Source organism: Hymenobacter sp. BT491 (assembly GCF_014349165.1).
Taxonomy (GTDB): domain Bacteria; phylum Bacteroidota; class Bacteroidia; order Cytophagales; family Hymenobacteraceae; genus Hymenobacter; species Hymenobacter jejuensis.
Map to the genome: position 1 here is coordinate 1 of NZ_JACSJJ010000004.1, position 57151 is coordinate 57151.

The window sequence follows — 57151 nt, forward strand, 5'->3', positions numbered from 1 at the left end:
TTGTCATCCTGAGCGCAGCGAAGGACCTTATCCCGTAGCTACGGGATAAGGTCCTTCGCTGCGCTCAGGATGACAAGGTTAATAGTAATGGCACTTGTTGTATGCTACTGCTTGCGGCAGCCAGCAAAAGAGCGGGCGGTTGTGTAGTGGATAGCAAAGTCGGCTAGCGCGCGCTTGTCGCTCACAAACACCACGTAATCAGCGAAATCGCGGCTGGTAGTGATGTACCAATAGCCCGCGCGGTCGGCGAAAAGCTTGTTCTCTTCCTTGAACACCATGAGGTCGGCGAAGGCTTCGTCGGGCTCTTCGTACGCGGCCGCAAAGCAATAGCTGCGGCGACGCGGGTCCCTTTCAAGATAGATCGAGCCGTAAATCAGGCACGGATCTACGGAGCGCACAGCCGATGCAGCCGCAACCGTAGTGGCTGTCAGCGAGGGGGTTGCGAAGGCGCTCAGCCACAACAAGCCGGAAAAAATCAGGGAGAAGAACATCAGCTAACGAAAAACCGCGACCAAGCGCCGCGTGCATTCCCCGGACAACTACTAGGCCACCTTTAGTTCAGCAAGTAGTTCAGCAGAAGCTGGCAGGCTGCTCTAAAATGACTTGATGATCTCGGTGAAGTCGCGCGACTTGAGCGAAGCACCGCCAATCAGGCCGCCGTCGACGTCGGGTTGCGAGAACAACTCCCTAGCATTCTGAGCGTTAGCCGAACCACCGTACAGGATGGTTGTGTTCAGGGCCGCTTCGGCGTCGTAGGCCCGAGCGATTTGCTCGCGGATAAATGCGTGCACTTCCTGCGCTTGCTGGCTGGTGGCAGTTTTGCCCGTACCGATAGCCCAGATAGGCTCGTAGGCGATTACCACTTGGTCGAACTCTTCGTTGGAGAGGTGAAACAGGCCGTTTCGCAACTGTTTGGCAATGAACTCGTTGGTATCGTCGGCTTCGCGCGTTTCCAACGATTCGCCCACGCAGAAAATCGGTTTCAGGCCGGCACCGAGGGCGGCTTTTAGCTTTTGGCTGAGCAATTCATCGTCTTCGCGGAAATACTGCCGACGCTCGGAGTGCCCCAGTATAACATACTCAACCCCAACCGATTGCAGCATCTTTGCGGATACTTCGCCGGTGTAGGCGCCGCTTTCTTTCTGGTGGCAGTTCTGGGCGCCCAAGTGAAAATGATCGTTTTGGGGCAACTGCTTGCCGATGGCGTGCAGCAGCGGAAACGGCGGGCAAACCACAATTTCTACCTCAGAGCCGGTCACCTCGTCGGCCACCATGTTCGTGATTTCAGAGATCAGAGCGAGGCCGTCCTGATACGTCATGTTCATTTTCCAATTGCCGGCGACGATGTTCTTGCGCATACTAGTAGAATGGTGTTGTAAGTACGTTGACGTCAGCAAAGAAACAATAAATACCCCGAGCGGCGCAGCAAAGCCAGCAGCTAATCTGCCCGGACGCGGTACTTTTTCAGCCCCAGCAACACGCCCCCCACGGCCACCACGGCCGCTCCGGCCAACGCTGCCCACCCCAACTCCGGATAGCCCCCGCGCTGCGACACCCAAATGGCCGCCAGCGCCCACGCGATCACCAGCGGGTACGCAATTTCGCGGAATGTATTGCTGATAATCAGGCCCAACGCGACTACTACGGCGAATAAGGCCAGGGTCAAAATGATAGAAATATTCAATGCCGGCTGCCAGCCGAGTTGGCGCAGCCCAATGGTAACGTTGATGACCGACGCCACCGAAATCCAGCCCAGATAAAGCGCAAACGGCAGGCTCGTCCAGCGCGGGGCTGTTTCCTGCAATACACGCCGCCGAGCGCGGCCATAGACCATAATCAACGCGCCCAAAATCAGGAGCATTACCAGCACGCTGGGCACAATCAGCTCGTAGGCGAAGAGCACGACCCAAGCGGCCGTAGCGACGCTGGCAACCGTCAGGGGTTTTGCAACTGCATCAGGCAGAGATAGTTGCCGCTGGGCGGGCAAGAGTTGCCACACCGCATAAATGGTCAGACTCAGGAAAATCAGTCCCCAGATGCTGAAAGCATAGCCCGCCGGCGTGAGCAGCGTCGGGTATTTGCCCGACACATATCCCATCGACTGCCCGTTAAACGGCCGCGCATTCGACCAATAATTCAGCACAATGTTGCCGATAACGGTGGTCGCGGCCAGCCACCGCCAGACGCGCGCCGGCGCGGATGCGCTTGTGTAAGAAACAGATGAAGTGGTAGTTACCATGGGTACAAAACAAACAGAATGGGTGTTCTTCCCAACGCAGCTACCGCCTCAGTGTTGTAATCGCGCTTTTTTGGCGGGTATCAGGCCGCAAAGTATTGCTGAATTACGTCGTCTGTTAATTCGCGCGGTTCGGTTTGCTGTGTCATGGACGGCGGGTAGGCATTCCGGCAAAAACCCGCTTGGCGCTTGAAGTCGAACAGCGCGTGGCAATACCCGTTGATGATCATGGCCGCCGCGCTTTCTTCCTCGTCCCAGAAAATCTGGCCGGTGACGGCAATCTCTTTGTCGGCTACATCGTCGACATTGTAAATGTGCAGCGCATCCACCACAATCATGCTTTCGCCGCCTTGGTTTACGGCATAGAAATAGCCTGTGGTGCCGTCGTCCTCGAAGATCACTCCTAAGTCACGATTGCCGGGAAAGCTGCTGATAAAGACTTCTTTCGCTCCTACTAAGAACTGTTCTTCTGCGGCTAATTTCATGATACAGAATGGATTGACTAACAAATAAAAAGGAGCCGCAATGATGCGGCTCCTTTAGTTTACGGCAAACGGGCGTTTACAGCTTTTCGGCTAGGAAACGCGCCGTGTGGTTGGTGTCCTTGAGCTTTGCCATCTCCTCCGGCGTGCCTTCAAACAGCAGGTGTCCGCCGTTGATGCCGCCTTCCGGGCCTAAGTCGATAACCCAGTCGGCGCACTTGATGATGTCCATGTTGTGCTCGATGATCAGGACCGAATTGCCTTGTTCCACCAGCGCATTCAAAGCCTTGAGCAGCTTGTTTATGTCGTGGAAGTGCAGGCCGGTGCTGGGTTCGTCGAAGATGAACAGGATCTTGTCGTTTTGCAGCGTGTTGCCTTTGGTCAGGAACGAGGCCAGCTTCACGCGCTGGGCCTCGCCGCCCGAAAGCGTATTGGCCGACTGCCCCAAGCGGATATAGCCTAAGCCCACATCATCCAGTGGCTTGAGGCGTTCGGCTACTTTGGGCTGGTCTTTGAAGAACTCGATGCTGTCGGCGATGGTCATGTCGAGTACTTCGTCGATGCCCTTCTCCTTGTACTTCACGTCCAGAATATCCTGCTTGAACTTGCGGCCGCCGCAGCTTTCGCACGTCAAGTAGATATCGGCCATGAACTGCATCTCAATTTTCACCTGGCCTTCGCCCTGGCATACTTCGCAGCGCCCGCCTTCGATGTTGAAGGAGAAATGCGAAGGCTTCAGGCCGCGCGCTTTGGCCAACGGCTGATCGGCAAACAACGCCCGAATGGCATCATAAGCTTTTACGTAAGTAACTGGATTAGAACGACTTGACTTTCCAATCGGGTTTTGATCCACGAACTCGACATGCGTCACCTGGCCGTTTACGCCGGTCAGGCGGTCGAACTTGCCGGTCGCTTCGCCGGCACCGCCGCCAAGCTGCTTGGCCAGCGCGGGTGCCAGAATGCGGCGCACCAGCGTCGATTTGCCCGAACCCGAAACGCCCGTTACGACGGTCATCACGTTCAGCGGAAACTTCACCGACACGTTTTTGAGGTTGTTTTCGCGAGCGCCTGTCACTTCCAGCGCGTTGCGCCACGGCCGCCGGTCTTTCGGCACGGCCACCTCCATCTTGCCGCTTAAGTACTGGCCGGTGTAGGTTTTGGTGTCTTTCAGAATCTCGGGGTACGTGCCCTGAAACATCAGATGACCGCCGCCCGAGCCAGCTTCCGGCCCAATGTCGATGATCTGGTCGGCTTCCTCCATCATCTTCTCCTCGTGCTCCACCACAATCACGGTGTTGCCGAGTTTCTGCAACGAGCGCAGCACACCGATGAGCTGCTCGGCATCCTTCGGGTGCAGCCCGATGCTGGGCTCATCGAGAATATACATCGAGCCCACCAGCGCCGAACCCAGCGACGTCGCCAGCGAAATGCGCTGCGACTCGCCACCCGACAGCGTGCTGCTCAGGCGGTTGAGCGTGAGATAGCCCAGCCCCACGCGGTTGAGGTAGCCCAAACGGTTGGTAATTTCGGTGCTGAGGCGTTCGGCTACTTTGGCGTCGTGCTCGTTAAGTGCCAGATTATCAAAGAATTCCAGCGCCTTGCTTACGGGCAGCAATACCAAGTCCGTGATGTTTTGGCCGTCGATCTTGACGTATTGGGCGTCGTGACGCAGGCGCGTGCCGCGGCAATCGGGGCAAGTGGTGCGGCCCCGGTAACGCGATTGCAGCACGCGGTACTGGATTTTGTGCGTTTGGGTGGCCACCCATTTGAAGTACGAATCAAGCCCTTCGAAGTACTTATTGCCCTTCCAAAGCAGCGTGCGCTCGGCTTCCGAAAGCTCGTTGTAAGGCCGGTGAATGGGAAAATCGAAGCGGATGCCGTTTTTCAGCAGGGGCTTCAGCCATTCGCTTTGCTTGTCGGTGCGCCACGGCGCGATCGCACCTTCGTAGACGGTCAAGCTTTTGTCGGGGATGACCAAGTCTTCGTCAATGCCCAGCACCGAGCCAAAACCTTCGCAGGTCTGGCAAGCGCCATACGGATTATTGAAGGAGAAAAAGTTGACGTTGGGCTCTTCGAACACGATGCCGTCGAGCTCAAAGCGGTCCGAAAACTGGCGCGTTTCTTCGTCGAGCTTGATAATGCAGGTGCCGTGGCCCTCGAAAAACGCGGTTTGCACCGAATCGGAGAGGCGGAACATCAAATCTTCGTCGCCGGTCCGAATCACGGCGCGGTCGACCATGATGAATACTTCGCCCTGCACTTCCGGCTTGCCTTCGCCGATTAGGTCTTCGATGAACGCCATTTCGCCATCGACGACGATGCGCGAATAGCCTTTCTGCAAAAGCAAATCCAGCTCCTTGCTCATCGGCCGACCTTCTTCCGAAGGCAGCAGCGGCGCCAAAATCATGGTCCGGGAGCCGTCGGGCAGGCCGAACATATAATCAACTACGTCGGCTACAGTGTCTTTGCGCACCTGCTCGCCGCTGATGGGCGAAAACGTGCGGCCAACGCGGGCAAACAGCAATTTCAGGTAGTCGTAGATCTCGGTGCTGGTGCCAACCGTGGAGCGGTTGTTCTTGATCGAAACCTTCTGCTCGATGGCAATGGCCGGCGAAATGCCGCGGATATAGTCGACGTCGGGCTTGTCCATGCGGCCCAGAAACTGGCGCGCGTAGCTCGACAAGCTTTCCACGTACATGCGCTGCCCTTCGGCGTACAAGGTGTCAAACGCCAGCGACGACTTGCCCGAGCCCGACAGGCCCGTGACGACGATAAACTTGTTGCGCGGCAGGGCCACGCTGAGATTCTTGAGGTTATGAACGCGCGCGTTTTTGATAAGAATGTATTCGCGCGGGTCGAGCTGGTCTATCGGGTCGGCCGCGGGGGCGGCTACTTGTAGAGATTCTTGGGCCATAGAAGCGTAAACAGCCTTTGCCTAGGGTTTGGTTTCCAGCGGGCGAAAGGAGTTTACGAAGGTACGAGGGTTGGGCGTATGGATTCAGCAACTCAGCTAAAGAACCGCTAGCTCATGCTCGCAAATCCTTAACATTGCATTACGTCATTTTATGGTTTTCCAATGCCCATTTCTAGTCCGTTAGCCTCGCTTTATAGTGTCTTACAAAATATCCGCACCAACGCCGAAACTAATGCCGCGTTACTTCGCAAAAATGAAGCTGCAACTCGTGCAGCCCTGATTGATCCGATTTTGCGCACACTCGGCTGGGATACTACTGATATCCGCATGGTAGAACCGGAAAAAACAATCAATACTGCTTGGCGCGCCGATTATGCTCTCCACAATTCCGAGGGCAAAATAGAGTTGCTGGTTGAAGCCAAATGCTTGGGATCGGACCTTGAAAAATTCAGTGTGGTACAGCAGCTATTAAGCTACGCCTTTGGCTTCGGGGTGCAGAAGATCCTGATTACTGATGGCCTTAACTGGCATTTTTACAGCGAATTCAACCCAGGAAATCAGCACTATGGCGCCAGCTTCAACTTGTTGCAGGACGATTTGGTAGTCTGCGCTTTACACCTGATTCAGTGGCTGGATGCGGCTCATAGTGGGCATGGGCCATTTGCGCAGAATACTATACAAAGTTCTTATAATCAGCAAGTTAATCCAGAAACACCTCGGAGAGTTGAAACAAAGGTTGTGCCCTCTCTTGAGTCTCACAAGCCTAATAATAGCTTTGTTGAGCTAGCTCGTGTCCATACGCTGCAATTACAACCCAACCAGAAGCCGACCCAATTGCGGCTACCAGATGGAACAGTAAAAGCTATCAAATCTTGGAAGGATGTACTCCTCGAATGCTGCTATTTTGTTCTCCGCAATAACCTAAACCTTACGCTTCCGATTCTCGACAAAGCAGGTAAAACAAAGTCGCTTTTCAGCTTTGAAAAACCTGTAAAGGTTTCAAGCACAAAGGCTTCCTACAAAGGCGAGACGATCTTTATTGGCGCTCATTATAGTGCTCCGAATTGCATTGCGAACGCCCTATACGTGCTGAGCCTCGCACCAAAATCCGTGAACAAAACTAGCGCGGCTGTATCATTCTAAATCAAAGAAGCAGGCGTTGCACCACAGGCCGAGCCGTATCTTTGCGTTCTGATAATGGAGCAGGAAGATCAGCGCAAAATCATTCACCTAGACATGGATGCATTTTATGCCTCGGTGGAGCAGCGGGACAACCCCGAACTGCGCGGCCGGCCCGTGGCTGTGGGCGGCTCGCGACAGCGGGGCGTGGTAGCGGCCGCCAGCTACGAGGCGCGGCAGTTTGGCGTACGCTCGGCCATGGCCTCGTCGGTGGCACTGCGGCGGTGCCCGGAGCTGGTTTTTGTGAAGCCGCGCTTCGAGGTGTACAAGGCCGTTTCGCAGCAGATACGCGCCATTTTTGCCGAATACACGCCTCTAATTGAGCCGTTGTCGCTCGACGAAGCTTACCTCGACGTAACGACCAACCTCAAAAACATTGCCTCCGCTACCCGGATTGCGCAGCAGATTCGGGCGGAAATCAAGGCCCAAACCCAGCTGACGGCTTCGGCAGGCGTTTCTTACAATAAGTTCTTGGCGAAGCTGGCTTCTGATCACCAAAAGCCTGATGGTCTGTTTGTTATAAAACCCGAGGAGGGATTGAAGTTTGTAGAGGCGCTGGCGGTGGGCCAGTTTCACGGCATTGGCAAAGTGACGGCGGCGAAAATGAATCAACTGGGCATTTTCACTGGTCTTGATTTGCGGCAGCAAACGGAAGCCTTTCTGCGTCAGCATTTTGGCAAAGCCGGGGGCTACTATTACGCCATTGCCCGGGCCGAAGACCATCGCCCCGTCGTGGCCGATCGCTTGCGCAAGTCGGTGGGGTCGGAAACTACTTTTGAGCAGGATCTGACCTTGCCAGAGGAGCTAACGACGGGGTTGCAGCCTTGCGTGGAGGACGTCTGGGCCTACTGCGAAAAAGCCGGCATACTGGGCCGCACCGTCACGGTGAAAGTGAAATATGCTGACTTCCAACAAATTACCCGCAGTCGATCCTATTTAGGCCCCATCACCAGCAAGGCGATTATCGAGCAGACTAGCAACGAGCTGGTCAGCGCGCTCATGCCGCTGGCCAAAGGCGTGCGTTTGCTGGGGGTTTCGCTGTCCAATTTGGATACCAACGAGCCGCCCGCCGCGGGGCGTCAGCTAGCGTTGCCGTTTTAGCCTACCTCTAGGCTATAGGTTATTTCTGCCGAACGGCGGCTTTTTTACCTTTTTTCGCAGCAGCTTTTTTCTGTTTGCGGCGCGGCGGTTTGCGCTTGCGTTTCTGAAACAACGCGCTGAACCGCTGCCGTTCGGCTTTGCGTTCGGCGCGGTCGAGCAGGCGCTGGGGCAAGCGCAGAATCAGGCGGTCGCGGACGTATTGGGCCAGGCGCGAAAGTGGCACTAAGTGGGTGGTACGCAGCAGGCCCAGCACTTCTCCCCGCCGCAATTGGCTCACGCCCGACAGGCCGCTGGCTAGCAGGAATTGCTTGATTTCTTCCAGGCGCAGCAGGCTCGCTACGCACGAGCGCTCCACGGTGCTGTTGTACTGCGCCGGGCGATGGGCTTGCAGATCACCTTGTGCGGTAACGATCAGTATGCCAACCCATTCCGGAAGCAGCGGCAGCAATTTATCCAGGTGTTTCGCGGTCACGACGAAGGTGACAAAATCGTAGGTCTGGCCGTAGCAAAGCAGCTGGTTGGTGACGCGTTGCAGCGTGTCGCCGTCGCCTTTCACCTCGTAGCCGTGCATGAACTCGGGGGTGATGTGCACGACATCGGCGCGAGTGCTGCCGGTGGGCAGCTCATCGACGTACACACCGCCTTGCAGCAGCGGATACAGCAAAGCCCGGATTTCGGGATCGTTCATGGAAGCACTAAAAATTACTTTATATAAGTATTTGATTATTAATTACTTATATATTAAAGCCTGACCTATTTGCGTGTTCAATCGTAGAAGCGAAGATTGCTTTTATCTATCGTTTTTACGCACTTTAGCACACAACCAATGGCCAATACAACCGCGCCGGCCTTTCCGGCAACTTACTCCCTCGGCGGAGATCTGAACGTCAACCGCATGGGTTACGGCGCCATGCGTATTACCGGCGAGGGCATCTGGGGTCCGCCGCAAGATCACGATGAATCGATCAGGGTGCTGCAACGCGCTGTGGAACTGGGCATTAACTTCATCGACACGGCCGACAGCTACGGCCCCAACGTATCGGAAGAGTTGATTGCCGAGGCTCTGCATCCGTACGCCATAGGCTTGGTTATCGCTACCAAAGGCGGCTTGCTGCGCACCGGCCCCAACCAATGGCCCATCAATGCTCACCCCGACCACATGCGCGAAGCTTTGGAAGGCAGCTTGCAGCGCCTCAAGCTCGACCAGATTGACTTGTACCAACTGCACCGCGTGGATCCGGAAGTGCCGTTTGAAGACACGTTGGAATTTCTGCAAAAAGCGCAGGAAGACGGCCTTGTGAAGCACATTGGCCTATCGGAAGTGACGGTGGAGCAGATTCAGAAGGCCCAGGAATACGTACCCGTCGTATCGGTACAGAACATGTACAGCGTCGACAACCGCAAGTGGGAAGCCGAGCTGAATTACTGCGAACAAAACAACATGGCCTTTATTCCGTGGTACCCCTTGAGCGGCGGCAACACCGACGCGCTTGCCAGACTCGACCGCATCGGCCAGAAATACGATGCCAGCCGCCAACAAATTGCCCTGAGCTGGTTGCTGCACCGCTCGCCCAACATTCTGCTCATTCCGGGCACGTCGAAGGTGAAGCACTTGGAAGAAAACTACAAAGCCGTTTCGATTTCGCTTTCGGAAGAAGACATGGCCGAGCTGGAAAAGCTGAGCGACGCCCAATAAACCAGCCGAAAACCGAGTTGTAAGACGACTTTTATAGCCCAAAGCGGCTTCTGACGACCTGAATACACGGTCGTCAGAAGCCGCTTTTTTGTACTCCCAATCTGCATTGTGTGTCATAAATATTTACACAATCGTTTGTGTTACATGGCATAAATTCTTATGATTGGCAGACCATTCCGTCTTCCCACCTGCCCTTTCATAAGACCCAATAAATCAGCAATTTATTATGGCAGACAACCTGCTTCTTCCGAAGGCAAAGCCCGCCTTATACGCCGCCGCTGGCCTGCTCTTGCTCTCTGGAATTGCGCAAACCGCTTTTTCGGCTGAGCACGATGGCGCCCGCCAAAGCGCCAAGCCAGTGGCTGCCGAAGCCGGAAATCCGATCATCAAAAACAAGTATACTGCCGATCCGGCGGCGCTGGTGCACAACGGCACCGTGTACCTCTACACCGGCCACGATGAGGCTGCGCCGCGTCAGGAAGGGTACGTGATGCACGAATGGCTGTGCTTTTCGTCGAAGGATATGGTCAACTGGACGGAGCAGCCGGTGCCGTTGCGCGTGAAGGATTTTGCTTGGGCCAAGGACGATGCTTGGGCGTCGCAGGTGATTGAGCGCAACGGTAAGTTCTATTGGTACGCGGCCGTGGAGCACGGCACCATCCACGGCAAAGCGATTGGGGTGGCTGTGTCCGATAGCCCAACCGGCCCGTTCAAGGATGCCCGCGGTTCGGCCCTGATTACCAACGACATGACCACGGAAGCCAAGATTTCGTGGGACGACATCGACCCCACGGTCGTCATCGATGGCAACAACCAGGCGTACTTGTTCTGGGGCAACACGATTTGCTACTACGCCAAGCTCAAGCCCAACATGACCGAGCTGGACGGCCCTATTAAGAAGGTAGAAGGCCTCAAAAACTTCACCGAAGCGCCCTGGATTCACAAGCGTAACGGCTGGTATTATCTGTCGTACGCGTACCAGTTTCCCGAAAAAACGGCCTACGCCATGAGCCGCACTCTCGACGGCCCGTGGGAATACAAAGGCATTCTGAACGAGCTGGCCGGCAACTCCAACACCAACCACCAGGCCATCATTGATTTCAAAGGGCAGTCGTACTTCATTTACCACAACGGCGCAATCTCGCCCGACGGCGGCAGCTTCCGGCGCTCCGTCTGTATCGACTACCTCAACTACAACCCCGACGGCACCATCAAGCGCATCGTGATGACCACGGAGGGCGTGAAGCCAGCAAAGTAAGGGTGCTTATATAAATCATTTATTATCAGTTCCTTATATAAATAACTGTTTTAAGAAACAATGTCGTGTCATGCAGAGCGCAGCGAAGCATCTCTATCGCTTCGTTGAGATTGGTAATCAGTAGAGATGCTGCGCTCGGCATGGCCTTTTATATGCGATAACAACTCACTTTTGTTATCTACAAAGCCAAAAAGGCCCCGCAAGACGGGGCCTTTTTGGTGGCTTAAAAAGAACAAAAAAAGACGAGCAAAAACTTTTTTAGGTAGCCAGATGCGGTAGCACGACATCGAGCGTTTAGGATACATCCGGGTTTGGTTTTGTCATTTACCCGATCGGTGTGATGATTTGGGGTATTTGGCGTTTTCGGCACCCATCTTGCCCGGTACTTTTCGTATGCGTTTGACTTTTTCCTTGAGCGGCTGCCTGGTGGCGTTGCTGCTTGCTTCTGCTCCGGCTGCGTTTGGGCAACGCGCCGCGCTTCCGAACCTAACCGGCCAATGGACCGGAAGCCTGCGAATCCCGACGGGTTCTTCGCTTCAGCTGTTGCTGCACATGCGCGACGCCAACGGCCGCCGCTCCGCCACGCTCGACATTCCGACTCAGGATGTGCAGGACGTTGCAGTAGACCGCGTGGAGTCGCGCGGCGACAGCGTGCTGCTTTTTCTTACGGATATGAAGGCCCAGTTTGCGGGCCGCCTAGCTCCCGACGGACGGCAACTCAAGGGTACGTGGCGCCAGAACAACGCGCGCCTGCCGTTGATGCTACAGCGGGAAAGTGCCGAGCCAACTCCGGCCTACGCCAAAGGCAACGCCAGATTGAAGCGGCCGCAGGAGCCCGTGCCGCCTCTTCCCTACCGCTCGGAAGAAGTGCGTTTTTCCAACGCTAATGCGGGCGTGCAGCTGGCGGGCACCCTCACGTTGCCGCCCGGCAAAGGTCCTTTTCCGGTAGCGGTGCTACTGACTGGCTCTGGCCCCCAAGACCGTGATGAAGCCGTATTTGGGCACCGGCCTTTCTTGGTAATAGCCGACTACCTTACCCGTCAGGGCCTGGCCGTCCTGCGCTTCGACGACCGCGGCGTGGGCCAATCAACAGGCGATTCGAAGAACGTGACGGCAGTTGATTATGCGCAGGATGCCCAGGCGGCTATGACTTATTTACGCAGTCGCCCCGATATCAATAGCAAGCAAATTGGCCTGATTGGGCACAGCGAAGGCGGGGCCGCCGGTGTGCGCACCGCCGCCCAGGGCCTGAGCCCGGCTTTCTTGGTGCTGCTGGGCACGGCTGGCTTGCCCGGCTCAGAAGTAGCAGTACGTCAGGCACTTGACATGGCGCGCTTCAAAACCAGCGACCCTAATGTGCTGGCTAACGTGGAGAAGCGTCAGCGCGCTGCCATTCAGGTAGTGCAGCGCACCTTAGACAATGCACAGGCCCAGGAGCAGATTGTGAAAATTATGCTACCCGATATTCCGTTGCCCGCCGAGCAAGCCAACCAGCTCAAGGCCGTGGTGCATGCGCAGGCAGCCACCATGACAACGCCTGCGTTCCGGTTTCTCCTCTCCGACAACCCGCAGCAAACCCTGCGCGCGGTAAAGTGCCCAGTGCTGGCCCTTATCGGCTCCAAAGATTTGCAGGTGGCCCCCGACGCCAACCTGCAAGCTATCGACAAAGCCTTGAAAGCCAGCGGCAACCGCGACGTAACCGTGCGTGAGCTGCCCGGCCTCAACCACATGTTCCAAACGGCCACGACGGGCAACATTGCCGAGTACTCGCAGATTCAGGAGACGGTTTCGCCGGTGGCCCTGCGCACCATGAGCGATTGGCTCATCAAACACGTGCGCTAGCTCAAAACCAGAAACTGATCTAAAGCCGAGGCCTGTTTGATAAGACCCTTATAGTGAGAGTCTTATCAAACAGGCCTCGGCTTTACGGCTTTCTTACTTCGCCAGATATGGCGTTACCAGCCGCGTCCAGATGTCGTAGCCGGCGCGCGTCATGTGCAGGCCGTCTTCCACGTACAGCTCCGGGCGCGGTTTGCCATCAGGGCCCAACATCGCTGTGCCAACGTCCAGGAAGTGTAGTCGCTTCGGATGTTTTTGTATATAACTCTTAATCATGTTGTTAGCACTTTGCATTTGCGGCCACAAGGCCCAACGCGCTAAGCTGGGTTTGATGGAAATGAACACCAAGTCCGTCTTGGGCAAGTCGTGGCGCAGGCGCTTTTCGAACGCGCGAAAGGACTCGTACACCTGCTCCGGCGTGGCGCCAGCAGCTAGGTCATTATCGCCTTCATACAGAAACACTTGCCGCGGACGGTATTTCAGCACCAGCTGCTCGAAATAGAAATTGGCGTCGGGGAAACGGGAGCCGCCAAAACCACGGTTTAGCACCGGGTGCCCCGCCAGATCGGTAGCCAAGGTTTCCCATTTGCGAACCGAGGAGCTACCCGTAAACACAATGCCTTTGGCGGGAGGCGGCGTCAGGCTGTCCTGGTGCGCAAAAGCCGCAATTTCGGTAGTCCATTGCTGCGGATTAGCAGGTTGCGGGGTTACGGTTTGGGCCCACGACGGGCAGGCCAAAAACAGCAACAAGAACAGGAAGGCCCCGTGACGCAAACGAGTTGATAAAGCCATAAGAGTGAGTAAATGAGATATCCAGCAAGCTATAAAACGGCCGCCACCGGATAAAGTCCAGCTTGACCTGTGTAAAAAAACGCCTTGGTGGCTTCACAATTCAGAGCCGGGCAAAAAGGAACCCATATCTTACTGCTTGATTAGCACTTTTTTCCGAACTTTCGGGCGTAATAGCGGCTATGCGCTACTGATATTTGTACTATATGCATAAACATTTATACAGAGCCTTTCTCACCTACTTCTTCCTGAGTATCTCTTTGCTAGCGATAGCTGAGCGGAAGCAGACCATTGAAGCGGCCGCGCTGAGTGGCCAATGGAAAGGTCCTTTGAAAGTGCCCGGTGGTAGCCTCGACTTGGTTATCACGGTGGTGCCGCTCACCAACGGTACATTTTATGCCGCGCTGGATGTGCCCCAGCAAAAAATTAGCCGCATGCCGGTGGAAGTGCAGCTACAGGGCGACGAGGTAACGTTTCGCATTGAGCAGGCCGGCAGCCGCTTCACGGGCAAGCTGGCCGCGGGTGGCAAGCAGCTCACCGGTACTTGGCAGCAGCCAGGCCTCACCACGGCCATAGTGCTACAGCACGCCGTCGCGTCGGCCCCAATGGCCAAGCGCCTCACGCGCCTCACGCCGCCCTACCGCGAAGACGAAATCGTATTCCCAAACACGGTGGCTAAGCTGCGGCTCAGCGGCACACTCACGGTACCAGCCGGTCCGGGGCCTTTCCCGGCCGTGGCTTTGCTTTCCGATACTGGCCCCCAAGACCGCGACGCTGCCCTCCAGGAATACCGCATGTTCGGGATGCTGGCCGATTTCCTGACGCGCCGCGGCATTGCAGTACTACGCTTCGACGACCGCGGCGTGGGCAAATCGGGGGGCACCTATGCCAGCACAACCACCGCCGATTTCGTGACCGATGCACAGGCCGCCATGGCTTTCTTGCGTTCTCGTAATCTCATTGATCCTCAGCACATTGGCTTGATTGGCCACGGGGAAGGCGCCAATGTGGCCCTGCTGGCTGCCGCCCAACCTCAACCGCAGGCGCCGGCATTTGTGATATCGTTGGCGGGGTATGGGCAGCCGGGCCGTGACGTGCTCGTGCGTCAGCAAGTCGAGATTATGCGCCTCATCGGGGCGGATGCAGCCCAAGTAAAAGCCGCTCTCGATCTGCACGAGCGCATGGTGGACATCATTCGCCAGACGCCCAACGACGCCCAGGCCCGCGGCAAAGTGGCCGGCATTATTCGCCTCAACAACATGGACATCGACCCCACAATGGCCCGCGCCCGCGCCGCACAGCTCACCTCGCCGTGGTCGCGCTACTTCCTCGATTTTGACCCAACCCTCAAGCTGGCGGAAGTGCAATGCCCTGTGCTGGTTCTCAATGGCACCGCCGACCTGCAAGTGGGCGTTCAGAACCTCGCGATTTTGCAGAAAGGCCTCAAAAACAACCGCGACCTCACGGCGCGGAAGCTGACGGGCGTAAACCATTGGTTCCAGCCACCGTCGTCCGAATGGCCCTTGGTCAATGGGCAGCAACAGCCGGCGTTTTCTCCCAAAGCCTTGGAAACCATGCGCAGCTGGATTGTGGCCCGCAGCGCCAAATCCAAAGCCACCTCGGCCGCTAAGATTCGCAGCACATTGTTCGGCTCAAAAGACACCCAGAAAATTTCGCAGTAAACGTGCTCTCGGTAACGGAGCGCTTGAAACGCCAAGGGCCCACGGAAATACTGCATTTCCGTGGGCCCTTGGCGTTTCTATTTGCAGTAAGTGCGGCACTTTCGCTTTGGGCTTTATTGAGGGCGCACGGGCGTAACCGTTTTGGGCAACACCGTATCGCGGCGAGGCAAACCGCTCTGCGACTGCACTTTACGCTTAGCGAGCGAATCGATGGCCGCCGTAGTGCGCCGGGAAAGGCGACCCAAGGCTTCGGACGTGGATTTGGCCTGAAGTTGTGCTTTCTTTTTGAGGCGGGCCAACGTGGCAGACAGCGATTCGTCACGCGCGGCGCTTGCTTTTCGGGCTACGCTGTCGTCGGCGGCTGAGGGTGGCAGAGCGCCGGGAGGCGCTGAAGCCGAAGCGGTTGGTGGCGCGGGCAGGGCTGGTCGGTTGGGGGATTTCGTGACTGCTGTGGGCACCTTTTGGACTGCGGGTGCTCGGTCCGATTTATTGGCGGAAGCTACGGGCGCATTCGACTTGGCAGTTGCAGTTGTAGCTTTCCGCAAAACTATCTGATTACCAATTGCTTGATAAGAAACCCCCGTTTCTTTAAGCAATACATCCAGCACCTCACCTACTGGCTGCGGACCAGCTGTGTGCAGCGTAACGTGCTGTTGCAAAGGCACAAAGGTGCTGCTGTAACTAAAAGCGACTCCACTGCTGCGTGAGATGTCGCGGAGCACCTGCTCCAGCGGCACATTGTCGGCGGCTACTTGCACCGGCCGGGACAGCACCGACGCCGACGCTTGCGCCAGCAGGGAATACACGGGCAGCCCCAAAAGGAAAAGCAAAGCAAGAACGCGTCGCATGGCAATCGAAAGTATTACCTACTGAAAGTGAAGAGCTTAACTGCCACTAAGCACACGCTGCCGTTACTCGGGGCGCAGCTCGTAGCCGCTGGCTGGGTCGCCGGTGAGTTGCGCGTTGGTGGCGGCGCCGACAACCTGCAACACCTGCGCCGGATCGGGGCTGTGGAACGTGCCCGTGAAGCGATACTCGAGCAGGCGCGGATCGGCAACGGTGATTTTGGTGCCGAACGTGGTGCGTAACGTGCGCAGCACATGGCTCAGGCGGGCATTTTCGAACACGAGCTCGTCGTTTTGCCAAGCCCGGAAATTAGTGTCTTGCACAACCGTCCGCCGTGGCGTAGCGCGAACCGGCGCAGCACCGTTGGCGGCGTACAGAATCCCGCGCTTGCCGGGCGTGAGCAGCACGGTATCGCGCTGCTGCGCAAGGCTTGCAAAGGCCACCCGACCCGTCACGACGGCAACTTCTACCGAATCTTCGGCCTTGTAGGCCCGCACGTTGAACGACGTGCCGAGCACCTGCGTGCGCGAAGTAGCGCTCAGGACCGTGAACGGCCGCCCGTGGTCTTTGCGCACTTCAAAAAAAGCTTCGCCCACCAAATGCACTTCGCGCGGGCCACGGCTGAAATCGGCAGCGTACTGCAACGTTGAATGGTGGTTTAGCCACACTTTGCTGCCGTCGGGTAAGGCCACCAGGCGTTTCTGTGCGCCCGTACGCACGGCTACTGGCTCAGCTCCTGACCTGCTTTGTCCGCTGTACATCCGGAACAGGACCGTTGCCCCAATCAGCAGGGCCAGCGCCGCCGCAATGCGCAGCCACGATTGCGTAGAAGGCCGGTTGATGGGTACTATCTTAGGCTGTCTTGGAAGATGTTCTTTTGTATATATTTGATTATCAGAGACTTGCAAACCGTCATCCGGAACCAGTTTTGCCAGCATCTGCGGCCGGAAGCGTTGCCAGGCGGCTTCGACCTCGGCATCCGAAAACAGATCGGCGACCGGTGCGGCGCCCACGCGCTCCCAGGCGCGCGTGGCGTCGGTGAGCAAGCCGAGGCGCTCGGGGCGCGCCGCTACCCACATCCGCAGCTGCTCTTGCTCCGTGGCCGTAGCTTCCCCGGCTAGGTGTTTCGCTAGCAAGTCCCAGGGCACTTCGGTATCGGCAGGCAGGGCAGACATGAGGGGCGTTAGAATCGGGCGCGGCGACGGCTGCGCGACTGGGTCACAAAATCCGCAATTTCTGCGGCTTTCAATAATATCCCGAGCGGGCAACTCCAAAGCCGCCCCCGCTGCCCCAATTCTGGCGGCAAAATCTAGTTCGAGCTAAGCACTTTCCCCGAGCCCGAAATGCGCGAGTTGACGGTGGGGTTGCCACGGTAGTACACCGACCCGCTGCCGGAGATGTCGGCGGTGAGGGTGCGGGAGGCATACAAATGGTTTTTGCCTGATCCTGAGATAGATACATAGGTATCCTGCGTGACCAAGTCAAACGCATCAACGTCGCCGGAACCGCTGATCGACGAGGTATGGCTTTGGGCCGCACCGCGCAGGCTGATTTTGCCCGAGCCCGAAATGTGGCTTCGCAGGCCCTCGACTTGCTGCAACTGCATGTCGATTTTGCCCGAGCCCGCCACGTCGAGCTTGAGGCTGGGCGCCGTCCAGGCCGTGCTGCTGCGCACCGTGCCCGAGCCCGACACGGCCGCTTCTGAGAGCGTTGGCACGGTGATGTAGATTTTAATGGGCGAGTGGCTGCGCACGTTGTAGTGCCCATACTCGATTTCGAGTTTGTTGCCGGTTATTTCCGTTTCCAGTACGTCGAGGATGTTGCGTTGGGCTTCGATCCGGACTTCTTGCTGAGGACCCTGCGTGAGGTACACGTCGGCATCGATTTTCAGATCCAACTCGGTAAAGTTGTTGACGGTGCGCGTTTGGGACTCGGTAGGGCCGACGCCGCGCACCCGCGGCGCGATCACATCGTTGTTGCAGGCCGAGAAGAGCAGTGCCGGCACGAAAGTGAGAAGGAGAGCAAGTCGTTTCATAGTTAAGGAATAGAAGAAAAGTAACGGATCAGATGCAGCATGCTTTTGCTCTTATGATCCGCAACCCCGTTTCTACCCCCACGCCCGCTCCAAAAAAATTTTCTCGTCCCACCCAAAAACTTATAACAGCAAGGAATACAGGTTTTTAAGCAACGTGCTCAGTTCCCGACGCAGAATGCGTAGAGCCTTTCCCATCTGGTTTTCAACGGTTTTGGGCGAAATCTCCAGCGCCTCGGCAATCTGCTGGTAACTCATTTCCTCATAGCGACTTAGCTCAAACACGGTGCGGCACTGCGGCGGCAACAGGTTCAGGGCCGCCGCGACGGAGCTTTCGGCTTCCTGGTAGTGCAACTCGTCGGTGGCCGCGCTGCCGGTTGGTTCGGCGCTGGGCGGGGCGGCGTCCCAGGCAACTTGGCGCTTGCCGCGCTCTTGGTAGCGCAAGGCCGCGTTGAAAGCTGCCCGGTACAGATAGGCCCGGTAAGTGGTGCTGATGGTCAGCGTTTCGCGGTTGTTCCAGACGCGCAAAAACACGTCCTGTAGCAAGTCTTCGGTCGCATCCCGGTCTTGCACTACCCGGTAGATGACCTGCCCCAGCGGCTTATAGAATTCCTTGAATAGCAGCTCCATAAAGGCCGCCTCGTCGGTGCTGCGCAGGTGTGCGAGCCGAGCTTCGAGAATGTCGGGAGCGAGTGCGGCCATAACAGAAGACTCCTTTGACAAACCCAACGCCAGATGAGCCCGGCTACAAATTTAAGCTATATAGCGAAACACCAATAGAAGGCTACTGGATGGCGTGGGCTAGGCTAAGCGGGCGTCGGCTCCGGCGGTTTGGGCGTCAGATCGAGCCGGCGCAGCTTATCGGCTCGCAACGCTGTGAAGCCGACCACCACCAACGTCATCACGCCGCCAAATACCACCGACGGCACCGTACCCATCAGTTTGGCCGCCACGCCCGATTCGAAAGAACCAATCTCGTTGGAAGAGCCAATAAAAATGTTGTTTACGGCCGAAACCCGCCCTTTCATGTACTCCGGCGTGAACGTATGGATGAGCGTGGAGCGCACAATCACGGACACCGAATCGAAAATACCGGTCATGAATAACAGGAACAACGACAGGTAGAAGTTTTTGGACAGCGCAAACAGAATAGTGGCAATGCCAAAGCCCGCCACGGCCCACAACAGCTTCCAGCCAGCCTTTTGCCGTAACGGAAAGTAAGTCAAGGAGATAGCCATAATTACCGAACCCACTGCTGGCGCCGCCCGCAAATAGCCCAAACCGTCGGGACCAATTTTCAGGATGCCGTCGGCGAAGATTGGCAACAACGCCACCGCACCGCCAAAGAGCACAGCAAACATATCCAGCGATTGCGCGGCCAGCACCAGCTGGTTGCGGAAGATGAACTGCACGCCCGACAGAATGCTCTCCTTAAGCCCCAGCTTTTCGCCTTCGATAGGCGGCAGCGGCCGGCCGGCAATACTCAGGAATAAGAGCAGCGACAACCCCATCAGCACAGCATCGACGGCATAGGCCGTGGGCTTGCCCAAGTGGGCAAACAACAAGCCGCCCACCGCGGGGCCCAGCACGGCGGCTGTCTGCCACGTCGAGCTATTCCACGTAATGGCGTTGGCCAATCGCGGGCGGTCGGGCATGAGCTGGGGCATGAAGGAAAACAAAGCCGGCCCCAAGAACCCCCGCGCCACGCCGCTCACAAAAATAACCGAGTACAGCGGCAGGGTGTAAAATCGGTCGCGGGCGAGCAAGGCAGCCCCGGCCGGCTGGGTAAGTAGCCACAGCGCCACCGAGCACCCCAATAACACCGCTACCGTGGCAATGATGATGTTTTTGCGCCGCACCGAATCGGCCACGTGCCCGGCGTACAACGACACCACAATGCTCGGGATGGCTTCGGCCAACCCAATAAAGCCCAACGCCAATGGATCTTTGGTCAGCTCATACATCTGCCAGCTTACTACGACCCCCTGAATCTGGGTGGCAACGGTCATGCAAACCCGCGCCGAGAGCAGGCGACGGAATTCGGGCAGGCGCAGAGCGGCATATGGGTCGTGGCGGAGGGCAGATTCGGAAGCAGACATACTATCACTGAGGCAATTAGCGAAGGGCGCAAAGGTAGCCCAAAACCGTAGGAAGAGAGGTGAAATCCCTTGTCTAACGGTTTAGTTTTTTGTATACTTGTTTCCCTGCCCTCTTCCTGTTCCCACACCTAGCCACGCTCTCAATTTTGCAAGCTCTATGGCTATTGTGGCAGATTCTGCGCATTTCCTTGTCCGCCCCGAACAGCAGTTGCTGGAGGTTACGTGGCAAGCGCCCGTTTCATCGCCGGAACTACGTTCCACGTATCTCTCTGTTTTAGAGCAAGTTACCCAGCAGCATATTTTCCGACTGCTGTTTGATGCCCGGCGCCGGGGTCGGGCCAGTTCGGCCGATGAGCTTTGGGTCGCCAACGAGTTCATTCCGCTTCTGCCTGCGCGCCTGCCGCCGGGCCTACGTCCCCGCCTCGCCTATTTGGTTACCCCTGTTTTTTACGAGTCCGTGCGGGCCGAAACGCACAACGGTGATATGGTCACGGAAAGTGAGTTGCTGACCCTGAACCACTTCACCGATAGCCTGAGTGCTCGACAATGGCTGCTCAGTGAGTAGCTGCCCGCGCTTCATCCGCAATGTAAGTTCCCACCGTTTTCCTGCGCCCATGACCGGAACCGCTACAAATTTTGTTGAACTGACCTTCCGGGCCGATTTGGATACGCTGCTGGGTCGGTGGCTGCGGGCTGTCACGCACAGTGAGTTGCAAGTGGGCTACGAGGCCACCATGGCCGCCGCGCTCTACAACAAGGCCCGGTGCTGGCTCCTCGACGTGCGCCGCCGCGGCCCCATTCCCGAAGAATCCACGCACTGGGTGATCGAAGCCTTTTTGCCGCGCTTGGTGGTAGCGTTGGGCGGCCGCGTGTACATGGCGTTTTTGGTATCGCCGGCTCACCTCAACAGCTTAGAGCAGGAGCAGCAGCTGATTTCCCACAGGTCTGATGCGTACTGCGAAGTGCAGCTGTTTACGGAAGAAGGACCGGCCACCCAATGGCTGGCCGGCCATTGCCAGCCCGGCTGCGCAGTGCAACCTTCCGCCTGACCCACCTGTAAGAATTGATAGCGGCCTGCTTTTCGGCTGTTGTTAACCCTCACTTTGCATGTGCTTAAGAATGTTGCTTTGGGGCTGCCTGTTTGCCGGCTTAGCAAACCTCACGATTCTATCGGCGGTCCGTTCTCAGTCGAAGGCGGCTGTTGCTCCGGCCCTGCGCGACGGGGTTTTTCGGCGCGGTAGCGTGATGATGCGACTGCAAGCAGGACGGGTATCGCGCCTGACAGCGCCGCTTACGCTGGCAAACGGTATGGTAGTCGAACCCAATGGCACGGTTATCAGCAAAGACGGCGCGCGGCAACTGCTGGGAGCCGGTCGTGCCGTCAATCTGCAAGGTGAAATCGTGAACTTCCGCGACGACATGATGTCTGCGACCGCCATTGAGCAGTATGATCAGCAGGTCACCGGCGCCGCGGCTACGCGCATCGAGGTACCCAGCACCAGCCCAGTTCCTCCCAATGCCGCCGCCGAGCTGTTGCGGGCAGAGCGCCGACTGGCCTTGCTTCAGCAACTCTCCGAGCTCCTCGACCAACGGGCTTCTACTACTATCAAATCGGCGCGCTTTCAACAGCTCGACGCCGAGATCAAGTCGCTAGCGGCGCAGCTTTAGCTTGCTGCCGAAACTATAAGTGCCCGTCAGCCCGCAAAACAGCCCGTGCACACGGGCTGTTTTGCGGGCTGACAGGCATCAGCAAGGCCCTTGAACAGATTTATTTTTTCTCGATAAAACAGTATATTAAGTATGTCAGATTTCAGATTCTAGGTTTTATTTTCTTGTAAAAAAATTTTGTTATTGGACTTCTAAGGCATTGTGTTTGCGGGAGCAGTTTTCTACATTTGATTTCTTCGAGAAAATTCATCCGCTCCTCATTCTCCTAATCTCACCGGTAACCTGCATCTATGGCCTAAAGCTCTACGTTCCCTAACCCGTAGCCTTTATGGAAACCACCATGCAGCCGAGCGATTCCGCTCTGATTTCGCTCTATATAACCGGCAAAGAAGAAGCATTCGAGCTATTATTAGACCGCCACAAAAGCCGTGTTTTTACCACGATCATGCTGATCGTGCGCGATGAAGACGTTGCCGAAGATTTATTGCAGGATACCTTTATCAAGGCCATCCACACGATGCGCAGCGGTCGCTACAACGAAGAGGGAAAATTCTCGTCCTGGATTTGCCGCATTGCCCATAATTTGGCGATCGACTTTTTCCGACGTGAAAAACGTAGCCCTTTATTGAATCTTGACACAACAAGTCACGCGTTCAATACGTTGTCACTAGCAGAAGAAGGCGCGGAAGCCGTCCTTACTCGTGAAGAAACCTACGCTCGGCTACGGGAACTGATCCAAGAGCTGCCGGCTGCTCAAAAGGAAGTGCTGATCATGCGTCATTACGGCGACATGAGCTTCCAGGAGATCGCAGACGCAACGGGGGTAAGCATCAACACGGCGTTGGGGCGCATGCGATATGCGCTAATCAACCTGCGGAAGAAGATGGCCGCACAACCCGTTTTCTATGATCAAAACCTTTACCCACGAGAAGCTGCTCCGGTACGTGTACAACGAATTGCCAGCTAAGGAGCACCAAGCCATCGAAGAAGCCCTGCTCCACGATCCGGAGCTGGCCTCCATTTGCGCCGACCTGCTATTAGCACAGCGCACTCTTAATGAGTTGCAGCGCGGGCCACGGGAAAGCACGACGCGCTCCATTCTGCAGTACTCCAGAACGTTCATGCAGAAATCTTAGCACGGTCCTTATAAATACTTGGTAATCAAGTATTTATAAGGACCGTGCTTTTAGCTCCTTTTGGTGATTCGGCTTTTGCTAACTCCCTTGTTGGCCAAGCCGGTGCAATTTGTGCGCGCCCTGCTTGAGGGTTCATCTTGCCCTGCGTTCCTTTGCGTAAGTCTTTTATCCGATAGCAATGCGCAAGTCAGAGCGGTTTCGCCGCTTCCTCGAGTATTTCCTGACCAATTTCCCCGAGCCTAAAACCGAGCTTCTCTATACCAACCCCTACGAACTGATTGTGGCGGTGGTGCTGAGCGCGCAGTGCACCGACAAGCGCGTTAACCAGATCATGCCGGAATTGCTAAATCAGTTTCCGACACCTGCTCATTTGGCGCTGGCTTCGGCTGAGGAAATTTTTCCGTTTATCCGCAGCGTATCGTACCCCAATAACAAAGCGAAGCACTTGGCTGGTTTGGGCCGGATGCTGGTGGAGGAATTTGGAGCGGAGGTGCCCAGCTCCATCGAGGAGTTGCAGCGCCTGCCGGGCGTGGGACGCAAAACCGCCAATGTGGTCGTATCGGTGATTTACAACCAGCCCGCAATGGCCGTCGATACCCATGTGTTTCGGGTGTCGCACCGGCTAGGCTTGGTTAGCCGCACAGCCACTACGCCGCTGGCCGTGGAAAAGGCTCTGGTTAAGTATATCCCTGAAGAATTGATTCCGAAAGCGCACCACTGGCTGATTCTGCACGGACGGTATATCTGCGTGGCGCGGCAGCCCAAATGCACCATTTGCCCGCTTACCGACATCTGCGAGTACTACGCAAAAAACGTTGCTAATAATCCAGACACGCCTCAAAACCAGCCTGCAAAGCGCCTACGCCCCTAATTATCTGGCAATCGGCACAACTTAGTACAAAAGTAGTACTAGGAGGTTTTAAAGTTCCCTGCTGCTGTTTCCAGCACGCTTTGCACCGTTGCTGCAATGCGTTCTCGGTCGAATTGCGCGTGCGCAACTGCTGTGGCAGCTTCTCCTGCTGCCTCAAGCATGTCGGGTTTATCCAGCAAATTTCGGAGGCAAGCGGCTAAGGCTTGGGCATCGCCAGCCGGTGAGTACCACCCGCACCGATGCGTTTCAACCAACGCTTTGGTCCAGCCCTGATTGGTGACTACCACTGGCGTCCCGACGGCTAGGCTATCGTAGAATTTGGCTGGCGAATTGGCATCCAGCACTGGCAAGTTTAGAAATGACACCACCGACACATCGGCCATCCGAAACCACGCAAACACGGCGTGCCGCGGCTGCGGGGCCACCAACCGAATAGATGAACATCTTGCAGCGGCTGCCCGAATCAGAGGCTCATAAAAGCCAAGGCCCATGAACAGCCATACCACATCGGACTGATGTGCAGCCAGTTGCTCGGCCGCCTGCACCAGCGTTGGAATATCGTTGGCTCGGCCGAAGGTGCCGGCATACAGAATAACCCGCTTCCCGAGCAAGTTGTATTGCTGCCGGAGCTCGGCTACTGCTGCTTCCGTAGCCAACGTGGCCAACTCAAGATCCGTACCGTTGAGTACTGTTGTAATTTTCTGATTATCAATGCCTTGCTCTTCGACGTAGCGAGTCATGTCGGGCGAGAGGGGCAGAATATGCGACGCGCTCTGGTAGAGGCGCTTTTCCAAAGCAAACAACTGGCTTTTAGCAACCTGCGTCGGAACAGCACCCATCGCAATCGGGAACGAAGGCCACAAATCCTGCACCTCGAATACCCACGGCAATTGCCGCCGCCGCGCCACCTGTGCGGCTGCCCAAGCGGCCGTAAGCGGCGTCGAAATTCCCCAGATTACGTCGGGGCGCTCCATGCGCAGTCCTTCGCGTAGCGCAAAGGCGGCATATTGCCCAAACGACAGGAGCCGGCGCGCCACGCCCATTTTGTTTTGGTAGGGCACATCGGCAGTGCGGATCTCTACGCCTTCCGGAACCCACGGAAAATCATGCGTCAGGCGTTGGCGCTCCCAAGTGCGGGTCGTAATCAGCGTAACGCGGTGCGTGCGGGCAATGTGCGCCAGCAACGAGTAGTGCCGACTAGTGGCCGGGCAATCGGGGTTGGTGTGGTACTGACTGAAAACCGCGATGTGCACCGCTAGCGAATTAAGAAGCAGGAGGTAATATCAACAGAACAGCTGCTACTTATGACCCAATTACAACGCACTATATAGCAATACCTTAGCTTTTCTTCCGCGGTCGATAATGCGACTCCGACAGGATGCGCTGCGGGTTCTTCTCGGCCATAAGCTGAGCCAGTGTCACGTTAGGATGCTCCGTCATGTATTTGCGCACGATTTGCCACCCAATCCAAGCCCCTACCCTACCGGGGCAGGTTTTGTCGATCTCGGGCACGTTGGGCCGCTCGCCCACGTACTTCTGAATGGTGAAGGGCGCAGTGTTGTAGAGCAAGTTTTTCTCGATGAAATGCGCCCAGACTTTGCCTTCGTTGAACTCTAACCCTTCCAGCTCTTTGGCGGTGTAACCCATAAGCACTGAGTCGGGCGTGCAGGGCAATGTCTTTTCGGCAAAGTAGAGCGACTTGCCGTACTGCACCATTTCGCCGAGCATGGTCTGGTTGGTGAGCTGGTGCTGGTTGTATTTGCTCGATACGGCCAACGCAGCCGTGGGCATCAGGTGGGCAGGTGTGTAGCGGCGCAAAATGTAGTCGGGTACGTTGGGGCGATAACTGGCTTTGGGACCGACGAAAAAATCGAGGCCAACCACCATCAGGCTGTCGTTGACGAACATATCCTGGCTCAAACCGCTGATAAACGTCTTGACCGGCGGCACCCGGAAGCTTGGGAAGTAATAGCGTACGTGCTGAAAAAATTGCTTCAGTTCGCCTTGCAGCTTGTTTGTATCCTTGAATTCTGTTTCGGTTTCGCGCGCTAACTTTTGCAACCCAGCGTTGGTAGCCAAGCGCGTAAGCGTATTGGCCAGAATTGCTTCCGACGGATATTGCCGGCGCTGCAAAAACTGATCAGCGAAGAGTCGATGCTGGGCCAGAAACTGTTTGGCGTCGGCTTCGTTTCGTATTTTAAAGAAGGGCTGTTCGAGCCTTTCCAATTGCACGGGGGCGGCTACTTTGGCCACTTCCGGGTTTATTTCGCACTTCTCATTTCCCCGCTTACAAGCCGTGAACAAGAGGGTGTAGCCAAGCAAGGCAACGAGTAAAGGACGCATTCGGGCCGTATTGTGAGTCACGCTTCTATCTTTAGGGCGAAAATAGCCAAAACGAAACGCCGCACGGCGTGCTTTCGTGTTTTACCTAGCGTTTTACTAGTTCTTCTATGAAAAAAACATTGTTGTCTCTGCTTGCTGTCGCTGCTACGGCGGGCACAGCTTCCGCGCAAGTTGAAATCGGCCTCAAAATATCGCCCTCCATCACCAACCTCCGCGTTGATTCGCCCACGCAGTATGCTTTTCAAAACGAAAGCAGCAAAGCCAGCCTAGGCGGCGGCGTGATCGTTGATTATTTTTTCGGACAAAACTACGCCTTCAGCACGGGCTTGCTTTTGGCCGGCAAGGGCGGAACTATCAACTATTACGACGAGAATACTAAGGTTCGGGAAAAGCTGAAGTACGGCATTCAATACCTCGAAATTCCTGTCACCATCAAGCTGTTTACAAACGACGTTGCCACCGACACCAAGCTTTACTTTCAAGTAGGCGGCGCGGTTGATGCGGCTATCGCGGGCAAGCTCAACGGCAATAAGTTTTATACCGATCCCGGTACGGGCGCTGAAACGAAAGCCGCCAAGCACGTTATCGTTCCGGATGCCGCCCTGATCGCAGGTTTTGGTGCCGAATACCAACTAGGCCAGAGTACTAAGCTTATGGCAGGCATCTCGTATCACCGCGGCCTGTTCAACATCGACCGCTACTTCGACAGCACGCGCAAATTCAAGAGTGTGACCCTCAAGAACAACGAGTTTGCCTTGGATCTCGGGCTAAAATTCTAGCCCTCGCATAAGTAATTAACCATCAATTACTTACGAAAAAGCCCGTCCTGCTCATCGAGCAAGGCGGGCTTTCTTCTTATCAGGAAGGTTTTTCGCAGAAAAAACCGGCTAATCTATAACGTCTTCGATCTCACGATCTTGTAGGCGACTCATGGCGGCAGCCGGAGAATGCAGTTCAATCTCCTCGCCGCGTTCATCCTCGATGCGATAGTCGGTGAGGCCCATAGAAGTGTCCTTCATAACCTTCACCCACTTGTAATACTTAAGATACCACTTCATCTGCTTCGACACCAATCCCTTGGTGTAGTAGGCGTGCAGGAAGGGGTGCACATACAGCGTGATGCCCGACTGGTTTTGAGTTACCAACAAGTCCTCAATGCTGTTGTCGATTTCGTCCGTTACGAGGATAGAGGCCGAAATCTTGCCCGTACCACCGCATGTGGGGCACACCTCACCGGTCACGATGTTCTCGGCGGGGCGTACGCGCTGCCGCGTAATTTGCAGCAGCCCAAATTTGGTGATGGGCAGAATGGTGAAGCGCGCTTTGTCGGACTTCATAATGTCCTTCACGGCGTCTTCTACCTTTTTGCGGCTATCAGCCGATTTCATATCGATGAAATCGACTACAATGATGCCGCCCATGTCGCGCAGGCGGAGTTGGCGGGCCACCTCCCGCGCGGCCGACAGGTTCACGTGCAAGGCCGTAGCCTCCTGATCGCTTTCCTGATTGCTTTTGTTACCGGAGTTAACATCGATAACATGCAGTGCTTCAGTGTGTTCGATAACGAGATAGCCGCCACCTGGCACTGTCACGGTTTTGCCGAAAAGCGTTTTGAGTTGCTTCTCTATGCCGTGTTGCTCAAACACTTTTACCTTGCCGGTATGCAGCTTCAACAAGCCCATTTTGTCGGGCGCGATCTTCTGCAGATAGCTGTGCATTTCCTCGTACATCGGCGCCGAATCCACGGTGATGGAATCGAAGCTTTCGTTGAGCATGTCGCGCAGCATGGAACTCGTACGTCCCAGTTCGCCCAGCACCTTATCCCGCTCTTTGGCAGTGCGTAAGGTTTGGAAAAGCTGCTCCCAATTGGCGACCATGCTTTGCATGTCCTTGTCGAGTTCGGCTACCTCACGGCCCTCAGCGACGGTACGGATGATGACGCCAAAATTGTCGGGTTTGATGGAAGCAATAAGGCGCTTGAGGCGCTCCCGCTCCGTCTTGCTGACAATCTTTTTGGAAATGCTGATGGTATTGGAAAAAGGAACCAACACCAAATAGCGCCCGGCCATGGAAATATCCGTGGAAAGCCGAGGGCCTTTGGTCGAAATAGGCTCTTTTACGATCTGAACCAGCATTTGCTGGCCCTTTTTGAACACGTCGGCCGCCTTGCCGACTTTGTCCAACGGCCCTTCCAACTGAAAGTTCTTCAGGGCCGCTACGGTAATTTTCTGCGATTGAACGCCTTTCACCCACTTAGCCAGCGAAGGGTATTGTTCTCCCAAGTCGCCGTAGTGCAGAAAAGCATCTTTTTGGTACCCAATGTCAATGAACGTAGCGTTCAGACCGGGCATAACTTTCTTGACCGTGCCCAGGAAGATGTCACCAACTGAATAGTTGGTGTCATTGCGGTCGAAGTGGTATTCGATGAGCCGCTTGTCCTGGAGCAGGGCAATTCGTTCTCCTTCCTGAGTAGAATTAATGATTAATTCGTTACTCAATGGATCAGATAGGTTAATTGATCCGCCAGCCAGCAGCCATACGCCACCCCCGAAACCCGTAAAGGGAAGCCAGCGCACGCAGCGCCAGCTTCCCTTTCAAGCCATGGGGAAAGCGAACTATTAGCCACTCTCGGGGATACTAGATGAGAGATAAACAAGTGTCTCTGAGCTACTTACTCATTACACTCGCCAGCAAACCCCAAAGGCTTACTTCTTCTTGTGACGGTTTTTGCGCAGGCGCTTCTTCCGCTTGTGAGTGGCAATCTTGTGACGCTTTCTCTTCTTACCGCAGGGCATGAGATGATGGGTTAGATGGGTGAATGATTGAATCTTCGGGTTGCAGCTGCCAACTGAAAGCAATAATCCTCAGCACTATGCAAGCAATTGAAAATCAACGACTTGCAAATACCACACTATTAGCTACCAACAGCCGACCGCTATTTGCTATTCAGCTTTTGTAGTTGCTCGTCTACCGAAGCCAGAAACCCAGGATCAGTACTTAAGGTTCTGGCTTTGGTGAACGCTTTTCGGGCGTCGTCCTTAGCCCCGGTTAGGGCCAATGCCACGCCCAAATAAAACTGTCCGTTTAGGTTTTCAGGGTTGATGATCGTCAACTCCCGGAAACGCTCTACGGCTTTGTCGTTCTGGTTACTTTGCAACGAGAGCAGGCCTAAGTTGTAGATGGCTTTCTCGTTTTTCGGATCGGCCACCAACACTTCACGTAACAAAGTCACGCCCTGCACTGGGTTTTCGCTGGCCATGTAGGCCATACCTAAGTTAGTTTTTGCATCGAGGTTTTCGGGGTTGTTTTTCAACACCCGCTCGTACAATTCCCGCGCTTTGGCACCCAACTCCTTCTGCCGATCTTGAGTGGCAGCAAAGCTAAAAGCTTCAAAATATTCGTCAGCGGCGCGCTTCCATGCTTGCTCGCCAGGGCGGGCTTGCGCTACTTGCTCGTAGTAGTAGCCGGCGCTGTCGAATTTTTCAACGGCTTTGTACTTCACGGCCAGATCAGTAGCCAGCCTTAGCTTAGCCATTGGGTCTCGCTCAGCAGTGTATTTGGCCAGCAGTCCTCCGATTTCTCGGCGTTGGGCTGGCGCAACCTGCATGTGCGGCTGTTCAGGCGTAGCTCCGGTTGGGGCACTGCTCTCTACCGAAGCGGTAGAAGGCATGGCCGCTCCGTTGTCGCGGTTGGCCGTTTGGGCAGCACCTTGAGCAGTCAGTTGGCTTTTGCCCTCTTTTGGCTTCACAATGACCTTCGGCAACAAAAACAGCGCGGCTACCAACCCAAGAGCGACAGCCAGAACAATGAGTTGATGCGAAGATTTGCGAGGAGCCATAAAGCAAAGACAGGCCGCCGGACTTCGCAAAACGAAAAGCCCGGCGGCACAGCCGACATGTTACTAGAACGAAAACTAGGCGTTAGCCGATTCTTTGATCTTCTTGCTGTTCTTGATCTTGCTGGTGAAGGTCTTCGAAGGCTTGAAGCTCGGGATGAAATGCTCGTCAATGATGATTGACGTGTTTTTCGAGATGTTACGGGCCACTTTTTTAGCCCGCTTCTTGTTTACGAAGCTCCCAAAGCCGCGCACGTAGATGTTGCTGCCTTCGGCCATCGAGTCTTTTACAACTTTGAAAAAGGCTTCGACTGTTGACGAAACGTCTGCTTTTTCAATGCCGGTTTTTTCGGCGATTTCGGCGATTACTTCTGCTTTAGTCACGCTGGTAAGTGTACTATGTGGAGTGAAAAAAATGTCTTGGGCAAAAGGTCCTAATTCAAGACGTAAGCCCTTGCCCGGTAGGCTGTTCGCTACTGAATTAGGGCCACAAAGGTAGTCCCCTTTTTTGGTTTTGCAATACTTTTCCAACAATCCTCGTCGATCTAGGTTCCATCGACAACTCTTTCTGCCTCACCACTTTGAATACACAAACTCCCCTACCTGCACACCCTTACTTCGCACAGGCACTCTTGGAATGGTACCCGCGGCACCGTCGCGATCTGCCTTGGCGCCATACCCGCGACCCTTACGCAATCTGGCTTTCGGAAGTTATTCTTCAGCAGACCCGGGTGAAGCAAGGACTGCCGTATTATCTTGATTTTGTTACTACTTATCCCACCGTTCATGACCTTGCAGCGGCCCCCGAAGAGGAGGTTTTGCGGCACTGGCAAGGGCTTGGTTATTACTCGCGTGCTCGCAACATGCACCACACTGCCCAGCAGGTAGTACGCGAGTACGGCGGGCAGTTCCCCAACAACTATGCCGAGCTGCTGAAACTGCGAGGCGTAGGTCAGTATACGGCGGCAGCTATTGCCTCTTTTGCCTTCGGCGAAAAGGTAGCCGTGCTCGACGGCAATGTGTTTCGTGTTTTGTCTCGCGTGTTTGGCATCACGGCTGATATTGCGGCGCCGGCCAGCCGCAAGGAATTTCAACTTCTTGCAAATCAGCTTATTCCGGCTGAAGCTCCGGATGAGTTCAACCAAGCCGTCATGGAATTTGGCGCTATTCAGTGCACGCCCGTTAACCCCGATTGCCTTTTTTGCCCGCTGCAACGCGAATGCTATGCTTTTCAGCACGGGATGGTCAACCAGTTGCCGGTCAAGACGAAAGCCAAGGCTTCGCGCACGCGGTACTTTCACTACTTGGTGCTACGCCACGGCGATACAGTGTACATGCGCCGCCGGGGTCCGAAAGACATTTGGCATGGACTTTACGACTTCGCGCTCACCGAAACCGAAACGCCCGAACTCTCTGCCCTAGAAGTACTTGACACGCTAGAGGCGCTTGGCGGTCAGGTAGCGACCAATCGGGCTGAGGAGCCGGTACAGGCGTTGCGCCACGTGCTCAGCCACCAAAAAGTTGAGGCCCGCTTCCACTCTATCTGGCTCGAATCGCCTTTACCAGATTCAGTTATAACCACTTCAGGGTTAGCACCTTATACTGCAGCGCAAACAGAAGAATTACCCAAACCCATTATGATTGCTAATTATATTAACAACCGACTGAACAAAAACTAATTTATTTGGAAATATGGCCTGGGTTTTGTATTTTTATATCAAATACAACTCCTTTTTCCAGTATCATAAAAACTTATTTACCAACAAGATGGCAGGCATTAACAAAGTAATCTTAGTAGGCAACCTGGGCAAAGATCCGGAGGTTCGTCATTTGGAGGGCGGTGTGAGTGTAGCCAGCTTCACGCTCGCCACCAACGATCACTACAAAGACAAACAAGGCAACCGAGTAGAACGCACGGAGTGGCACAACATTACCGCTTGGCGTGGCTTGGCCGAGATGGCTGAAAAGTATCTCAAGAAGGGCCAGCAAGTGTACATCGAAGGCAAAATCCGGACGCGCCAGTATCAGGATAAGGACAACCAAACGCGCTACATCACCGAAATCGTGGCCGATGAGATTTCTATGCTTGGAGGCCGCCCGCAGGGCGATGGCCCTACGGCGCAGGACCAGGTGCAGGTGCAAATGTCTGCGGAGGAAACTCCGCAGACGTTCCGCCAAGAGCCCGAACTCAACCAGTTGCCCTTCTAACTCCAGAATATAGGCGAAGCTCGCCTCAAACCGGGAGCCTCGGCACGAAGCCGGGGCTTTTTGCGTTGTGAGCGTACTAACCGCGCTTTCCGGTTACCTTTGGTGAGTAAATTCGCATCGCTTCGCATGCTTTCTTCTCGATTTTTTCGCAGCTTCCTTTTGGTATCTGGCGTTGCGACGCTGCTCGTAGGCTGTACTTCTGCGCCCGATTACACGCCCAAGCCTAAGGGCTACAACCGCATCGACTTGCCGCCGCATAGCTACCAGCAGCTGGCGCCAGGGCATCCGTACACGTTTCAGTATTCGCGCTATGCGAAGGTGCTTCGCGACTCATCATACTTGGCGCAGCCCCACTGGATTAATGTGTATTACCCGACGCTCCATGCCAACATCCAGATTACCTACACCGACATCAACCGCGATAAAAAGGTGTTTAACAGAATGTTGGAAAGCGCTCGTAAGCTAACCAGCAAGCACGAGATCAAGGCCACGGCCATCGACGAGAGCATGCTCAAAACACCCAGCGGTATGCGTGTATCGGTGTTTGAACTTTCAGGTGAGGTGCCCAGCCAGTTTCAGTTTTACACCACCGACAGCACCAAGCATTTTTTCCGCGGCGCCTTATATTTCCCCACTGCCACTGCCAACGACTCGCTGTCACCCGTCATCGACTATGTCAAGAAAGACATTGTGCAGCTCATTAATACCCTGAAATACAAGTAGTTAAATCGCATGACATTTATCAATTAACAGCAGCAAGGCCTGCCAAAGCCTATGTCTTCGCAACTATTTGATTATCAAATGTTTGCAATTGTTATATGATGGATGTTAACTGTTGATTGAAATGAGTTTTTTCAACACCAAAATAGAGTATTTACGGGGCGTAGGCGTACAGCGAGCGCAGCTGTTGCAGAAGGAGTTAGGCATTTTTACCTACGGCGACCTGATCCAGCGCTATCCATTTCGCTACCTCGACCGCACGCAGTTTTACAACGTCGTTGACTTGCACGACGACTTGCCTTACGTGCAGGTGAAAGGCATATTGCGGGGCCGCGAAGTGATCGGCGAAGGCCCCAAGCAGCGCATGGTTGCCAAAATAGCCGACGCCAGCGGCGAGCTAGAGTTGGTGTGGTTCAAGGGGGTAAAATTTCTGGAGAAGATCGTTAAGAACCACCAGGAATACATTGTTTTTGGCAAACCCTCCCTGTTCAATGGCAAGCCGCAAATGGCGCACCCCGAGCTCGAAGAGGTAACGGAAACCAAGGCTGGCCAAAGCTATTTGCAGCCGGTATACAACACCACCGAAAAGCTCAAGAACTACCATCGCATTGATAGCAAGGCGATTATGCGTATGGTCGCTGACCTGCTGCGCATTGCATTGCCGCAGGTGCACGAAACGCTTTCGCCCGAACTGATCCGACAGTATGGGCTGATGAGCAAGGCGGAGGCGTTACAACAGATTCACTTCCCGCAGAGCACGGATCTGTTGCAGGCGGCCCGTTTTCGGCTGAAGTTCGAAGAGCTTTTTTACGTACAGCTCAAGCTGTTGCGTCAGAAAGATCAGCGCAAGGCCACTTTGGCGGGCCAGATTTTCAAGGAGGTGCCCACGCTGGTCGACTTTTACAAAAACCACCTCGCCTTCGACCTGACGGGTGCCCAGAAACGTGTCATCCACGACATCTACAAAGACTTCTGCTCGGGCAAGCAGATGAATCGCCTGTTGCAAGGCGATGTAGGCTCCGGCAAGACCATTGTAGCTTTCATTTCCATGCTCATGGCCGCCGACAACGGCGCCCAGAGTTGCCTGATGGCGCCCACGGAAATACTTGCAGATCAGCATTATGTGGGCTTGAAGGCGTACGCCGACCTGTTGGGCATCAATTTGGGTAAGCTTACGGGCTCATCGCGGACTTCGGAGCGGCGCGAGCTGCACGAACAACTTCGCAACGGCACCATGCACATGCTGGTGGGCACGCACGCGCTGCTCGAAGACGTGGTACAGTTCCGTAATCTCGGCCTTACTATCATGGACGAGCAACATCGGTTTGGCGTGGCGCAACGCTCGAAGCTGTGGCAGAAGAATCCGCATGTGATTCCGCACGTGCTCGTGATGACGGCAACGCCCATTCCGCGGACGCTGGCCATGACGCTGTATGGTGACCTCGACGTATCCGTAATTGACGAGTTGCCTGCTGGCCGCAAACCCATCGTGACGGTGCACCGCTACGATTCTAACCGCCTGAAAGTCTTCCAATTCTTGCGCGATCAGATCTTGCTGGGGCGGCAGGTATACATCGTTTATCCGCTTATTGAGGAAAGCGAATCGATGACGGAGTACAAAGACCTCATGGACGGCTACGAAAGCGTACAGCGGGCCTTTCCGGAGTGCCAGATCAGCATTGTGCACGGCCGCATGAAGGCCGAAGAGAAGGACTACGAGATGCAGCGGTTCGTGCGCCGCGAAACTCAGATCATGGTTGCCACCACCGTAATCGAAGTGGGCGTGAACGTACCGAATGCTTCGGTGATGGTGATTGAGTCGGCGGAGCGCTTTGGGCTCTCGCAGCTGCACCAGCTCCGGGGCCGCGTAGGCCGGGGTGCCGAACAGAGCTACTGCATTCTGATGACGGGCTTCAAACTCAGCAAAGACTCGCGTACCCGCCTTGAAACGATGGTCCGGACTAACAACGGCTTTGAAATTGCCGACATTGACCTCAAGCTGCGCGGTCCCGGCGACTTAATGGGCACCCAGCAAAGCGGCGTTTTGGATTTGCTGATTGCCGATCTGGCCAAAGATGGCCGCATCCTGACCGAGTCGCGGGCCGCAGCACAACAGCTTCTTAGTGAAGATGTTACATTAAGCAAGCCCGAAAACCAGAATATCCGCCGCCACATAGAATCGTTGCCGGCAACGGCGGTCAACTGGAGCCGCATTAGTTAACGGCAAGGTAGCTCGTCAGGTAAGGGCACAAAAAAGGCGACTTCGAGGAAAGTCGCCTGCTTCAAATTATTCGTACCGAACGGATGCTTCTGTATGCATCGGGGGAGTTTGCCACAAATGGCTCGCGTTGCTGGAAAAACTTCCTTGGTTGCTTACCTGTCGGGTGAAAAAGGAAGTCTGTTGAGCGGGACTAGCAGAAGCATTAACAGGAGCAGGTAACGGCTGTTTGGAGAATTTCCCTGCTACGATCAAGGCAAACAGGACTAAGAAACGTAATAAAAACTTCATAAAGTAAAGACACTAGGGTAAGACACGAAGGCCACGCGCATCAAAATTAAAGCCAAAAGGGGAAAGATTTCAAAAAAAGATTTGGGCAACTGTGCAATTTAGGTTTGAGTACTTTGCGCCGTTGCTCCACGTTTGAGGTTGAATAGTTCAGCTTGTACCCGAGTCGCATTGCTCGTCTTTGCTGTTTAGCTTCTGGGCAAAGATAAAGGGGTACAAGGCAGTAAAGTGGCTAACGGAAGGTTAAGGATGCGTGAAGAAAACGTTGCAAGACCTTTGCTACTGTTGAGATTCGGGCGGTGTACGAGGGCAGACCGTAATTGGATACCCCGGCGCAGCACTTTTTTCTGATATTTGTATTATTCCATACTTAACTCGCTTTGTTCGTGCGTCTTAATTTTTCGATTTTCACAGGTTTAATGCTCGCGTGTAGCCTTCTAACCCAAGAGCTCGCTGTAGCACAACGCGTAAAATCCGCGCCGTTTAGCTACTTGCCCGAGCAGACAGAAGACCGCTACAATCAGCGCGTCACCCGCAAAACCCTTCCGATTGGAAACGACGGCTTTATCATTTTAGCGCATAAGGCAGCGGGCGAATATGCGGTAGAGCGCTACGACAACGACCTTAAGCGGTTGTGGTCGACGGGGGTGCCGGTTGGAACGGGGGAAAGTATAGAAGCCTTTGCTCGCAGCGCCACGCAGGCCTTCGTAGTTATCCACCATAAAGATGCCGCCACACAATCTTTGTCGGTTGCGCCTATCGAGCTGAAAAGCGGACAAAAAGGCGCTGCCAAGAAATTAGTAGACGCCGCTGCCCGCGACCGCCGGCCGGGGGTTGCGTTTTCTCCTGACGGCTCGAAGCTGGTGGCCTTTCGCTACCTGACCCGCGACGTGCAGATCCGGGCGATTACGGCGGCGGTGTACGACCAGGCGCTTACCAAACTGAAGGACCGCACTTACGATTTCCATGATCTAGGCGACTTCTTCTCCCCTACTGTGTACATCGGCAACGACGGCACGCAGTACGTAGCCCTGATCAGCGACGCCATGAAAAAGCTGACCGTGCGGCGCTACCGCAACGACAACGCCGATATTAAGGTGATGTCGGTGGCCGTGGGCGGCACGTTTGGCGGCAAGGAAGTCATGGTGTTCGACACGAAGTATGCTTTGCAGCCCGACAGCTCGCTGTATGCGGCGGCCATCTGCACGGATCGTAAAACCGGCCAGTACTACAGCCTGAAAGTGGTGAAGTTTGATTTTGCGGGCAAAGGCGATATGAAGTTTGCCCCCGAAATGCTATTTACCCCAGCGTACCTAGCCGAAACTAACAAAACGACACAGAGCGCAGCCAAACGTCTAGAGGACATCTACTTATCCGACCTCTTGCTAACGGATGATAAGCAACTGGTAGTTATTGCCGAGAAGAAGTACGAAGAAGGGGGCGACGAATCGCCGGTGCATGCGCGCGAACTGCATTTGTTTGGCTACAACGAGTTTCAGAGCCCTGCCTGGCATTCTATAATCCCTAAAGATCAGGTAGCCTCGCCCACGGAAGCGTTTGCGGGAATTGGATACCGTGCCGCTGTTTTCGGCCCCGACGTGCTTATCCTGACGCAGCAGAAAGTAAAGGGCAAAGCCGACCTTTTCCTGACGCGCGTAAATGCTCAAACCGGCGTCGTGCAGCCTACCAAAAGCTTGGGCCTCAACGTGGCCAGCGACCAGAACTTAGCATACGTGAAGGACTTTACGGCCTGGCAGGACGCCAAAACCATTATTGGCGTGAGTCGCCCCAACAAGAAATCAGCGGCGCTCATGTTAAATAAGATTATGGTGAAATAGCGCCGCTGACCCGAGCGATAGCACGCACAAAAGCCACCCGGATGAATTTGGGTGGCTTTTGACATTTAGTATATATCTGAAAATCAAATAAATATGCCCTAAAATTATTATTTTCCCTTCTAAATCATCGTCCCACCCTTTTTCAGCAAACAGCATGGGTTACTTTGAGATTTACCAAGGCAAAAACGGCGACCACTACTTCCGGCTGAAAGCCGGTAACCACGAACCGATTTTGCACAGCGAAGGCTACAGCAGCCGTGCCGCCTGCGAAAACGGCATCGAGTCGGTGAAGAAAAACTCGCCCAACAACGACCGGTATGTGCGGCGCGAAGCGCCCAGCTTTTCCTTCTCGCTGAAAGCCACCAACGGGCAGGTAATTGGGCAAAGTGAGACGTATAACAGCGCCGCCGCCCGCGAAAACGGCATCGAATCGGTGAAGCGCAACGCTCCGGAAGCCGTTGTGAAGGACCTGACGGTCGCCTGACCCTGCGGCAGCAAACTCACAAAAAAGCCGCTCCTGATCACAGGAGCGGCTTTTTTGTAACTAATTGACTACCAATCAATTAATAACAATACTCGTTTGCCTCCACCAAAGCAGCAGCGATGCGGCGGCGGGCATCTTTAACGTTGAACAGTTCGGCTTTGGTGAAGCGCTTCAGGCCCATGGCCAGCAAGCGCTGCTCATCGCCTTCGGTCATGGAAGCGATGGCGTCTTTGCCCGACTTATTCACATGATCCACAGTATCAGCCAGGTACACGCGAGCGATGTCCATCTGGTTGGCAAGGGCTTCTTCGCCTTTCTCGCCGGCTTCTTTTTCGACGCGCAGCAGCGTGCTTTCGGCCGTGTATACTTTGATGGCCATGTCGGCGATGTTCATCAGAACTTCCTGCTCTTTGGCGAGCGAGTTCATGTACTTCTGAACGGCCGTACCCGCCACCATCAGAATGGCTTTCTTCAGCTTGGCGATGGTTTTCTTCTCGGCAGCAAACAATCCAGTTTCTTCTTCCGTGTTGAAATCCGGAATGGCCATCAGTTCCTGCTGCACGGCTTGCGCCGGACCCATCAGGTCGAGTTCACCCTTCATGGCCTTCTTCAGAATCATGTCGACGGCCAGCATGCGGTTGATCTCGTTGGTGCCTTCGAAGATGCGGTTGATGCGCGAGTCGCGGTAGGCGCGATCCATGGGGTAATCGGCCGAGAAGCCGTAGCCGCCATATACCTGCACACCTTCATCTACCACATAATCAAGCACTTCCGAACCTTCTACTTTCAGAATAGCACACTCAACCGCAAATTCGCGGGCAGCGCCCAACAGCGCTTCGTTGGCCGATTTGCCCTGGGCCATCAGTTCCTGCTCCATGCGGTAAATGTCCATGCCCGCACGGTAGATGGCCGACTCCACGGCGTAAATGCGGATGGCTTGCTCAGCCAGCTTGTGGCGGATGGCGCCAAACTTAGCAATCGGCATCTTAAACTGTACGCGCTCGTTGGCATACTTTACGCTCAGCGTAGCCGCCATTTTCGAAGCGCCCAAGCACGCAGCGGCCAACTTGATACGGCCGATATTGAGTACGTTGAAGGCGATGAGGTGGCCTTTGCCAATTTCGCCCAACACGGCATCTTTCGGCACTTTCACGTCCGACAAGAACACTTGGCGCGTGCTGCTGCCCCGAATGCCCATCTTGTGCTCTTCGTTGCCAAGGCTTAGGCCGGGTGTATTTTTCTCGATGATGAAGCCGGTAAACTTGTCGCCATCGACCTGCGCAAACACAATGAACACGTCGGCAAAACCGCCGTTGGTGATCCACATTTTCTGGCCGTTGAGCACGTAGCCCGAGCCATCTTCGGTCGGAATGGCTTTGGTTTTGGCACCCAGCGCATCCGAGCCCGAGCCGGGTTCGGTGAGGCAATACGCGCCCATTAGCTCACCGTTGGTCAGGCCGGGCAGGTATTTGGCTTTCTGCTCGTCGGTGCCAAAATAAAGAATCGGCAGCATTGCGATGCCCGTATGCGCGGCAAAAGCCACCGGGAACGAGTGCCCACCGCCTACACCTTCCGTCACGCGCAAGGCGGTGGTAAAGTCCATATCGAGGCCGCCGTATTGCTCCGGGATGCTCACACCGAACAGGCCTAATTGGCCCGCTTTCTCCATCAGGCCCCGCATCAACCCTTCCTCGTGGTTGTCGAGGCGCTCGAGCAAGGGCTGCACTTCCGCGCCCACGAAGTCCAGACAGGTCTGGTACATCATCCGCTGCTCCTCGGTGAATTCGGCTGGGGTGAATACGTCTTGAGCAGCAGTTTCTTTGATGATGAACTCGCCGCCTTTCATCAGTTTGTGGGATACTTCCATGACCGTGAGAGAATTGAAGATTTTGAGGGAATTTCTAAGTTACTATTTTGTTAGGCTTGCAGCCTATTTAGGGCGAAAGAAACCCCGCTTGCGGGGCTTCTAATCTTCTTATTCAGAACAGCTTATACAACCGTCTGGTTCTGTATGTTGGATTGTGATTTGGCTACTTCAGCAGCTCATAAATACCTGCTACGCCTTGGCCACCACCGACGCAGGCGGTTACCATGCCGTACTTTTTGCCGCGCTCACGCAACTCGTCGAACAGCTGAATGCTGAGCTTAGCGCCTGAGCAGCCCAGCGGATGACCAAGGGCAATAGCACCGCCATTCACGTTAAGCTTTTCAGTATCAATGCCTAGCTCACGCACCACCGCAATTGACTGCGAAGCAAACGCTTCGTTCAGCTCAATCAGGTCGATGTCGTCGAGCTTCATGCCGGCTTGCTTCAGGGCCTTCGGGATGGCTTTCACCGGTCCCATGCCCATGATGCGCGGGTCGATGCCTTCGGTGGCGTAGGTGACCATACGGGCGATGGGCTCCAGATTCAATTCCTTTACCATACGCTCCGACATCACGATCACGAATGCCGCGCCGTCGGAAGTTTGGGACGAGTTGCCCGCCGTAACCGTGCCGCCCGCTGCGAACACGGGCCGTAGCTTGGCCAGCGCTTCCAGCGATGTATCGGCGCGCGGACCTTCGTCGGTATCCACTACGTACGAGCGCTTTTTCTTCTTGCCGGTGGCCTGATCGACGTAGGTTTCTTCGACCGTGATCGGCACGATCTGCTTCTTAAACTTGCCTTCCTGGATGGCTTTAATAGCCTTTTGGTGCGAGTGAAAGGCAAATTCATCCTGGTCTTCGCGCGAAATCTTGTAGTCCTGCGCTACGGCTTCGGCCGTCAGGCCCATGCCCAAATAATACGAAGGATGCTTCTGCGCGAGCTTATAATTTGGCACCGTTTTCCAGCCCACCGTAGGCACCTGCGACATGTTTTCGGCGCCGCCCGCAATGATGCAGTCGGCCATACCGGCCGCGATTTTGCCCGCTGCCATCGCAATTGTTTCGACGCCCGAACCGCAGTAACGGTTTACTACCAAGCCCGATACGTTCATGGGCAGGGCCAGCAGCGAAATCATGCGGCCAATTTGCAGGCCTTGCTCCGCCTCGGGTACTGCGTTGCCCACGATCACGTCATCGACGCGTGCGGGGTCGAGGGCAGGCACCGACGCGATCAGGTGCTTGATAACCTCGGCGGCCAGATCATCGGTGCGGGTGAAGCGGAAACCTCCGCGAGGCGCTTTGCCCACGGCCGTGCGGTAACCAGCTACGATATATGCATTCATCTTTTTTGCTCCTTAAAGAGTTGATTGTCAGAACTTAATATAGCTCAACGAGCCACAAAGCCCTTTTATACAACAATTTGTTAATCAATTAGTTACGCAAAGGCTTGCCCGTCGTCAAAATCGACTGAATCCGCTCCAACGTTTTCCGCTCGCCGGTCAGCGACAGGAAAGCTTCGCGCTCCAGATCCAGCAGATACTGCTCACTCACTTCCGTAGGCTGCGACAGGTCGCCGCCGCACATTACGTACGCCAGCTTGTTGGCAATTTTCACGTCGTGATCGGAGATGTAGCGGCCTTCTTTCATGGCGTACACACCGGTCATGAACATGCCCAAAGCGCCCTGGCCGTGCACTTTGATGTTCGTTTTTTGGGTCGGTTGGGTGTAGCCAGCATCCGCAAGCTCCAAGGCAGCTTCTTTGGCCGCCGCAATGGCGCGGTTGCTGTTTACCACTATCTCATCGCCGCGGCGCAGGAAGCCCAAATCATAAGCCTCTGCTGCTGAAGTAGATACCTTAGCCGTGCTGATCGTCATGAAGGTGTTGCGGATCAGGTTGAACTCTGGTTCGCCCTCCTCATACTTCGCAGCTGTGCGCAACGTCATTTCCTTGGTGCCGCCACCGGCCGGAATCAGGCCGACGCCAAATTCCACGAGGCCCATATAGGTTTCGGCCGAAGCCACCACCTTGTCGGCGTGCAGGTTCAGTTCGCAGCCACCGCCCAACGCCAGGCCGTGCGGCACGCCTATTACCGGAATGCTGCTGTAGCGCATGCGCATCATGGCGTTCTGGAACTGCGCGATCATCATGTTGATCTCGTCAAACTCCTGGTCCAGCGCATACATGTACACGAGGCCTAGGTTGGCGCCCGCCGAGAAGTTCGGCGCGTCGTTGCCGACCACCAGACCGCGGTAGCCTTGCTCGGCCATGTCCACGCCCTTCAGCAGGCCCTGGATCACGTCGGTGCCCAGCGTGTTCATCTTGCTGTGGAACTCCACGTTCAGGATGCCGTCGCCGAGGTCGATAACCGAAGCACCGGCGTTTTTCCACAACACCTTGCCCGAAGCGCGCAGGTTGTCGAGAATGATGAAGTTCTCGACGCCCGGAATCGGCTGGTAGCTCTTCGACTCGAAATCGTAGAACTGCTTCACGCCCAGCTCGTTGACTTTATAAAACGAGGAATTACCGGCGTCGAGCATTTCCTGCACCCAGCCTGCTGCTTGCTTGCCTTCGGCCTGAATCAGCTCCAGACCTTTCGGCACACCCAGCGCATCCCAGGTTTCAAACGGACCCATTTCCCAGCCGAAGCCTGCACGGAGCGCGTCGTCGATCTTGTATAATGAATCGGTGATTTCGGGCACGCGGTTGGTCACGTAAGCAAACAGGCCTGCGAACATCTTGCGGTAAAACTCGCCGGCTTTGTCTTTACCAGCGGCTAACACTTGGAAACGATCCGCCAGCTTCTCGATGGGCTTCGTAGCCTCCAGCGTGGCAAATTTTACGCGCTGGCTGGGCTTATATTCAAGTGTTTGTAAATCAAGCGCTTGTATTTCCGACTTGCCGCCCTCGCCTTTTACTTTTTTGTAGAAACCCTGGCCTGTTTTGTCGCCGAGCCATTTGTTTTCGCCCATCTTTTTGAGGAAGTCGGGCAGCGTAAAGGCGGCTTTGGCTTCGTCGTTGGGCAGGCCTTGGGCTAGGCCATTGGCTACGTTGATAAGGGTATCTAAACCAACGACATCCGACGTGCGGAACGTGGCCGACTTGGCGTGCCCGATCACCGGCCCCGTCAGCTTATCGACTTCCTCCACCGTCAGGCCGAGTTGCTGCATCACTTGCAGCACGTCCATGATGGCGAATACGCCCACGCGGTTGGCAATGAACGCCGGCGTGTCCTTGGCCAGCACCGTAGTTTTGCCCAGGTACAGGTCGCCATAGTGCATCAGGAAATCTACGATGGCCGGATCGGTGTCCGGCGTCGGGATGATTTCCAGCAGCTTCAGGTAGCGCGGCGGGTTGAAAAAGTGCGTACCGCAGAAGTGCTTCTTGAAGTCGTCCGAACGGCCTTCCGACAGCATATGAATCGGAATACCGGAGGTATTGCTCGTGATGAGCGTGCCGGGCTTGCGTACCTTTTCTACTTTCTCGTAGAGACTTTGCTTGATGTCCAGCCGCTCGACTACTACTTCTATGGTCCAGTCGCAGCTGGCAATGTCTTTCAGGTTGTCGTCGAAATTGCCGGTCTTGATCTTGGCCGCATCGGCCTTACGATACAGCGGCGAAGGATTAGAGGCAACAGCTGCCTGCAACGAGCTGTTAACGATGCGGTTACGCACTGCTGGGTTTTCCAGCGTCAAGCCCTTTTTTTCTTCGTCGGCAGTTAGCTCACGGGGCATGATGTCGAGTAGCAGCACCTGCACGCCAATGTTGGCAAAGTGGCAGGCAATGCGCGAGCCCATGACACCGGAGCCCAATACGGCAACTTTCTTAATAATTCGGTTCATACGAAAAGGAAGCGGGTGTTCGGAATGGCGGGATTGGATATAAAATCAGACCAAGCAAACGCGCCCCGGCTGACCTAGGCGGAGGTCGACTCGGAGCGCGAGCTTTTGAGTTTGAAATCGTCGAATAAGCTTTTGCTTTCGATCATGCCCGTGATTTGGCCTACGACCTTAAAGAACACATCAAGCTGATTCTGAGGGATTTTCTCGTGCACCTTTTGGTTGAAATGGCGCACGGTTTGGCGCGAGACCTCTTTTTTGCGCAAGCCTTCTTCCGTCAGGAAAATGCGCACCGAGCGTTTGTCCAGCGCGTCGGCTTGTTTATAAATCAGCCCTTTCTCCTCCATCGAGCGCAGGATGCGGGTGAGGCTGCGCGTTTCGAGGCCCAGCAGCGGCGCAATCTTGGTGGCCGGCGTGCCGTTTTCCTGATCTATATTCAACAGCACGAAGCCAATGCTCGTCGTGATGTCGTGCTTGGCGGCCTGCGTATTATACATGCGCGAGATGGCGTGCCAAGCAATTTTGATGTTATAATCGACGGTTTCTTCGGGTTTCATCGTAGTGCTGAGGTCCGGTAAACATACAAAGAATATGTTAGGCTTGCATACTATCTCCGCAGAAAAAAGTTCGGGGAAAACAGCAGCCTTTTGGCTTACCTGCTTTCCCCGAACTCAGCATCAGCGGCGATTTTCGGCGCGGCCTATGGCTTTTACCGCCGGTCGTCGTGATGGTATAAGCTCTCTATGAGGTCTTTGTTGTTTTCGGTGATGATTTTCCGCTTCACCTTCAGGGTCGGCGTCATCTCGCCGCTTTCTACGGTCCATTGTTGGGGCATCAGCACGATCTTCTTCACCTGCTCCCACTGCGCAAAGCTCTTGTTGTAGTCTTTTACAAGGTCTTCGTACATTTTCACAATGCGCTCATCCTTAACGGCTTGCTCGTTGGAGCCAATTTCCACGCCGTGCCGCTTGCCCCAGTTTTTGAGCTCATCGAAAGCTGGTACTACCAAGCAGGCCGGGAATTTCTGATCGGCACCCACAACCATGGCTTGCTCCACGAGCGGCGACTCTTTAAGCTTGCTTTCAATGACTTGCGGGGCGATGTATTTGCCGCCCGAGGTCTTGAACATTTCCTTCTTGCGGTCGGTGATTTTCAGGAAGCGCCCGTTGACAAATTCGCCGATGTCGCCGGTATGGAACCAGCCTTCGGCATCAATTGCCTCTTTGGTAAGGTCAGGCCGGTTGTAATACCCCTTCATTACCGAAGCCGATTTGGTCAGGATCTCGCCGTCCGGAGCGATTTTCACTTCCATGTTGTCGATGAGCGGCCCCACAGTCCCGATCATGTTATCTTCAGGTTCGAAGCCCCCTACGGCAATCACCGGCGAGGTTTCGGTCAGGCCATAGCCTTCCATCACCCGAATGCCTGCGGCCCAAAACACGCGCGCCAAGCGGGGCTGCAACGCACCGCCACCCGATACGATGCATTTTAAGTTGCCGCCCAAAGCTTCCCGCCACTTATTGAAAATGAGCTTGTTAGCCAAGGCAAGCTGCGTATTGTACACGAAGCCCTGGCTTTTCTGGGTATCGTACTTCAGGCCCAGATCCAGAGCCCAGAAAAACAACTGCTTCTTGACGCCCTCCAAGTCGTGCCCCTTGGCGACAATCTTGTCGTAGACTTTCTCCAGCAGACGCGGTACCGTGGTGAAGATTTGCGGCTTTACTTCGCGTAGGTTGTCGGCGATCACCTCCATGCTTTCGGCGTAGTAAATGCTCACGCCGTTGATCATGTATAGATACGTCACCATCCGCTCGAAAATATGGCAGAGCGGCAAAAAGCTGAGCGCCGTATCGTTGTCATGCACAGGCACATACCGCTGCGAGTTACGGCAATTGCTCAGGATATTGTCGTGGCTAAGCATGACGCCCTTAGGGCTGCCAGTCGTGCCGGAGGTATAAATCAGGGTCAGTAGATCATCGGGCTGCACGGCAGCGCGCAACGGCTCTAAAGTCTTCGGATCACCTTTTTTGCCGGCTTCCAGCAGCTCAGAGAAATGGCGAGCGCCTTCAATTCGATCGAAAGTAAAAACGTTTGCGGCCGAAATATTCATGCCGGCAGTGGCTTCTTTTACTTTGTCGTATAGCTTCTGATCGGCCACGAACACGGCCTTCACCCCGGCATCGCCGAAGATGTATTTGTAATCCTCGACCGTGATGCTCGGGTACATGGGCACACTCACCGCACCGAGCTGCGAAATGCCGAAATCGGCCAGCATCCACTCGGGCCGGTTCATCGAGATGATGGCAACTTTATCGTCTTTCCGAATGCCCAAGCTCGCCAAACCTAAACTTACCAGGTTGGCTTGGTCGAGCACTTGCTGCGTGCTTAGTTTTTGCCATTCACCGTCGACCTTGGCCGCGAGGCAATCGGCTTTGGGGTATTTGGAAAGCTGATACGGGAGAATATCAAACGCACGACGGACTTCCATGAAATAGGGCAATAGGGTGGGAAAAGCAGCTTAAATAAATGGATTTTTTGGCGTAAAGCCTATTAGAAGGGCCTGTGAAGCGCCGAGGCTCCGGAAAAGGCAGGCGGGGTGCTGCTATTTGCTTAGTTTTGTCTGCCTGCACTGCCTGCTCCCAATGAATCTGGCTATTTTCTTTGATCCGCTCCGCGAAGAGTTGGTAGGCTCGCCTTCCTCTCCAACCACGCTGGCAGCTTACGTTACCGCTTTTCTCGATACGTTTCCCGACTGGCGCGACGCCGATCTGGCCCTTATCGGGCTGGACGAATGGCGCGGAAGCGCGGCTGGTGCGCCGGCGGCCCACGGTGCCGATGCCGTGCGTCAACGCTTTTATCAGCTTCAGAAAGGTACTGGCGCTCTGCGTATTGTGGACCTAGGCAACCTGCGGCCGGGTCTTACCCTTGAAGACACCTACCTGCGGGTGCGCGAAATTGTGGCAGCGCTATTGGAATACAACACAGTACCGATTTTGCTGGGCGGTAGCCACGACCTCGACTACGGACAATTCTTGGCTTACGAAACCGTGGAGCGCGCCATCAGCTTTGCTACCGTCGATGCCCGCGTAGATATGGCCGAGCACACCGCTGCCCCCGCCGAAGAATCGCACCTTAGGCGCCTGCTGGTGCACGAGCCCAACTTTATCTTCAATTTTGCCCAACTAGCTCATCAGCAATACTTTGCTGCTCCTGATGTATTGGCCGCGCTGGAAAAGCTACACTTTGAGACGCTGCGCCTTGGCGAAATTCACACCGATGTACGGCAGGCAGAGCCGCTGCTGCGCCAAGCCGATTTTGTGAGCTTCGACGTGGCCGCTTTGCGCTGGAACGACGCCCCCGCTTATCACCCAGCCAATCCGTTTGGGCTTACCAACGAAGAAGCCGCGCAACTGGCTTGGTATGCCGGCCACAACGACCAGCTCAGCAGCTTCGGACTCTACGGCTACCGCCCCGACCACGACACGCATGGCTTGGCCGCGGCTACGTTGGCCACCATGCTCTGGTATTTTGTGGAAGGCTATTACCATCGGCGCGGCGAAACGGATTTTCAGAGCCGACGCTTTATTCGGTACGCGGTGGGGTTGCCGGGCACGCCGGCTAAGCTGGTCTTTTACAAAGCCAAACGCACCGAAAAGTGGTGGCTGGAAGTCGAAAGCCTGGCCGACAGCAATTTGAAACGCATCGTGCCGTGCAGTTACCAGGATTATCTGCATGCTGCCCAAGGTGATTTGCCCAACCGTTGGATATTAACGCAAGCCCTGTTAGGATAACCAAACCAATACCAAACATATCTATTTAATATTCAATTAGTTATGAAAATACCATCCCATAGTTTGCCCACTACTGCCCTGCCGGAATATAGCCTTGCACAGCTGGCTTTGCGTAATGGGCAGGATCGGGATGAAATTTGGGTGTGTTACCAAGGCTTGGTGTACGACGTTAGCCGGTCGCGTTTGTGGCGGCGCGGCAACCACTACGAGCACTGGGCCGGCCAAGACCTGACCCAAGAGCTTCAACGAGATGCGCCGCACACGGAAAATGTCTTCGACAATTTCCCTATTATCGGTCGCCTGAAAGCTGCCGCCACTCCCAACTCCTAACCCGCGCAGCCGTAAGCGGCCAAGCATTTCTTTTTCCCCTTCCGTACCGTGAGCACTACCGAAAGCCCGTCTCTTTTCAACAACCTCGAAACCCTTTCCACGCGTGAGTTGCTCGCCGGCATCAACAGCGTCGATCAAACGGTGCCCCTGGCTGTATCCAAAGCCCTGCCGCAGGTAGAAGCGTTGGTGGAGGCTACGGTTGCTCAACTACAGAAAGGCGGCCGGCTGTTTTACATCGGTGCGGGCACCAGTGGGCGTTTGGGCATCTTGGATGCCTCGGAATGCCCGCCTACGTTCGGGGTGCCGCAGGGGCTGGTGGTGGGCATCATTGCCGGCGGTGATACGGCCATTCGCAAAGCCGTAGAAAATGCCGAGGATGATGCTGAGCAAGCGTGGCGCGACCTTTCAGAACATTCTGTGAACCAGAACGATATCGTGGTGGGTATTGCCGCTTCAGGCCGCACGCCCTACGTGATCGGTGGGCTGCAAATGGCTCGTCAGCAGGGCATTGCTACGGGATGCATTGTCTGCAATGCCGGTTCGGAAGTGGCCGCCGCCGCCGAGTTTCCGGTGGAAGTCGTAACCGGGCCCGAATTTCTGACGGGCAGTACGCGCATGAAAGCCGGCACGGCTCAGAAGCTGGTACTCAACATGTTGACTACCGCCACCATGATTCGGCTGGGCCGCGTGAAAGGCAACAAGATGGTGGACATGCAGCTCTCCAACCAAAAACTCGTTGACCGCGGCGAGCGCATGATCATGGACGAACTGGGCGTTGGGCAAGAAGAAGCCGCCGCACTTTTGCAACGCTACGGAAGTGTGCGCGCGGCGCTAGACGCGCAAAAATAGCAAACGCTTTCCGGGGTGAGTCCGTTAGAATGAAACTGAAACACGGAGCTTTTTTGCGACCGAATTGTTAGAATTTCATCCGCTCACCTTTACTCGCTGCCCCCGTGCATACCATCGAGCCGCATTACAACTGGATCGAGCAATATTCTGCTTCCGAAGACCCACGCTCGCCGCTTTTTGAAGCCGAAAACAGCCTCGACAGCTTCACCAATACCATTTATGGCTATTACATTCATCCTCAATGGGATAGCCTCGATTCGGATACGCTGTTCCTAAAAATCCTGTTTGTCGATTACGAGTTGGGGCTGGGCGTAATCGAGTTTATCGGTGAGTGGAACGACGCCATCGAAAATGACATTATGCTGCTCAAGCGCAACATCATCGACCTGATGGTGCACGAAGGCATCCGCAAGTTTATCCTGATCGGCGAGAACGTGTTTAACTTCCACGGCTCCGACGACGACTATTACGAAGAGTGGTTTGAGGATGTAGAAGACGGCTGGATTGCGGGCGTCAACTTTCAGGAGCACGTCGTTCGCGAAATGCGCCAGTACAATCTCGACAGTTACATCAACTTTGGCGGCCAACTCGACGATCTCCCGTGGCGCACGTACGCGCCGCGCAAGCTCTTTACTGTAGTCGATGGCATGCTCCAGCGACGACTGGGTTAAAATACTTTTGCCAAGTGCCTGAAAGCAAAAAAGGCTCCCCGAACAGGGGAGCCTTTTTTGTAGCTAAGATTAGGTCAGACTACTTGGTAGTGGCACCGTTAGCAGGCTGAGGAGTAGCAACCGAAGGGTTAGCATCAGCAGCATCTTCCATCTTGTCGGAAGTAGCGTCAGCTGAGTCACGTACGGCGTCAGCCTTGTCTTCCAAAGAGTCAGCCTTTGCCTCGCCAGCGTTTTCTACTTGGTCAGCAGCATTCTCTTGAGCGTTTTCTTTTTTGCTGTCGCAAGAAGTGAACGAGAAAGCAGCAGCAGCGATGGCAAGAAACAGTACTTTTTTCATGATTTTGTTTTTAAGAAAGGTGTTGGAGTCTATTTAACTAATTATCAACACCTTGCGTAGCAGTTGATGTTGAAATTCGAGACTTTATACCTCGTCTTTAGAAAGGTAACCCAACCAACTAAAAATAATTATCCTGTTTTTTCAGGACGTGAAGCTATTTCTTCCGGAAAACGATGCCAATGGGCACGCCTTCGAAGCCGAAGTGTTCGCGCATGCGATTTTCTAGAAAGCGTATGTACGATTCCTTCACGTACTGCGGCAGGTTGCAGAAGAAAGCAAACACGGGGTTGTGGGTGGGCAGTTGCGTTACGTACTTGATACGCACCATCTTCCCTTTTACCGACGGCGGCTGGTGCTGCTCGATCTCGCGCAACATGACCTCGTTGAGCTGCGACGTCGGGATTTTCTTCCGCTTGTTTTCGTACACCTGAATTGCCACTTCAATGGCTTTGTGCACGCGCTGCTTGGTGAGTACCGACGTGAAAATGATGGGCGGATACGCAATCGGAGCAATTTTCTCCTTGATGCGCTCTTCGATTTCCTTGATGGTATTGGTCTCCTTGTTCTCGATCAAGTCCCACTTGTTCACCAAGATTACGATGCCCTTGCGGTTTTTGTCGGCCAGCGCGATGATGTTAACATCCTGAGCCTCAATACCACGCGTGGCGTCAATCATCACAATGCACACGTCCGACTCTTCCATGGCCCGAATGGAACGGAGCACAGAATAGAACTCGATGTCTTCGCTTACTTTCGACTTGCGGCGCAAACCGGCCGTATCGACCAAGATAAATTCGTTGCCAAAAGCACTATAGTGCGCTTGGATGGCGTCGCGGGTGGTGCCGGCAATGTCGGTCACGATGCTGCGCTCGGCGCCGAGCAGCAGATTTACCAACGACGATTTGCCCACGTTCGGGCGACCTACTACGGCAATCTTGGGCAGTCCCGAATCGGGCTCTTCTTCCCACGGATCGTCGAAATGCGATACTACCGCATCCAGCAGATCCCCAGTGCCCGAACCGTTGGCCGAAGACACGGTGAAAATCTCGCCGTCGCCAACTCCTAGCGCATAAAACTCACCGGCGGCGTGGGCACGCTGGTTTGTATCTGCCTTATTAGCAACTAGATAGATCGGCTTCTTGCCTTGGTAGCGGCGCAGCACGTTGGCAAATTCTTCATCAAGGCCGTGCAGGCCCGTGTCCACGTCGACCATGAACAGAACCACATCGGCCTCTTCAATAGCGAGTTTTACCTGCTTGTTGATTTCGCCCTCGAAAATATCGTCGGAGTTGTGGACGTAGCCACCCGTATCGATCACGGTGTAATACTTGCCCGTCCACTCGCCGTAGCCGTAGTGGCGGTCGCGGGTCACGCCGCTTTGGTTGTCCATGATGGCCTTGCGCTGGCCGACCAAGCGGTTGAATAGCGTGGATTTGCCCACGTTGGGCCGCCCCACAATGGCGATGGTATTTTTCATACAGTCTGACTCCAGCCGCCAGTCCGACCAAATCTGGCGGTGCCCGGAGTAGTTAAGTGAATGTGTGGTCGGAATATAGGGGCGCTTTGCGAGCGCCGTTATTCTTTATAGCCGAAGCGGCTTAGGGCCTTCGGGTCGGTGCGCCAGTTTTCGTTGACTTTGACGTGGATTTCGAGGAACACCTTCTTGGCGAAGAACTTTTCCATTTCCTCGCGCGCCCAAGTGCCTACTTTTTTCAGCGCCTCGCCTTTTTGGCCAATGATGATGCCTTTCTGGCTGGCGCGCTCCACGTAAATGATGGAGCGCATCCGGATGATATTTTCTTCCTCCTTGAACTCCTCAATGGCCACTTCGCAGCTATACGGAACCTCTTTTTTGTAGAGTTTGAAGATTTTTTCCCGAATCATCTCGGCCGCGAAGAAACGCTCGGGCTTGTCGGTGAGTTCATCTTTGGGGTAAAACGGCGGGTGCTCCGGCAGGCGCTCCAGCACCAGTTCCAGCACGCGCTCCGTACCCAAAGCGTTGAGTGCCGATATGGCCAACACCTCGACCGCATTGGGCAATTGCTCGCGCCAATACGCGATCTTAGCTTCTACCTCAACCTGCTCGGCTTGATCTATTTTATTGATTATCAAGATGATAGGCGTATCCGATTTGCGCAGACGCTCAACGATGGGCTCTTCGTCGTGCTTTTCGTAAATATCTGTTACAAAGAGAATTACGTCGGCGTCTTCCAACGACGAATACACAAAGCTCATCATGGCATTGTGCAGCTCGTATTTGGGCTGAATAATGCCAGGCGTATCGGAGTAGACGAGCTGGAAATCGTCGCCGTTCAGAATGCCCATGATGCGGTGGCGCGTGGTTTGGGCTTTGCTCGTAATGATGCTGAGCCGCTCGCCCACGAGCACGTTCATGAGCGTCGACTTGCCGACGTTGGGCTTGCCGATAATGCTCACAAAGCCAGCGCGGTGCGGTTTAGATTCGGGGTTCACGGGATTTCGGAATAATTTTGCAAAGGTACGACATTCCGGCCGCCGGGCCGCTCATCCCTAAAACATCCGCCGTGGGTTGCTTGTCTGATGGACACGGCAGCTTATGGGGCGGCCGATTTTTCTGCATTCATGGCTTCACCTGCTTCTTCCTTAGGCCGCATCGGCGTTTTGTTGGTTAACCTGGGTACGCCCGACTCGCCCCAGACAGGCGATGTGCGGCGTTACCTCAACGAGTTTCTGACCGACGGCCGCGTCATCGACATTCCGGCGGCGGTGCGGTATCCGTTGTTTCAGGGGATTGTGGTGCCGTTGCGCGCACCCAAATCGGCGAAGGTGTACCAGCAGCTCTGGACCGAGCGCGGCTCTCCCCTGCTCTACCACGGCCTTGATCTGAAGCGCCTTGTGCAGGAGCAACTCGGTGAGCAATACGTAGTTGCCTTCGGGATGCGTTACCAGAAGCCCAGCATCGAAAGCGCTTTGGAAGAATTACGCGATGCTGCCGTCGATCGCATTATTGTACTGCCGCTTTTTCCGCAATATGCGGCGGCCAGCACGGGCTCGGTGCAGCAAAAAGTAATGGAGATCGTGAGTAAATGGTGGGTAGTGCCCAGCATCAGCTTCATCAGCACATTCACCAACGATCCCGGTTTTATCAACACGATTGCCACGCTGGGTAAGGAAGAAATGGCCAAGCACAAGTACGACCACATCGTATTCAGCTACCACGGCATTCCGGAGCGCCACGTGCTGAAAGGCAGCTACAAGGGTTATTGCCAGCTCGGCAGCTGCTGCGATACTTACAACGAAAAGAACCGCTACTGCTACCGGGCCCAGTGCTACGAAACCTCGCGCTTAGTAGCCAAAGAGCTGGGAATCAGCAAGGACCAGTACACGGTCTCGTTTCAGAGCCGCTTGGGCCGCGACCCATGGCTACAACCCTACACTGACTTCGTCTTGAAGGATTTCCCCGCCAAAGGCATCCAGAACGTGCTGGCTTTCAGCCCCGCTTTCGTCGCCGATTGCCTCGAAACTACTGTGGAAGTGGGATTTGAATTCAAGGAAATGTTTGAAGCGGCCGGTGGCAGCCATTGGCAGTTGGTGCCCTCGCTCAACTCGCATCCGCTGTGGGTGCAGGCTGTAACGGATATGGTGCGAAATAACTAGGCAGTGTTAAACCACATAAGTATTTAATTATCAATTATTTATGTGGTTTAACTTACGTTCTCAGACGGATGCTGCGCGGAACCTAGCCGGGCCGGGCGACGCGTGTAGAAGCGTGAAGCATCGTAGGAATCGCCGGTGTAAAAGTCATTCGAACCGGCGACGGGCACCGGCAGGTTGAGGGCGCGCAGCATGGCTTCCTCGTATTCGCGCGAAATGTAAATGTCGGCGTAGGGCGGGTAGTTGATTACGGCTTCTTTGGTCAGCGAAGGCACGAACACGTTGTCGGCTTCGTCGTCGAGGGCGGCGGCCCCGATGGGCAGCAAGATGTGGCGATCGCGCTCGTTCACGTTGAAAGACGCGTCCAGTTCCACTTCCAAGTAGCGCACTTTCATGGCTTCGGGCTCCACGATGAGTTCGTACACTTCGCCGAACTTTTCGCCGTCGCTGCCGCGCACGTCCCAGCCGCGCACATCGGGGTTGCCGTCGGCTACTTCAAAATCGGAGAGATCGCGCAAGCGGCGCAAGTGCATGCCGGCTGCTGGCGGGATGGCATTAGGTTCCATTGCAGAGGATGTGGAATTGAATCAAAAACGTGGAAAAGCAGCGGACAGCCACTCTCAATACAACTTATTGTAAATCAGCAAGTTATTTCTCGGCCGGCTGGCTAAGCGTCCGAACGACCTCAGCCGCTTGGGCAAAAAACTTGTGTAATTGCTCCTGATCAGCGGCCGTGCTCCGACCGCTTAGCTGTTGCGCTTGTTCCGCCAATTCGCCCACGGGTTTTTCCAACTCTGGATACGCTTTCTGCTGCATGGCCTGTATCAAGGACGCAGCCGCTACAAGGCCTGGGCGAAGGCTAGCGTTCTCTTCGTTGAGGCGGCTGGTGGCGCTGGTGAGGTCGTTGCGACGCTCCTGTACGGTAGCATCGCGCAGGTCGTCGCGGTCGGCCAAGTCCACCAAGGTTGCACTTAGCATGCGCAGGCCACGCCGGCCATAATCGGGCTCGTTGCCTTCGGCTTTGGCATATGTGGCGAGTTCCTCCGGCGAAGCGGGCGCGTCGTCGGTAGCCATATCGGCCACGGCGGCGCTGCCATCGGCTGGCGGCGGAGTGGACTGAGCGGTTTGGGGCGAGTCGGCGACCGCTCCCGGAGCGGCGGCACTGGTCCCTACCGCGCCGGCGGGTAGCGGCTCAGGAGCGGCCGTCGGCTCGCGCAGGAAAAAGTAAGCCAACAACCCCAGCACTAGCAAAACCACCAAAACCAGCAGCCACGGACTCGGCGAAGATTTCTTTCGTTGAATGTTGATGTCGGCCATGGAAAAGCGGGAACGAGTGAGGAAAAATCGGCCATCGCCACCGGCGGCAATGGGATATCGGCAAAGAATACGTAATTCGCTGGAGTTGGTATGCTTGCCTGACTTTCGTTCTCCTCTTTTGCTGCGAATATGGTACCCGATGAAATCCTCATCGACCTACAGGCCAAGGGCTTGTTGTCGCCGGAACAAACTGCCGCCGTTGGCAATTACGAGCATACGCGGCCTTTTTCCCTGCACTACGAGCTGCGCACGCTGCTGTATTCGGGTATCGTATTGCTCAGCGGCGGGCTGGGCGTTTTGCTCTACCAACACCTCGACGATATTGGCCACGGCGTACTAGTAGCCGCCATTACGGCCCTGATGGCAGCGTGCTTTGCCTATGCCGTTCGGCACCAATCGCCGTTTACCTGGGAGCAGGCACCGCGCGCCGGTGTGGTCCCTGACTATCTGCTGCTCTTGGGCTGCCTGTTGTTTCTGACGCTTGAAGGTTACTTACAAGCTCAGTATGAGCTGTTTGGCACGCGCTATGGACTGGCTGTTTGCATTCCAGCCGCGTTGTTTTTCTGGCTGGCGTACCGCTTCGATCACCGGGGCGTGCTCTCGATGGCCATTACGGCCCTCGCTTCCTGGATAGGGCTTTCCATTGCGCCGCTGTCGGCTTTTACTGAGAACAATTTCTTCCGCTCCGGCCTCGGCGGCGCGGCGGTGTTGCTGGGCTTGGCCCTGATGGGCGCCGGATTCGTTTCGGAGCAGCGCAACCTGAAGCGCCACTTTGCTTTCACGTATCTTTCTCTGGGTAGTAACCTGGCCCTGATTGCCGCTACGGCCGCGTTGCTTTCGTCGGAGCCCACGCTGTTGGGTACTATCGCCGCGCCGCTGGTGCTGCTTCTGAGTGGGTTCCTGATCTGGTATGCCCGTCGCACGCACTCGTACTTGTTTTTGCTGATGGGTGCGGTGTATGGCTATATCGCCTTCACCTACTTATTTTTCAAGCTGTTCGATTCTAGCTCAGAGCTCCTTACCCTATACTTTCCATTCACCACCTTCGTGATTATCCTTCTGTTTGTCAAAGCCAAAGAGATTGTCGGAAAGCCATGATTCTGAAAGCCTATAATCCGGCTTGGGCGCGGGCTAAAGCCACCCGTGAAGCTGCTGCTCGCTGGCAAAAACAAGGACTCCTTAGCCCAGCACAGCTCGACAGCATTTACGCGACCCATCCGCTTGACTATTACCGGCCGCATATTTTTCTGCGCATTGCGCTGTTCATTTTCACGTGCTTGGGAAGCGGTGCAGCGTCGGGTTTCTTTAGCTTGTTTGGCCTGAGCAATTACTTCCTTGTGGTTTGCGTATTGTCGGCTCTAGGATGCTTGGTGGTGCTGGAAATCGCGATCAAAAGCTCAAAGCTTTACCACGCGGGCCCCGATAATGCGCTGTTGTACATGACGCTAGGTTGGCTGACAGCGCTGGTGTTTTACAGTGTCAGCCTTGCGGTACCGGCAGCGTTTCGCAATAGCTTTTCACCAGGCAATCCGTTTTTGCCCTTGGCGCTGATTCCGGTGCTGGGGCTACTAGTAGCTGCTGTTGTCCGTTACGCCGATCGGCTTGTATCGGCCTTCGCTTTTATGATATATATCTTATTGATATTCAATATTTTATCGCACAGCACTATAGGCCGCTTGTTGCTTCCCTTTGCGCTCATGCTGGCTTCCGCAGCAGCCTATTATGCCGTTTGGAAAGTCATGCAGCACGTCGACCGGTTTTATTATCAAGCGTGCTTCACCGTGCTGAAAGCCCTGTCTCTGAGCGTGTTCTACCTCAGCGGCAACTACTTGGTTGTGCGGGAAGGCAATGCCCTGCTCAACGACATGCCCGCCTCCACGCAGATTCCTTTTGCTGCGCTTTTTTACTTTTTTACGGTCAGCATTCCGGTGGCATATGTGTACGTCGCGCTGCGAAAGCACGACCGCGTCTGGCTGCTGATTGGGCTTTTGAGCGCGGCTTTCTCCTGCTACACCATCCGGTTTTATCACAGCATTCTTCCACCCGAAATAGCGGCTACGTTTGCCGGCGTGGTGCTTATCGCTTTCGCCATCTGGGCGTTGCGGTACCTGCACACGCCTCGCCACGGCCTGACCTCAGTGGCTGAGGGCGAAGAGCCTCTCTCGTTTAGCTTAGAGTCGCTGGTAGTGGCCCAAACCGCACCCAGCGCTCCGCAGCCCGAGCCGGCTAGCTTCCAGTTTGGAGGCGGGCATTCGGGCGGTGGCGGAGCCGACAGCAGCTATTAATGGCCCGTTACTGCACAATCGGCAGCGGAATAAAGTCGGCCGGGGCCGGATTCAGCGTACCTCTCGGGCCTTGCACCTTAGCCAAAATAGCCTCCAGCAACGGCCGCATCGAGTTGAGTTGCCGCGTTTTGATCATGAAATTCCAGAGTGGCTCGAAGCGTTTCCATCCGCCAGCATAGGCAAAATGCTTGATCTGGTGCTTGAGGGAAGTATGCGCCAAACTGGCTTTCGTGATATTAGCCCACGAATAAAACTCGCGATAGGCCCAGTCGTAACCCGTTTTGAGCTGTTCGGCCGTGAGGTGTGGCCCTGGTTGGTGCACCACCGTGCGGGTGTCGTACTGATCCCAGCGGCGGTGCAGCAGCCGACCTTCGGCCTCGATGCGTTTGAAGTAGTCGGTGCCAGGGTAAGGGGTAGCGATGTGAAACGTAGCGGTGGTAATTCCTTGTTTCACAGCCCATTCTACGGTGCGC

At 55.1% G+C, this 57151-nt stretch carries 54 protein-coding genes (1 of these 54 cut by a window edge); 26 read left to right on the forward strand and 28 right to left on the reverse strand.

What is annotated here, in order from left to right:
* Nucleotides 1-104: 104 nt before the first annotated feature.
* From H9I52_RS16700 to uvrA, 5 genes are all read right to left on the reverse strand, one after another.
* The gene (locus H9I52_RS16700) at nt 105-491 is read right to left on the reverse strand and encodes a DUF6150 family protein (RefSeq protein ID WP_222940549.1); all 387 of its coding nucleotides are present in this window, start codon (nt 489-491) and stop codon (nt 105-107) included.
* Nucleotides 492-593: 102 nt separating this feature from the next.
* Nucleotides 594-1358, reverse strand: coding sequence for a triose-phosphate isomerase (gene tpiA / locus H9I52_RS16705; RefSeq protein ID WP_187454824.1), 765 nt, complete (start codon nt 1356-1358; stop codon nt 594-596).
* A gap of 80 nt (nt 1359-1438) precedes the next feature.
* On the reverse strand, nt 1439-2239 hold the full coding sequence (locus tag H9I52_RS16710) for a hypothetical protein (protein ID WP_187454825.1): 801 nt from the start codon (nt 2237-2239) through the stop codon (nt 1439-1441).
* Between the two features lie 80 nt (nt 2240-2319).
* Nucleotides 2320-2721 (reverse strand): DUF2251 domain-containing protein, encoded by a 402-nt coding sequence (locus H9I52_RS16715; RefSeq protein ID WP_187454826.1) that lies wholly within the window; start codon nt 2719-2721, stop codon nt 2320-2322.
* Nucleotides 2722-2797: 76 nt separating this feature from the next.
* Nucleotides 2798-5632 carry an excinuclease ABC subunit UvrA gene (gene uvrA / locus H9I52_RS16720; protein ID WP_187454827.1) on the reverse strand — a complete coding sequence of 945 codons (2835 nt, stop codon included), beginning with the start codon at nt 5630-5632 and terminating at the stop codon, nt 2798-2800.
* A gap of 162 nt (nt 5633-5794) precedes the next feature.
* Between uvrA and H9I52_RS16725 the strand changes: the two genes are divergently transcribed.
* The gene (locus tag H9I52_RS16725; RefSeq protein ID WP_187454828.1) at nt 5795-6775 is read left to right on the forward strand and encodes a type I restriction enzyme HsdR N-terminal domain-containing protein; all 981 of its coding nucleotides are present in this window, start codon (nt 5795-5797) and stop codon (nt 6773-6775) included.
* A gap of 54 nt (nt 6776-6829) precedes the next feature.
* Nucleotides 6830-7912, forward strand: a complete 1083-nt coding sequence (gene dinB / locus H9I52_RS16730; RefSeq protein WP_187454829.1) for a DNA polymerase IV — start codon at nt 6830-6832, stop codon at nt 7910-7912.
* A 19-nt stretch (nt 7913-7931) separates the two neighbouring features.
* Here the strand turns inward: dinB and H9I52_RS16735 are convergent, their stop codons facing one another.
* A complete protein-coding gene (locus tag H9I52_RS16735) occupies nt 7932-8600 on the reverse strand; it encodes a sce7726 family protein (protein WP_187454830.1) in 669 nt (222 codons plus the stop codon).
* A 138-nt stretch (nt 8601-8738) separates the two neighbouring features.
* On the opposite strand from H9I52_RS16735, the gene H9I52_RS16740 reads away from it, so the two are divergent.
* The 3 genes from H9I52_RS16740 (at nt 8739) to H9I52_RS16750 (ending at nt 12708) form a co-directional block, all read left to right on the forward strand.
* On the forward strand, nt 8739-9608 hold the full coding sequence (locus H9I52_RS16740; RefSeq protein WP_187454831.1) for an aldo/keto reductase: 870 nt from the start codon (nt 8739-8741) through the stop codon (nt 9606-9608).
* 226 nt (nt 9609-9834) lie between these two features.
* Complete coding sequence (locus H9I52_RS16745; protein ID WP_187454832.1) at nt 9835-10866, forward strand: glycoside hydrolase family 43 protein; 1032 nt, start codon at nt 9835-9837, stop codon at nt 10864-10866.
* A gap of 393 nt (nt 10867-11259) precedes the next feature.
* On the forward strand, nt 11260-12708 hold the full coding sequence (locus tag H9I52_RS16750) for an alpha/beta hydrolase family protein (RefSeq protein ID WP_187454833.1): 1449 nt from the start codon (nt 11260-11262) through the stop codon (nt 12706-12708).
* A 93-nt stretch (nt 12709-12801) separates the two neighbouring features.
* On the opposite strand, the gene H9I52_RS16755 is transcribed toward H9I52_RS16750, so the two are convergent.
* Nucleotides 12802-13497, reverse strand: coding sequence for an SGNH/GDSL hydrolase family protein (locus H9I52_RS16755; protein ID WP_187454834.1), 696 nt, complete (start codon nt 13495-13497; stop codon nt 12802-12804).
* 203 nt (nt 13498-13700) lie between these two features.
* Here H9I52_RS16755 and H9I52_RS16760 point away from each other — a divergent pair, with 203 nt between their 5' ends.
* A complete protein-coding gene (locus H9I52_RS16760; protein WP_187454835.1) occupies nt 13701-15176 on the forward strand; it encodes an alpha/beta hydrolase family protein in 1476 nt (491 codons plus the stop codon).
* A 113-nt stretch (nt 15177-15289) separates the two neighbouring features.
* Here H9I52_RS16760 and H9I52_RS16765 read toward each other — a convergent pair whose 3' ends face one another.
* From H9I52_RS16765 to H9I52_RS16785, 5 genes are all read right to left on the reverse strand, one after another.
* Nucleotides 15290-16024: an STN domain-containing protein gene (locus H9I52_RS16765; RefSeq protein WP_187454836.1), complete on the reverse strand. Its 735-nt coding sequence runs from the start codon at nt 16022-16024 to the stop codon at nt 15290-15292.
* 63 nt (nt 16025-16087) lie between these two features.
* Nucleotides 16088-17197: a FecR family protein gene (locus H9I52_RS16770; protein WP_187454837.1), complete on the reverse strand. Its 1110-nt coding sequence runs from the start codon at nt 17195-17197 to the stop codon at nt 16088-16090.
* Nucleotides 17198-17331: 134 nt separating this feature from the next.
* Nucleotides 17332-18057, reverse strand: a complete 726-nt coding sequence (locus H9I52_RS16775; protein ID WP_187454838.1) for a head GIN domain-containing protein — start codon at nt 18055-18057, stop codon at nt 17332-17334.
* A gap of 120 nt (nt 18058-18177) precedes the next feature.
* Nucleotides 18178-18756 carry an RNA polymerase sigma-70 factor gene (locus H9I52_RS16780; protein ID WP_187454839.1) on the reverse strand — a complete coding sequence of 193 codons (579 nt, stop codon included), beginning with the start codon at nt 18754-18756 and terminating at the stop codon, nt 18178-18180.
* A gap of 104 nt (nt 18757-18860) precedes the next feature.
* A complete protein-coding gene (locus H9I52_RS16785; RefSeq protein ID WP_187454840.1) occupies nt 18861-20153 on the reverse strand; it encodes an MFS transporter in 1293 nt (430 codons plus the stop codon).
* A gap of 157 nt (nt 20154-20310) precedes the next feature.
* On the opposite strand from H9I52_RS16785, the gene H9I52_RS16790 reads away from it, so the two are divergent.
* From H9I52_RS16790 to nth, 6 genes are all read left to right on the forward strand, one after another.
* Nucleotides 20311-20718 carry a hypothetical protein gene (locus tag H9I52_RS16790; protein WP_187454841.1) on the forward strand — a complete coding sequence of 136 codons (408 nt, stop codon included), beginning with the start codon at nt 20311-20313 and terminating at the stop codon, nt 20716-20718.
* 49 nt (nt 20719-20767) lie between these two features.
* Nucleotides 20768-21202: a hypothetical protein gene (locus H9I52_RS16795; RefSeq protein ID WP_187454842.1), complete on the forward strand. Its 435-nt coding sequence runs from the start codon at nt 20768-20770 to the stop codon at nt 21200-21202.
* A 58-nt stretch (nt 21203-21260) separates the two neighbouring features.
* Entirely contained in the window at nt 21261-21821 is a 561-nt protein-coding gene (locus tag H9I52_RS16800; RefSeq protein WP_187454843.1) for a DUF6799 domain-containing protein, read from the forward strand.
* A 328-nt stretch (nt 21822-22149) separates the two neighbouring features.
* Nucleotides 22150-22788, forward strand: a complete 639-nt coding sequence (locus H9I52_RS16805) for an RNA polymerase sigma factor (RefSeq protein ID WP_187454844.1) — start codon at nt 22150-22152, stop codon at nt 22786-22788.
* On the forward strand, nt 22727-22957 hold the full coding sequence (locus tag H9I52_RS16810) for a hypothetical protein (protein WP_222940550.1): 231 nt from the start codon (nt 22727-22729) through the stop codon (nt 22955-22957). The genes H9I52_RS16805 and H9I52_RS16810 overlap by 62 nt, the downstream gene beginning before the upstream one ends.
* A gap of 178 nt (nt 22958-23135) precedes the next feature.
* Nucleotides 23136-23828 (forward strand): endonuclease III, encoded by a 693-nt coding sequence (gene nth / locus H9I52_RS16815; RefSeq protein WP_187454845.1) that lies wholly within the window; start codon nt 23136-23138, stop codon nt 23826-23828.
* A 38-nt stretch (nt 23829-23866) separates the two neighbouring features.
* On the opposite strand, the gene H9I52_RS16820 is transcribed toward nth, so the two are convergent.
* On the reverse strand, nt 23867-25081 hold the full coding sequence (locus tag H9I52_RS16820) for a glycosyltransferase family 4 protein (RefSeq protein ID WP_187454846.1): 1215 nt from the start codon (nt 25079-25081) through the stop codon (nt 23867-23869).
* Between the two features lie 85 nt (nt 25082-25166).
* Complete coding sequence (gene gldB / locus H9I52_RS16825; RefSeq protein ID WP_187454847.1) at nt 25167-26171, reverse strand: gliding motility lipoprotein GldB; 1005 nt, start codon at nt 26169-26171, stop codon at nt 25167-25169.
* A 107-nt stretch (nt 26172-26278) separates the two neighbouring features.
* Between gldB and H9I52_RS16830 the strand changes: the two genes are divergently transcribed.
* Complete coding sequence (locus H9I52_RS16830; protein WP_187454848.1) at nt 26279-26950, forward strand: porin family protein; 672 nt, start codon at nt 26279-26281, stop codon at nt 26948-26950.
* 108 nt (nt 26951-27058) lie between these two features.
* On the opposite strand, the gene H9I52_RS16835 is transcribed toward H9I52_RS16830, so the two are convergent.
* The 3 genes from H9I52_RS16835 to H9I52_RS16845 all read right to left on the reverse strand — a co-directional run bounded on the left by H9I52_RS16835 (nt 27059) and on the right by H9I52_RS16845 (nt 30390).
* Entirely contained in the window at nt 27059-28669 is a 1611-nt protein-coding gene (locus H9I52_RS16835; RefSeq protein ID WP_187454849.1) for a ribonuclease E/G, read from the reverse strand.
* Nucleotides 28670-29106: 437 nt separating this feature from the next.
* A complete protein-coding gene (locus tag H9I52_RS16840) occupies nt 29107-30009 on the reverse strand; it encodes a tetratricopeptide repeat protein (protein ID WP_139514880.1) in 903 nt (300 codons plus the stop codon).
* A 75-nt stretch (nt 30010-30084) separates the two neighbouring features.
* Nucleotides 30085-30390, reverse strand: coding sequence for an HU family DNA-binding protein (locus tag H9I52_RS16845; protein WP_139514881.1), 306 nt, complete (start codon nt 30388-30390; stop codon nt 30085-30087).
* A 197-nt stretch (nt 30391-30587) separates the two neighbouring features.
* Here H9I52_RS16845 and mutY point away from each other — a divergent pair, with 197 nt between their 5' ends.
* The 6 genes from mutY (at nt 30588) to H9I52_RS16875 (ending at nt 37762) form a co-directional block, all read left to right on the forward strand.
* Entirely contained in the window at nt 30588-31685 is a 1098-nt protein-coding gene (gene mutY, locus H9I52_RS16850) for an A/G-specific adenine glycosylase (protein WP_187454850.1), read from the forward strand.
* An 88-nt stretch (nt 31686-31773) separates the two neighbouring features.
* Entirely contained in the window at nt 31774-32214 is a 441-nt protein-coding gene (locus H9I52_RS16855) for a single-stranded DNA-binding protein (RefSeq protein ID WP_139514883.1), read from the forward strand.
* 126 nt (nt 32215-32340) lie between these two features.
* A complete protein-coding gene (gene gldD, locus H9I52_RS16860) occupies nt 32341-32937 on the forward strand; it encodes a gliding motility lipoprotein GldD (RefSeq protein WP_187454851.1) in 597 nt (198 codons plus the stop codon).
* A 121-nt stretch (nt 32938-33058) separates the two neighbouring features.
* Nucleotides 33059-35155 (forward strand): ATP-dependent DNA helicase RecG, encoded by a 2097-nt coding sequence (recG, locus tag H9I52_RS16865; protein WP_187454852.1) that lies wholly within the window; start codon nt 33059-33061, stop codon nt 35153-35155.
* Between the two features lie 776 nt (nt 35156-35931).
* Nucleotides 35932-37278 (forward strand): hypothetical protein, encoded by a 1347-nt coding sequence (locus tag H9I52_RS16870; protein ID WP_187454853.1) that lies wholly within the window; start codon nt 35932-35934, stop codon nt 37276-37278.
* Nucleotides 37279-37432: 154 nt separating this feature from the next.
* Nucleotides 37433-37762 (forward strand): YegP family protein, encoded by a 330-nt coding sequence (locus H9I52_RS16875; RefSeq protein ID WP_187454854.1) that lies wholly within the window; start codon nt 37433-37435, stop codon nt 37760-37762.
* Between the two features lie 79 nt (nt 37763-37841).
* Here the strand turns inward: H9I52_RS16875 and H9I52_RS16880 are convergent, their stop codons facing one another.
* The 5 genes from H9I52_RS16880 to H9I52_RS16900 all read right to left on the reverse strand — a co-directional run bounded on the left by H9I52_RS16880 (nt 37842) and on the right by H9I52_RS16900 (nt 45953).
* Nucleotides 37842-39629: an acyl-CoA dehydrogenase family protein gene (locus H9I52_RS16880; RefSeq protein ID WP_139514888.1), complete on the reverse strand. Its 1788-nt coding sequence runs from the start codon at nt 39627-39629 to the stop codon at nt 37842-37844.
* A gap of 163 nt (nt 39630-39792) precedes the next feature.
* Nucleotides 39793-40971 carry a thiolase family protein gene (locus tag H9I52_RS16885; protein ID WP_187454855.1) on the reverse strand — a complete coding sequence of 393 codons (1179 nt, stop codon included), beginning with the start codon at nt 40969-40971 and terminating at the stop codon, nt 39793-39795.
* 88 nt (nt 40972-41059) lie between these two features.
* Nucleotides 41060-43468, reverse strand: coding sequence for a 3-hydroxyacyl-CoA dehydrogenase/enoyl-CoA hydratase family protein (locus H9I52_RS16890; protein ID WP_187454856.1), 2409 nt, complete (start codon nt 43466-43468; stop codon nt 41060-41062).
* Nucleotides 43469-43542: 74 nt separating this feature from the next.
* Nucleotides 43543-44022, reverse strand: coding sequence for a MarR family winged helix-turn-helix transcriptional regulator (locus H9I52_RS16895; RefSeq protein ID WP_139514891.1), 480 nt, complete (start codon nt 44020-44022; stop codon nt 43543-43545).
* A gap of 152 nt (nt 44023-44174) precedes the next feature.
* Complete coding sequence (locus tag H9I52_RS16900) at nt 44175-45953, reverse strand: AMP-dependent synthetase/ligase (protein ID WP_187454857.1); 1779 nt, start codon at nt 45951-45953, stop codon at nt 44175-44177.
* 154 nt (nt 45954-46107) lie between these two features.
* On the opposite strand from H9I52_RS16900, the gene H9I52_RS16905 reads away from it, so the two are divergent.
* From H9I52_RS16905 to H9I52_RS16920, 4 genes are all read left to right on the forward strand, one after another.
* A complete protein-coding gene (locus H9I52_RS16905; protein ID WP_187454858.1) occupies nt 46108-47256 on the forward strand; it encodes a formimidoylglutamase in 1149 nt (382 codons plus the stop codon).
* A gap of 42 nt (nt 47257-47298) precedes the next feature.
* Nucleotides 47299-47586, forward strand: coding sequence for a cytochrome b5 domain-containing protein (locus H9I52_RS16910; RefSeq protein ID WP_187454859.1), 288 nt, complete (start codon nt 47299-47301; stop codon nt 47584-47586).
* Between the two features lie 48 nt (nt 47587-47634).
* Nucleotides 47635-48435: an N-acetylmuramic acid 6-phosphate etherase gene (gene murQ, locus H9I52_RS16915; RefSeq protein ID WP_187454860.1), complete on the forward strand. Its 801-nt coding sequence runs from the start codon at nt 47635-47637 to the stop codon at nt 48433-48435.
* Nucleotides 48436-48539: 104 nt separating this feature from the next.
* Nucleotides 48540-49106: a hypothetical protein gene (locus tag H9I52_RS16920; RefSeq protein WP_139514896.1), complete on the forward strand. Its 567-nt coding sequence runs from the start codon at nt 48540-48542 to the stop codon at nt 49104-49106.
* 79 nt (nt 49107-49185) lie between these two features.
* Here H9I52_RS16920 and H9I52_RS16925 read toward each other — a convergent pair whose 3' ends face one another.
* From H9I52_RS16925 to era, 3 genes are all read right to left on the reverse strand, one after another.
* Complete coding sequence (locus H9I52_RS16925; RefSeq protein WP_187454861.1) at nt 49186-49443, reverse strand: YtxH domain-containing protein; 258 nt, start codon at nt 49441-49443, stop codon at nt 49186-49188.
* A gap of 154 nt (nt 49444-49597) precedes the next feature.
* Complete coding sequence (der, locus tag H9I52_RS16930; RefSeq protein ID WP_139514898.1) at nt 49598-50920, reverse strand: ribosome biogenesis GTPase Der; 1323 nt, start codon at nt 50918-50920, stop codon at nt 49598-49600.
* 98 nt (nt 50921-51018) lie between these two features.
* Complete coding sequence (era, locus tag H9I52_RS16935; protein ID WP_139514899.1) at nt 51019-51915, reverse strand: GTPase Era; 897 nt, start codon at nt 51913-51915, stop codon at nt 51019-51021.
* 129 nt (nt 51916-52044) lie between these two features.
* Here era and hemH point away from each other — a divergent pair, with 129 nt between their 5' ends.
* Complete coding sequence (gene hemH, locus H9I52_RS16940) at nt 52045-53079, forward strand: ferrochelatase (RefSeq protein WP_187454862.1); 1035 nt, start codon at nt 52045-52047, stop codon at nt 53077-53079.
* A gap of 47 nt (nt 53080-53126) precedes the next feature.
* Here hemH and H9I52_RS16945 read toward each other — a convergent pair whose 3' ends face one another.
* Nucleotides 53127-53642 carry a PRC-barrel domain-containing protein gene (locus tag H9I52_RS16945; protein WP_187454863.1) on the reverse strand — a complete coding sequence of 172 codons (516 nt, stop codon included), beginning with the start codon at nt 53640-53642 and terminating at the stop codon, nt 53127-53129.
* Nucleotides 53643-53724: 82 nt separating this feature from the next.
* Nucleotides 53725-54393 (reverse strand): hypothetical protein, encoded by a 669-nt coding sequence (locus H9I52_RS16950; protein ID WP_187454864.1) that lies wholly within the window; start codon nt 54391-54393, stop codon nt 53725-53727.
* A gap of 129 nt (nt 54394-54522) precedes the next feature.
* On the opposite strand from H9I52_RS16950, the gene H9I52_RS16955 reads away from it, so the two are divergent.
* Complete coding sequence (locus H9I52_RS16955) at nt 54523-55491, forward strand: DUF2157 domain-containing protein (RefSeq protein ID WP_187454865.1); 969 nt, start codon at nt 54523-54525, stop codon at nt 55489-55491.
* A complete protein-coding gene (locus tag H9I52_RS16960) occupies nt 55488-56678 on the forward strand; it encodes a hypothetical protein (RefSeq protein ID WP_187454866.1) in 1191 nt (396 codons plus the stop codon). Before H9I52_RS16955 ends, H9I52_RS16960 begins: the two co-directional genes overlap by 4 nt.
* Before the next feature lie 7 nt (nt 56679-56685).
* On the opposite strand, the gene H9I52_RS16965 is transcribed toward H9I52_RS16960, so the two are convergent.
* On the reverse strand, nt 56686-57151 hold the 3' end of the coding sequence (locus tag H9I52_RS16965; protein ID WP_187454867.1) for a B12-binding domain-containing radical SAM protein. Its footprint extends 959 nt past the window's final position; 466 of the gene's 1425 nt are visible here — the last part of the coding sequence; its start codon lies beyond the right edge, outside the window; it ends in the stop codon at nt 56686-56688.

Coding starts and splice junctions, on each gene's coding strand:
- H9I52_RS16805 (WP_187454844.1), top strand. CDS start 22,150: ATGGAAACCACCATGCAGCCGAGCGATTCCGCTCTGATTTCGCTCTAT.
- H9I52_RS16715 (WP_187454826.1), bottom strand. CDS start 2,721: ATGAAATTAGCCGCAGAAGAACAGTTCTTAGTAGGAGCGAAAGAAGTC.
- H9I52_RS16775 (WP_187454838.1), bottom strand. CDS start 18,057: ATGAAACGACTTGCTCTCCTTCTCACTTTCGTGCCGGCACTGCTCTTC.
- H9I52_RS16755 (WP_187454834.1), bottom strand. CDS start 13,497: ATGGCTTTATCAACTCGTTTGCGTCACGGGGCCTTCCTGTTCTTGTTG.
- gldD (WP_187454851.1), top strand. CDS start 32,341: ATGCTTTCTTCTCGATTTTTTCGCAGCTTCCTTTTGGTATCTGGCGTT.
- H9I52_RS16750 (WP_187454833.1), top strand. CDS start 11,260: ATGCGTTTGACTTTTTCCTTGAGCGGCTGCCTGGTGGCGTTGCTGCTT.
- H9I52_RS16780 (WP_187454839.1), bottom strand. CDS start 18,756: ATGGCCGCACTCGCTCCCGACATTCTCGAAGCTCGGCTCGCACACCTG.
- H9I52_RS16895 (WP_139514891.1), bottom strand. CDS start 44,022: ATGAAACCCGAAGAAACCGTCGATTATAACATCAAAATTGCTTGGCAC.
- H9I52_RS16910 (WP_187454859.1), top strand. CDS start 47,299: ATGAAAATACCATCCCATAGTTTGCCCACTACTGCCCTGCCGGAATAT.
- H9I52_RS16710 (WP_187454825.1), bottom strand. CDS start 2,239: ATGGTAACTACCACTTCATCTGTTTCTTACACAAGCGCATCCGCGCCG.
- H9I52_RS16745 (WP_187454832.1), top strand. CDS start 9,835: ATGGCAGACAACCTGCTTCTTCCGAAGGCAAAGCCCGCCTTATACGCC.
- H9I52_RS16955 (WP_187454865.1), top strand. CDS start 54,523: ATGGTACCCGATGAAATCCTCATCGACCTACAGGCCAAGGGCTTGTTG.
- recG (WP_187454852.1), top strand. CDS start 33,059: ATGAGTTTTTTCAACACCAAAATAGAGTATTTACGGGGCGTAGGCGTA.
- H9I52_RS16800 (WP_187454843.1), top strand. CDS start 21,261: ATGTGCTTAAGAATGTTGCTTTGGGGCTGCCTGTTTGCCGGCTTAGCA.
- H9I52_RS16945 (WP_187454863.1), bottom strand. CDS start 53,642: ATGGAACCTAATGCCATCCCGCCAGCAGCCGGCATGCACTTGCGCCGC.
- H9I52_RS16855 (WP_139514883.1), top strand. CDS start 31,774: ATGGCAGGCATTAACAAAGTAATCTTAGTAGGCAACCTGGGCAAAGAT.
- H9I52_RS16770 (WP_187454837.1), bottom strand. CDS start 17,197: ATGTCTGCCCTGCCTGCCGATACCGAAGTGCCCTGGGACTTGCTAGCG.
- H9I52_RS16840 (WP_139514880.1), bottom strand. CDS start 30,009: ATGGCTCCTCGCAAATCTTCGCATCAACTCATTGTTCTGGCTGTCGCT.
- H9I52_RS16950 (WP_187454864.1), bottom strand. CDS start 54,393: ATGGCCGACATCAACATTCAACGAAAGAAATCTTCGCCGAGTCCGTGG.
- H9I52_RS16880 (WP_139514888.1), bottom strand. CDS start 39,629: ATGGAAGTATCCCACAAACTGATGAAAGGCGGCGAGTTCATCATCAAA.
- H9I52_RS16735 (WP_187454830.1), bottom strand. CDS start 8,600: ATGAACGATCCCGAAATCCGGGCTTTGCTGTATCCGCTGCTGCAAGGC.
- gldB (WP_187454847.1), bottom strand. CDS start 26,171: ATGCGTCCTTTACTCGTTGCCTTGCTTGGCTACACCCTCTTGTTCACG.
- nth (WP_187454845.1), top strand. CDS start 23,136: ATGCGCAAGTCAGAGCGGTTTCGCCGCTTCCTCGAGTATTTCCTGACC.
- H9I52_RS16875 (WP_187454854.1), top strand. CDS start 37,433: ATGGGTTACTTTGAGATTTACCAAGGCAAAAACGGCGACCACTACTTC.
- H9I52_RS16740 (WP_187454831.1), top strand. CDS start 8,739: ATGGCCAATACAACCGCGCCGGCCTTTCCGGCAACTTACTCCCTCGGC.
- H9I52_RS16795 (WP_187454842.1), top strand. CDS start 20,768: ATGACCGGAACCGCTACAAATTTTGTTGAACTGACCTTCCGGGCCGAT.
- tpiA (WP_187454824.1), bottom strand. CDS start 1,358: ATGCGCAAGAACATCGTCGCCGGCAATTGGAAAATGAACATGACGTAT.
- H9I52_RS16925 (WP_187454861.1), bottom strand. CDS start 49,443: ATGAAAAAAGTACTGTTTCTTGCCATCGCTGCTGCTGCTTTCTCGTTC.
- H9I52_RS16725 (WP_187454828.1), top strand. CDS start 5,795: ATGCCCATTTCTAGTCCGTTAGCCTCGCTTTATAGTGTCTTACAAAAT.
- uvrA (WP_187454827.1), bottom strand. CDS start 5,632: ATGGCCCAAGAATCTCTACAAGTAGCCGCCCCCGCGGCCGACCCGATA.
- H9I52_RS16785 (WP_187454840.1), bottom strand. CDS start 20,153: ATGTCTGCTTCCGAATCTGCCCTCCGCCACGACCCATATGCCGCTCTG.
- H9I52_RS16810 (WP_222940550.1), top strand. CDS start 22,727: ATGATCAAAACCTTTACCCACGAGAAGCTGCTCCGGTACGTGTACAAC.
- H9I52_RS16960 (WP_187454866.1), top strand. CDS start 55,488: ATGATTCTGAAAGCCTATAATCCGGCTTGGGCGCGGGCTAAAGCCACC.
- H9I52_RS16890 (WP_187454856.1), bottom strand. CDS start 43,468: ATGAACCGAATTATTAAGAAAGTTGCCGTATTGGGCTCCGGTGTCATG.
- hemH (WP_187454862.1), top strand. CDS start 52,045: ATGGCTTCACCTGCTTCTTCCTTAGGCCGCATCGGCGTTTTGTTGGTT.
- H9I52_RS16830 (WP_187454848.1), top strand. CDS start 26,279: ATGAAAAAAACATTGTTGTCTCTGCTTGCTGTCGCTGCTACGGCGGGC.
- H9I52_RS16760 (WP_187454835.1), top strand. CDS start 13,701: ATGCATAAACATTTATACAGAGCCTTTCTCACCTACTTCTTCCTGAGT.
- der (WP_139514898.1), bottom strand. CDS start 50,920: ATGAAAAATACCATCGCCATTGTGGGGCGGCCCAACGTGGGCAAATCC.
- H9I52_RS16700 (WP_222940549.1), bottom strand. CDS start 491: ATGTTCTTCTCCCTGATTTTTTCCGGCTTGTTGTGGCTGAGCGCCTTC.
- H9I52_RS16905 (WP_187454858.1), top strand. CDS start 46,108: ATGAATCTGGCTATTTTCTTTGATCCGCTCCGCGAAGAGTTGGTAGGC.
- H9I52_RS16900 (WP_187454857.1), bottom strand. CDS start 45,953: ATGGAAGTCCGTCGTGCGTTTGATATTCTCCCGTATCAGCTTTCCAAA.
- H9I52_RS16885 (WP_187454855.1), bottom strand. CDS start 40,971: ATGAATGCATATATCGTAGCTGGTTACCGCACGGCCGTGGGCAAAGCG.
- dinB (WP_187454829.1), top strand. CDS start 6,830: ATGGAGCAGGAAGATCAGCGCAAAATCATTCACCTAGACATGGATGCA.
- H9I52_RS16790 (WP_187454841.1), top strand. CDS start 20,311: ATGGCTATTGTGGCAGATTCTGCGCATTTCCTTGTCCGCCCCGAACAG.
- H9I52_RS16765 (WP_187454836.1), bottom strand. CDS start 16,024: ATGCGACGCGTTCTTGCTTTGCTTTTCCTTTTGGGGCTGCCCGTGTAT.